Annotated in this window: 53 protein-coding genes, 1 tRNA gene and 2 pseudogenes; 9 read left to right on the top strand and 47 right to left on the bottom strand. The window is 70.9% G+C overall.

Annotated features, from left to right (window positions below; translation table 11 throughout):
* Positions 1 to 29 precede the first annotated feature (29 nt).
* Entirely contained in the window at positions 30 to 1,148 is a 1,119-nt protein-coding gene (locus ACZ7G3_RS14615) for an endo-1,4-beta-xylanase (protein ID WP_470925812.1), read from the top strand.
* A 62-nt stretch (positions 1,149 to 1,210) separates the two neighbouring features.
* Here the strand turns inward: ACZ7G3_RS14615 and ACZ7G3_RS14620 are convergent.
* From ACZ7G3_RS14620 to ACZ7G3_RS14715, 20 genes and pseudogenes are all read right to left on the bottom strand, one after another.
* A pseudogene (locus ACZ7G3_RS14620) lies at positions 1,211 to 1,291 on the bottom strand (DUF397 domain-containing protein); the annotation flags it as partial.
* A gap of 21 nt (positions 1,292 to 1,312) precedes the next feature.
* On the bottom strand, positions 1,313 to 1,978 hold the full coding sequence (locus ACZ7G3_RS14625) for a response regulator (protein ID WP_426599212.1): 666 nt from the start codon (positions 1,976 to 1,978) through the stop codon (positions 1,313 to 1,315).
* Positions 1,975 to 3,312, bottom strand: a complete 1,338-nt coding sequence (locus ACZ7G3_RS14630) for a sensor histidine kinase (RefSeq protein ID WP_470925731.1) — start codon at positions 3,310 to 3,312, stop codon at positions 1,975 to 1,977. Before ACZ7G3_RS14630 ends, ACZ7G3_RS14625 begins: the two co-directional genes overlap by 4 nt.
* Before the next feature lie 92 nt (positions 3,313 to 3,404).
* Complete coding sequence (locus ACZ7G3_RS14635) at positions 3,405 to 4,091, bottom strand: response regulator (RefSeq protein WP_470925733.1); 687 nt, start codon at positions 4,089 to 4,091, stop codon at positions 3,405 to 3,407.
* Positions 4,088 to 5,560 carry a sensor histidine kinase gene (locus ACZ7G3_RS14640; RefSeq protein WP_470925735.1) on the bottom strand — a complete coding sequence of 491 codons (1,473 nt, stop codon included), beginning with the start codon at positions 5,558 to 5,560 and terminating at the stop codon, positions 4,088 to 4,090. Before ACZ7G3_RS14640 ends, ACZ7G3_RS14635 begins: the two co-directional genes overlap by 4 nt.
* Entirely contained in the window at positions 5,553 to 6,722 is a 1,170-nt protein-coding gene (locus tag ACZ7G3_RS14645) for an acyltransferase family protein (protein WP_470925814.1), read from the bottom strand. The genes ACZ7G3_RS14640 and ACZ7G3_RS14645 overlap by 8 nt, the downstream gene beginning before the upstream one ends.
* Positions 6,723 to 6,879: 157 nt before the next feature.
* On the bottom strand, positions 6,880 to 7,869 hold the full coding sequence (locus tag ACZ7G3_RS14650; RefSeq protein WP_470925737.1) for an alpha/beta hydrolase: 990 nt from the start codon (positions 7,867 to 7,869) through the stop codon (positions 6,880 to 6,882).
* Between the two features lie 238 nt (positions 7,870 to 8,107).
* Positions 8,108 to 9,019, bottom strand: a complete 912-nt coding sequence (locus tag ACZ7G3_RS14655) for an alpha/beta hydrolase (RefSeq protein WP_470925739.1) — start codon at positions 9,017 to 9,019, stop codon at positions 8,108 to 8,110.
* Positions 9,020 to 9,167: 148 nt separating this feature from the next.
* Complete coding sequence (gene kynU, locus ACZ7G3_RS14660) at positions 9,168 to 10,397, bottom strand: kynureninase (RefSeq protein ID WP_470925741.1); 1,230 nt, start codon at positions 10,395 to 10,397, stop codon at positions 9,168 to 9,170.
* Positions 10,390 to 11,205 carry a tryptophan 2,3-dioxygenase gene (locus ACZ7G3_RS14665; protein WP_470925743.1) on the bottom strand — a complete coding sequence of 272 codons (816 nt, stop codon included), beginning with the start codon at positions 11,203 to 11,205 and terminating at the stop codon, positions 10,390 to 10,392. Before ACZ7G3_RS14665 ends, kynU begins: the two co-directional genes overlap by 8 nt.
* Positions 11,206 to 11,357: 152 nt before the next feature.
* Positions 11,358 to 11,771 carry a DUF3151 domain-containing protein gene (locus ACZ7G3_RS14670; protein ID WP_426599220.1) on the bottom strand — a complete coding sequence of 138 codons (414 nt, stop codon included), beginning with the start codon at positions 11,769 to 11,771 and terminating at the stop codon, positions 11,358 to 11,360.
* Positions 11,772 to 11,874: 103 nt separating this feature from the next.
* Positions 11,875 to 12,906 carry a class II fructose-bisphosphate aldolase gene (gene fbaA / locus ACZ7G3_RS14675; protein WP_426520875.1) on the bottom strand — a complete coding sequence of 344 codons (1,032 nt, stop codon included), beginning with the start codon at positions 12,904 to 12,906 and terminating at the stop codon, positions 11,875 to 11,877.
* A gap of 149 nt (positions 12,907 to 13,055) precedes the next feature.
* Entirely contained in the window at positions 13,056 to 13,628 is a 573-nt protein-coding gene (pyrE, locus tag ACZ7G3_RS14680; RefSeq protein WP_470925746.1) for an orotate phosphoribosyltransferase, read from the bottom strand.
* A 10-nt stretch (positions 13,629 to 13,638) separates the two neighbouring features.
* The gene (locus ACZ7G3_RS14685) at positions 13,639 to 14,427 is read right to left on the bottom strand and encodes an aldose epimerase family protein (protein ID WP_470925748.1); all 789 of its coding nucleotides are present in this window, start codon (positions 14,425 to 14,427) and stop codon (positions 13,639 to 13,641) included.
* A 78-nt stretch (positions 14,428 to 14,505) separates the two neighbouring features.
* Entirely contained in the window at positions 14,506 to 15,558 is a 1,053-nt protein-coding gene (locus ACZ7G3_RS14690) for an SRPBCC family protein (protein ID WP_470925749.1), read from the bottom strand.
* A gap of 52 nt (positions 15,559 to 15,610) precedes the next feature.
* On the bottom strand, positions 15,611 to 16,306 hold the full coding sequence (locus ACZ7G3_RS14695) for a response regulator (RefSeq protein WP_470925816.1): 696 nt from the start codon (positions 16,304 to 16,306) through the stop codon (positions 15,611 to 15,613).
* Between the two features lie 107 nt (positions 16,307 to 16,413).
* Entirely contained in the window at positions 16,414 to 17,610 is a 1,197-nt protein-coding gene (locus ACZ7G3_RS14700; protein WP_470925751.1) for a sensor histidine kinase, read from the bottom strand.
* A 502-nt stretch (positions 17,611 to 18,112) separates the two neighbouring features.
* Positions 18,113 to 19,807: a polyamine aminopropyltransferase gene (locus tag ACZ7G3_RS14705; protein ID WP_470925752.1), complete on the bottom strand. Its 1,695-nt coding sequence runs from the start codon at positions 19,805 to 19,807 to the stop codon at positions 18,113 to 18,115.
* Positions 19,808 to 19,938: 131 nt separating this feature from the next.
* On the bottom strand, positions 19,939 to 20,475 hold the full coding sequence (locus ACZ7G3_RS14710; protein ID WP_426599226.1) for a DUF2617 family protein: 537 nt from the start codon (positions 20,473 to 20,475) through the stop codon (positions 19,939 to 19,941).
* Positions 20,476 to 20,871: 396 nt separating this feature from the next.
* A complete protein-coding gene (locus ACZ7G3_RS14715; RefSeq protein ID WP_470925754.1) occupies positions 20,872 to 21,171 on the bottom strand; it encodes a hypothetical protein in 300 nt (99 codons plus the stop codon).
* A 287-nt stretch (positions 21,172 to 21,458) separates the two neighbouring features.
* Between ACZ7G3_RS14715 and ACZ7G3_RS14720 the strand changes: the two genes are divergently transcribed.
* A complete protein-coding gene (locus ACZ7G3_RS14720; RefSeq protein WP_470925756.1) occupies positions 21,459 to 22,661 on the top strand; it encodes a pyridoxal phosphate-dependent aminotransferase in 1,203 nt (400 codons plus the stop codon).
* A 72-nt stretch (positions 22,662 to 22,733) separates the two neighbouring features.
* Here the strand turns inward: ACZ7G3_RS14720 and ACZ7G3_RS14725 are convergent, their stop codons facing one another.
* Positions 22,734 to 23,270, bottom strand: coding sequence for a YbjN domain-containing protein (locus ACZ7G3_RS14725; RefSeq protein ID WP_426599229.1), 537 nt, complete (start codon positions 23,268 to 23,270; stop codon positions 22,734 to 22,736).
* 138 nt (positions 23,271 to 23,408) lie between these two features.
* Here ACZ7G3_RS14725 and ACZ7G3_RS14730 point away from each other — a divergent pair, with 138 nt between their 5' ends.
* Positions 23,409 to 23,939, top strand: a complete 531-nt coding sequence (locus ACZ7G3_RS14730; RefSeq protein WP_470925758.1) for a hypothetical protein — start codon at positions 23,409 to 23,411, stop codon at positions 23,937 to 23,939.
* A 216-nt stretch (positions 23,940 to 24,155) separates the two neighbouring features.
* Here the strand turns inward: ACZ7G3_RS14730 and clpB are convergent, their stop codons facing one another.
* Both clpB and ACZ7G3_RS14740 read right to left on the bottom strand, forming a co-directional pair.
* Positions 24,156 to 26,753 carry an ATP-dependent chaperone ClpB gene (clpB, locus tag ACZ7G3_RS14735; protein WP_470925760.1) on the bottom strand — a complete coding sequence of 866 codons (2,598 nt, stop codon included), beginning with the start codon at positions 26,751 to 26,753 and terminating at the stop codon, positions 24,156 to 24,158.
* Positions 26,754 to 27,062: 309 nt separating this feature from the next.
* Positions 27,063 to 27,398 carry a hypothetical protein gene (locus ACZ7G3_RS14740; protein WP_426599232.1) on the bottom strand — a complete coding sequence of 112 codons (336 nt, stop codon included), beginning with the start codon at positions 27,396 to 27,398 and terminating at the stop codon, positions 27,063 to 27,065.
* Between the two features lie 363 nt (positions 27,399 to 27,761).
* Here ACZ7G3_RS14740 and ACZ7G3_RS14745 point away from each other — a divergent pair, with 363 nt between their 5' ends.
* Together ACZ7G3_RS14745 and ACZ7G3_RS14750 are read left to right on the top strand one after the other, a co-directional pair.
* A complete protein-coding gene (locus ACZ7G3_RS14745; RefSeq protein WP_470925818.1) occupies positions 27,762 to 28,733 on the top strand; it encodes a helix-turn-helix transcriptional regulator in 972 nt (323 codons plus the stop codon).
* A 23-nt stretch (positions 28,734 to 28,756) separates the two neighbouring features.
* On the top strand, positions 28,757 to 29,749 hold the full coding sequence (locus tag ACZ7G3_RS14750) for a helix-turn-helix transcriptional regulator (protein WP_470925819.1): 993 nt from the start codon (positions 28,757 to 28,759) through the stop codon (positions 29,747 to 29,749).
* On the opposite strand, the gene ACZ7G3_RS14755 is transcribed toward ACZ7G3_RS14750, so the two are convergent.
* From ACZ7G3_RS14755 to ACZ7G3_RS14785, 7 genes are all read right to left on the bottom strand, one after another.
* Positions 29,712 to 30,761 carry a helix-turn-helix transcriptional regulator gene (locus ACZ7G3_RS14755; protein WP_470925821.1) on the bottom strand — a complete coding sequence of 350 codons (1,050 nt, stop codon included), beginning with the start codon at positions 30,759 to 30,761 and terminating at the stop codon, positions 29,712 to 29,714. The two genes, ACZ7G3_RS14750 and ACZ7G3_RS14755, sit on opposite strands and share 38 nt — an antisense overlap.
* A 151-nt stretch (positions 30,762 to 30,912) precedes the next feature.
* Complete coding sequence (locus tag ACZ7G3_RS14760) at positions 30,913 to 32,031, bottom strand: sugar ABC transporter substrate-binding protein (protein ID WP_470925762.1); 1,119 nt, start codon at positions 32,029 to 32,031, stop codon at positions 30,913 to 30,915.
* A 174-nt stretch (positions 32,032 to 32,205) separates the two neighbouring features.
* Positions 32,206 to 32,661 (bottom strand): heat shock protein transcriptional repressor HspR, encoded by a 456-nt coding sequence (locus ACZ7G3_RS14765; protein ID WP_426520905.1) that lies wholly within the window; start codon positions 32,659 to 32,661, stop codon positions 32,206 to 32,208.
* Between the two features lie 4 nt (positions 32,662 to 32,665).
* Positions 32,666 to 33,859 (bottom strand): molecular chaperone DnaJ, encoded by a 1,194-nt coding sequence (gene dnaJ / locus ACZ7G3_RS14770; protein WP_470925765.1) that lies wholly within the window; start codon positions 33,857 to 33,859, stop codon positions 32,666 to 32,668.
* 42 nt (positions 33,860 to 33,901) lie between these two features.
* Positions 33,902 to 34,588, bottom strand: a complete 687-nt coding sequence (gene grpE, locus ACZ7G3_RS14775; protein WP_426599236.1) for a nucleotide exchange factor GrpE — start codon at positions 34,586 to 34,588, stop codon at positions 33,902 to 33,904.
* On the bottom strand, positions 34,585 to 36,441 hold the full coding sequence (gene dnaK, locus ACZ7G3_RS14780; RefSeq protein ID WP_470925767.1) for a molecular chaperone DnaK: 1,857 nt from the start codon (positions 36,439 to 36,441) through the stop codon (positions 34,585 to 34,587). The genes grpE and dnaK overlap by 4 nt, the downstream gene beginning before the upstream one ends.
* 95 nt (positions 36,442 to 36,536) lie before the next feature.
* Positions 36,537 to 38,162 carry an undecaprenyl/decaprenyl-phosphate alpha-N-acetylglucosaminyl 1-phosphate transferase gene (locus tag ACZ7G3_RS14785; RefSeq protein WP_470925768.1) on the bottom strand — a complete coding sequence of 542 codons (1,626 nt, stop codon included), beginning with the start codon at positions 38,160 to 38,162 and terminating at the stop codon, positions 36,537 to 36,539.
* Positions 38,163 to 38,495: 333 nt separating this feature from the next.
* Here ACZ7G3_RS14785 and ACZ7G3_RS14790 point away from each other — a divergent pair, with 333 nt between their 5' ends.
* Together ACZ7G3_RS14790 and ACZ7G3_RS14795 are read left to right on the top strand one after the other, a co-directional pair.
* A complete protein-coding gene (locus ACZ7G3_RS14790) occupies positions 38,496 to 40,778 on the top strand; it encodes a (Fe-S)-binding protein (RefSeq protein WP_470925770.1) in 2,283 nt (760 codons plus the stop codon).
* Between the two features lie 296 nt (positions 40,779 to 41,074).
* Positions 41,075 to 42,097, top strand: a complete 1,023-nt coding sequence (locus ACZ7G3_RS14795) for a Yip1 family protein (RefSeq protein WP_470925772.1) — start codon at positions 41,075 to 41,077, stop codon at positions 42,095 to 42,097.
* 231 nt (positions 42,098 to 42,328) lie between these two features.
* Here the strand turns inward: ACZ7G3_RS14795 and ACZ7G3_RS14800 are convergent, their stop codons facing one another.
* Together ACZ7G3_RS14800 and dcd are read right to left on the bottom strand one after the other, a co-directional pair.
* Positions 42,329 to 42,826, bottom strand: a complete 498-nt coding sequence (locus ACZ7G3_RS14800; protein ID WP_426520919.1) for a phosphoribosyltransferase — start codon at positions 42,824 to 42,826, stop codon at positions 42,329 to 42,331.
* A gap of 28 nt (positions 42,827 to 42,854) precedes the next feature.
* Positions 42,855 to 43,430, bottom strand: a complete 576-nt coding sequence (gene dcd / locus ACZ7G3_RS14805; RefSeq protein ID WP_055418772.1) for a dCTP deaminase — start codon at positions 43,428 to 43,430, stop codon at positions 42,855 to 42,857.
* A 534-nt stretch (positions 43,431 to 43,964) separates the two neighbouring features.
* Between dcd and ACZ7G3_RS14810 the strand changes: the two genes are divergently transcribed.
* A tRNA-Gly gene (locus tag ACZ7G3_RS14810) sits at positions 43,965 to 44,038 on the top strand.
* A gap of 89 nt (positions 44,039 to 44,127) precedes the next feature.
* Here ACZ7G3_RS14810 and ACZ7G3_RS14815 read toward each other — a convergent pair.
* From ACZ7G3_RS14815 to ACZ7G3_RS14865, 11 genes and pseudogenes are all read right to left on the bottom strand, one after another.
* Positions 44,128 to 45,297, bottom strand: a complete 1,170-nt coding sequence (locus tag ACZ7G3_RS14815) for a tyrosine-type recombinase/integrase (RefSeq protein ID WP_470925773.1) — start codon at positions 45,295 to 45,297, stop codon at positions 44,128 to 44,130.
* Positions 45,297 to 45,515 (bottom strand): helix-turn-helix domain-containing protein, encoded by a 219-nt coding sequence (locus ACZ7G3_RS14820; protein WP_345597158.1) that lies wholly within the window; start codon positions 45,513 to 45,515, stop codon positions 45,297 to 45,299. Before ACZ7G3_RS14820 ends, ACZ7G3_RS14815 begins: the two co-directional genes overlap by 1 nt.
* The gene (repSA, locus tag ACZ7G3_RS14825; protein ID WP_470925775.1) at positions 45,509 to 46,906 is read right to left on the bottom strand and encodes a replication initiator protein RepSA; all 1,398 of its coding nucleotides are present in this window, start codon (positions 46,904 to 46,906) and stop codon (positions 45,509 to 45,511) included. The genes ACZ7G3_RS14820 and repSA overlap by 7 nt, the downstream gene beginning before the upstream one ends.
* 89 nt (positions 46,907 to 46,995) lie before the next feature.
* Positions 46,996 to 47,316 carry a SpdD-like protein gene (locus ACZ7G3_RS14830; protein ID WP_470925776.1) on the bottom strand — a complete coding sequence of 107 codons (321 nt, stop codon included), beginning with the start codon at positions 47,314 to 47,316 and terminating at the stop codon, positions 46,996 to 46,998.
* Between the two features lie 23 nt (positions 47,317 to 47,339).
* Positions 47,340 to 47,495, bottom strand: coding sequence for a hypothetical protein (locus tag ACZ7G3_RS14835; protein WP_279566080.1), 156 nt, complete (start codon positions 47,493 to 47,495; stop codon positions 47,340 to 47,342).
* An 11-nt stretch (positions 47,496 to 47,506) separates the two neighbouring features.
* The gene (locus ACZ7G3_RS14840; protein WP_470925778.1) at positions 47,507 to 47,698 is read right to left on the bottom strand and encodes a mobile element transfer protein; all 192 of its coding nucleotides are present in this window, start codon (positions 47,696 to 47,698) and stop codon (positions 47,507 to 47,509) included.
* Position 47,699: 1 nt separating this feature from the next.
* Positions 47,700 to 47,894: a hypothetical protein gene (locus ACZ7G3_RS14845; RefSeq protein WP_470925780.1), complete on the bottom strand. Its 195-nt coding sequence runs from the start codon at positions 47,892 to 47,894 to the stop codon at positions 47,700 to 47,702.
* 19 nt (positions 47,895 to 47,913) lie between these two features.
* Positions 47,914 to 48,583: pseudogene (locus ACZ7G3_RS14850) on the bottom strand (DUF2637 domain-containing protein).
* Positions 48,584 to 48,670: 87 nt separating this feature from the next.
* Complete coding sequence (locus tag ACZ7G3_RS14855) at positions 48,671 to 50,026, bottom strand: FtsK/SpoIIIE domain-containing protein (RefSeq protein WP_470925782.1); 1,356 nt, start codon at positions 50,024 to 50,026, stop codon at positions 48,671 to 48,673.
* A 3-nt stretch (positions 50,027 to 50,029) separates the two neighbouring features.
* Positions 50,030 to 50,386, bottom strand: a complete 357-nt coding sequence (locus ACZ7G3_RS14860) for an SCO3933 family regulatory protein (RefSeq protein WP_470925783.1) — start codon at positions 50,384 to 50,386, stop codon at positions 50,030 to 50,032.
* A 139-nt stretch (positions 50,387 to 50,525) separates the two neighbouring features.
* Complete coding sequence (locus tag ACZ7G3_RS14865; protein ID WP_345597156.1) at positions 50,526 to 51,305, bottom strand: GntR family transcriptional regulator; 780 nt, start codon at positions 51,303 to 51,305, stop codon at positions 50,526 to 50,528.
* 18 nt (positions 51,306 to 51,323) lie between these two features.
* Between ACZ7G3_RS14865 and ACZ7G3_RS14870 the strand changes: the two genes are divergently transcribed.
* Positions 51,324 to 51,788: an NUDIX hydrolase gene (locus tag ACZ7G3_RS14870; RefSeq protein WP_470925785.1), complete on the top strand. Its 465-nt coding sequence runs from the start codon at positions 51,324 to 51,326 to the stop codon at positions 51,786 to 51,788.
* A gap of 336 nt (positions 51,789 to 52,124) precedes the next feature.
* Here ACZ7G3_RS14870 and ACZ7G3_RS14875 read toward each other — a convergent pair whose 3' ends face one another.
* The 4 genes from ACZ7G3_RS14875 to ACZ7G3_RS14890 form a co-directional block, all read right to left on the bottom strand.
* Complete coding sequence (locus ACZ7G3_RS14875; RefSeq protein ID WP_470925787.1) at positions 52,125 to 53,378, bottom strand: GTP pyrophosphokinase; 1,254 nt, start codon at positions 53,376 to 53,378, stop codon at positions 52,125 to 52,127.
* A gap of 732 nt (positions 53,379 to 54,110) precedes the next feature.
* Positions 54,111 to 54,410: a hypothetical protein gene (locus ACZ7G3_RS14880; RefSeq protein ID WP_470925789.1), complete on the bottom strand. Its 300-nt coding sequence runs from the start codon at positions 54,408 to 54,410 to the stop codon at positions 54,111 to 54,113.
* Complete coding sequence (locus ACZ7G3_RS14885) at positions 54,407 to 55,138, bottom strand: GntR family transcriptional regulator (protein WP_470925823.1); 732 nt, start codon at positions 55,136 to 55,138, stop codon at positions 54,407 to 54,409. The genes ACZ7G3_RS14880 and ACZ7G3_RS14885 overlap by 4 nt, the downstream gene beginning before the upstream one ends.
* 8 nt (positions 55,139 to 55,146) lie before the next feature.
* Positions 55,147 to 55,371: a hypothetical protein gene (locus ACZ7G3_RS14890; protein ID WP_345595943.1), complete on the bottom strand. Its 225-nt coding sequence runs from the start codon at positions 55,369 to 55,371 to the stop codon at positions 55,147 to 55,149.
* Between the last annotated feature and the right edge of the window lie 433 nt (positions 55,372 to 55,804).

The raw sequence follows: 55,804 nt of genomic DNA on the forward strand, positions 1-55,804 counted from the left end.
GGGGCGGTTGTGGGCCAACTCCTCCCCCCATCGCCTCTTCTTTTCGCGCCCCATCCGCCCGGGGGGGGGGGGGGGGGTCCACCCCCCCCCCGGCCCCCCCCCCCCCCCCCCCCGCACCGCACTCCCACGCCAAGTTCGACCGACTGCGCGAGGCCGCCCCCGACGGCTTCTACGTGGGCACCGCCGTGGCGGGCGGCGGCCACCACCTGGAGCAGGACTACCCGGACCCGTTCACCTCGGACAAGAAGTACCGGAAGATCCTCGCGCGCCAGTTCAGCTCGGTCTCCCCCGAGAACCAGATGAAGTGGGAGTTCCTCCACCCGGAGCGCGACCGGTACGACTTCGCGGCGGCGGACGCCATCGTCGAGTTCGCCGAACGCCACGATCAGGTCGTACGCGGTCACACGCTGCTGTGGCACAGCCAGAACCCGCAGTGGCTGGAGCAGGGCGACTTCTCCGACGAGGAGCTGCGCGCGATCCTGCGCGAGCACATCACCACCGTCGTCGGCCGGTACGCCGGCCGGATCCAGCAGTGGGACGTCGCGAACGAGATCTTCGACGACCAGGGCAGGCTCCGCACGCAGGACAACATCTGGATCCGCGAGCTCGGCCCCGGCATCGTCGCGGACGCCTTCCGCTGGGCGCACGAGGCCGACCCGAAGGCGAAGCTGTTCTTCAACGACTACGGCGTCGAGAGCGTCAACGCCAAGAGCGGCGCCTACTACGCCCTCACCCAGGACCTGCTCCGGCAGGGCGTGCCGGTGCACGGCTTCTCCGTACAGGCGCACCTGAGCACGCGGTACGGCTTCCCGGGGGACCTGGAGACCAACCTGAAGCGCTTCGACGCGCTGGGCCTGGAAACCGCCGTCACCGAGCTGGACGTACGGATGGACCTGCCGGCCGGCGGTGTGCCGACCGCCGCGCAGCAGAAGCAGCAGGCCGACTACTACCAGCGGGCACTGTCGGCCTGCCTGGCCGTCGAGGACTGCAACTCGTTCACCATCTGGGGCTTCACCGACAAGTACTCATGGGTGCCGGTGTTCTTCGAGGGCGAGGGGTCCGCGACGGTCATGACCGACGACTTCCGCCGCAAGCCCGCCTTCCACGCCCTGCGGCACACCTTGAAGGCGGCGGCACGCAACCACTGACCACCGCTGTCCGCCGCGGGGCCCATCGCCCCACACCCCGCGGCGGAGACCGCCGCGAAGGAGAGGGCGGGGACGGAGAGGGAGGCGCGAGTGGGGGCCTCGGAGTCGCGAATGGCCCTGCGGGCAGGGAGGGCGGCGGTCTCGACGCAGGTGTTCGGTGCCGGTCAGCCCGGCGTCACCAGCCGCGCCTCGTAGGCGAAGACCGCCGCCTGGGTGCGGTCCCTGAGGCCCAGCTTCACCAGGACCCTGCTGACGTGTGTCTTGATCGTCGACTCGGCGACCACCAGGCGCTCGGCGATCTCCGAGTTGGACAGGCCCTGCGCGATCAGGACCAGTACCTCCGTCTCCCGCTCGGTCAGGTCGCCGTACGCCCCCTGCGCCGAGGACATCGGGCGCGGGCCGTCGGACAGCTTCGAGAACTCGGTGATCAGGCGCTTGGTGACCGAGGGGGCGAGGAGGGCCTCACCGGCTGCCACCACCCGGACGCCGTCGGCCAGTTGGCGCGCCGAGGCGTCCTTGAGGAGGAAGCCGGAAGCGCCCGCGCGCAGCGCCTGGTACACGTACTCGTCGAGGTCGAAGGTGGTGAGGACGAGGACCTTCGCCGCGGCGTCCGCCGCGACGATCTCCCGCGTCGCCTCGATGCCGTTCAGCTCCGGCATGCGGATGTCCATCAGGACGACGTCGGGGGCCAGCTCGCGGACCTTCGCCACCGCCTCCCGGCCGTTGACCGCCTCGCCGGCGACCTCGATGCCCGGCATCGCGTTCAGCAGGACCGAGAAGCCCTCGCGCACCATCATCTGATCGTCGGCGATCAGTACGCGGATCGTCATGCTTCACCTTCGGTCTGCGCGGTGACCGGCAGGAACACCGCCACCTCGTAACCCCCGTCGTCGGTGGGGCCCGCCGTCATCTCGCCGTTCAGCATCGAGACGCGCTCGCGCATGCCGGTGATGCCGTGGCCCGCGCCGGGCGAGGGCTTCACCAAGGAGAGTTCCGGGATCGGGCCGTTGACGATCCGCAGGCCGAGGCCGCCCAGCACGTAGGAGACCTCGACGCGGGCGGTCGCGCCCGGCGCGTGCCGCAAGGAGTTGCTCAGCGCCTCCTGCACGATCCGGTACGCCGACAGCTCCACGCCGGGCGGCAGCTCGCGCACCGCGCCGGTCGCCGCCTTCTCCACGCTCAGGCCGGCATCGCGCACGTTGGTGAGCAGGGCGTCCAGGTCGGCGAGGGTGGGCTGCGGGGCGTCCGGGGCCTCGTAGTCCTCGGCGCGGACGACTCCGAGCACGCGGCGCAGCTCGGTCAGTGCCGCCACCGCGTTCTCCCGGATGGTGGCGAAGGCGCGCTCCAGCTCCTCCGGCGGATTCTCCACCCGGTAGGGCGCCGCCTCCGCCTGGATGGCGACCACCGACATGTGGTGGGCGACCACGTCGTGCAGCTCGCGGGCGATGGTGGTGCGCTCCTCCAGCAGGGTGCGCCGGGACCGCTCGTGCGCGGTGACCGTCTGCTGGGCGGTGACCTCCTGCCGCGCCTCGCGGCGGACGTGCCGGACGGCGACCATCAGCAGGGCCAGGGCGGAAAGCAGCAGCATGGGCGCGGAGGTGCTGTACTCACCGTCGCCGAGTACGGTCTCCACGAGGAACGCGTAGGCGGCGGTGAGAACCCACATCCACGCGGCCGTGCGGGGCCGGGTGCGTATCGCCACGACCACCAGCACCGCCAGGTGGCAGATGAAGACGCCGGGCTGCCACGGCCACTCGCCCAGGCTGCCGTCCAGCAGCGCGACCACCGGTGTCGCCACCATCGACATCCAGAAGGCGCCGACCGGCCGGACCAGCGTGGCCAGCACCGGTGCCGCGCACACCAGCCCGGTCAGCAGAGCCATCGGCCCGTCCATGGTGCTGGCGAAGCAACCGCCGAGCAACGCGATCACGGCGAGGGCCACCACCACCGCGTGCGGCAGGCGGGCGGCGTACCACTGCGGCTTGCCGGAGAGCCGGCGGGTCAGCGGGCCGTCCGTCGCCACGAGCGGCAGCGGACGGCAGGCGAAGGCGTCGTGGAACAGGTCCTGGCGCAATCCGCTCAGGGCATCCATGGCCAGCCGGAACTCGGGGCTGCGCTCGCCGCCCCGGGAAGGGGCGGTCAGCGTCTGTGTCGTCTCGGTCACGTTCGCAACGGTAGGCGTCGCCGGGGGTCGCGGTCGTCACCAGCGAGAGGGGTTCTTCGGTATCCGTCTCAGGTACTACGGGCCCGGCCCGCTCAGTATCCGGAGGGCCGCACCAGCCCCGACTCGTACGCGAACACCGCCGCCTGCGTCCGGTCCCTGAGCCCCAGCTTCACCAGGATCCGGCCGACGTGCGTCTTCACCGTCTGCTCGGCGACGACCAGCCGCTGGGCGATCTCCGCGTTCGACAGGCCCTGCGCGATCAGGGCGAGCACCTCGGTCTCCCGCTCGGTCAGATCGCCGACGCGGGTCTTCAGCGGGGCGCGCGGCCGGTCGTCCAGCCGGGAGAACTCGGCGATCAGCCGCCGGGTGATGCCCGGCGCGAGCAGCGCGTCCCCGGCCGCCACGACCCGGACCGCCTCGGCGAGCTGGTCGGCGGAGGCGTCCTTCAGCAGGAACCCGGACGCGCCGGCCCGCAGCGCCTCGTACACGTACTCGTCGAGGTCGAAGGTGGTCAGCACCAGCACTCTGATGTCCGGGGTCGCCCCGGTGATGTGGCGGGTGGCGTCGATGCCGCCCAGCTCGGGCATGCGGATGTCCATCAGGACGACGTCCGGGGCCAGCTCGGCGACCTTGGCCACGGCGTCCAGGCCGTCCACCGCCTGCCCGATCACCTCGATGTCGGGCTGGGTGTTGAGCAGCACGGTGAAACCCTGCCGGACCATCTGCTGGTCGTCGGCGATCAGCACGCGGATCACGCGGCCGTTGCTGCTGGTCGTCATCGGGTGTCGTCCTCGGTGGAGTCGGGAGCGGAGGAATCGGGAGCGGAGGAATCGGGAGCGGAGTCAGGGGCGGAATCAGGGGCGGAGTCGTGGACAGGACGGCCGGGGCCGTCGGCCGGCAGGAACGCGGCCACCTGGTAACCGCCGTCCGGCAGTGGCTGCGCCGTCAGGGTGCCGTCGAGCATCGCCACCCGCTCCCGCATGCCGAGCAGGCCGTGCCCCGCACCGTCCGACGGTGCCGGGGCCCGCTTCGGCCGCGTGTTGGAGACGTCCACGCGCAGCCCGATGGGAAGGTGCGTGAGGTGGACCCGGGCGGTCGCGCCCGGCGCGTGCCGCAGGACGTTGCTCAGGGCCTCCTGCACGATCCTGTACGCCGAAAGCTCCACACCGGGCGGCAGGGGCCTGCGCGTCCCGCTCGTCTCGGTGGTGACGGTCAGCCCGGCGGCCCGGATGTTCTCCACCAGCGCGTCGAGCCGGTCGAGGGTGGGCTGCGGGGAGTGCGGGGCGGCGTCGCCCCCGTCGGGCGCCTCCAGCGCGTCGGGGTGCTCGGAACGCAGCACACCCAGCACCCGGCGGAGCTCGGTGAGGGCCTCCAGCGCGTTCTGCCGGATGCCCGCGAGGTTCTCCTTCAGCTCGTCCGGCGGGTTCTCGACGAGGAGGGGGGCGACCTGTGCCTGGATGGAGATCACCGACATGTGGTGGGCGACCACGTCGTGCAGCTCGCGGGCGATGCGCCCGCGCTCCTCCAGCAGGGTGCGCCGGGCTCTCTCCTCGGCGGTCAGCGAGGCCTGCTGCGCGAGTTCCGTGCGGGCCTCGCGGCGTCCGCGCAGGGCGGTGCCCAGCACCACGACGACCGCGAACAGGATGACGGCGAGCTGGCCGGTCGGCTGGTAGTCCAGCGCGCCCACCATGCCCTGCACGATGTAGGTGGCGAGCGCGGTCAGGGCCAGCGCCTCCACGGACACCCGGGTACGGACCCGCAGGGCGAGCAGCAACAGGACGAACAGGTGCGCGATGATCCCGGCGGCCGTCCAGGGCCAGGTGAACTTCTCGCCGCCCGGGACGAATACACCCGGCCCTGGCCTGGTGAACGGGCCGCCACCGGCGACCATCTCGGCCCGCACGGCGAAGGCCCCCACGAGCATGGCCGCCATCGACAGCCACCACGCCGGGACCGGCCGCCACAGTGCGAACACCATCGCGCCGGCCTGGCCGAGGGCGACCAGGAAGGCGAACTCGGGTTCGATCCCGCCGTTGTCGTTGAGCTGGGCCGCGTCACCGAGCAGCACGCCGAGGGCGGCCAGGCAGACGACCCCGTGCGGGAACCAGAGCAGCCACACCGACGGCGGCAGCGGGTCCGCCCGCCAGGTCCACAGGTCGTCGTGCAGCACGCGCAGCATGCGTCCGATCCGACCGCCCGTGGTCATCTGCCGGATCCCCCGTCGCATCACACGGACCACCCTAGACATGACGCGCGCCCGCCGCCCTCGTCCGGCGCCGCGGACGATGCGTCCGGACGACCCGGGAGCGGCGCCGGCCGCCGCCGCGCTCGAAGGAGCGAAAGGCGGCCCAGCAGCCTGCCAGGACCAGCGCGAACACCGGGAGCCAGGCGAGCCGCGCCGCGACCCAGCCCAGGCCGTCGGGGAGCGTGTGCAGACCGGGCAGACGGCCTGTGAGGAGGCCGGTGGCCGTGGTCGCCATCAGCGCGGTCTGGTGCCACAGGAAGATCGTCATCGCGGAGAGGTTGACCAGCGCGACCACCGCCCATGCCACAGGCCGCCGCATCGCGCGGCGCAGCGGCTCGCGCAGCAGCAGCGCGAGGCCGCACTGCGCCAGGCCGAAGGTGACCGCGGCCAGCGTCGGCGGGTTGAGGTTCGATATCCCGGCACCGGGGACGCCGACCATCGACGCCGGATAGCCCGCCCAGGCGACGAGGGCCGCGGTCGCCGCCGCACCGCCGGTGAGCAGGACCCGGCCTGCGCGGCGGTGGTCCAGTTCACCGCGGGTCCAGGCGGCGCCGAGGGTGTAGGGGACCAGCCAGCCGGCGGCGAGGTTGGTCCAGCCGAGCCAGGCGGGGGCTCCGAACCCGAAGCGCAGCAGGTCCACATGGAGGACGACGCCCAGCGGCCACAGCGGGTGCAGCCGGGTCAGGAGCGGCGTCACCGCGGTCAGCGCGGCGAAGACGAGGAGGAACCACAGCGGGGACAGGGCCAGCTTCACCAGGGTGTGGACCGTCACGAACTCCGCACCCGTCAGGAGCAACAGCACCGCCGCCACCGTCCACAGGCCGAGGACGGCCGCGACCGGGCGGAACAGCCGGGACAACCGGGCGGACAGCCACCCGCCGTAGGAGGTGCCGCGGGACCGGGCCGACGCGTAACCCCGGGTGGCCACATGGCCGCCTACCAGGAAGAACACGGCCAGGGTCTGGAAGACCCAGGAGATCGGGGCCAGCCAGGGCATGTCCTGCAGCGGACTGGCCGCGCGCAGGCTGTTGCCGTCGGCGACCAGGGCCGTCACCAGCCAGTGGCCGAGGACCACGCCGAGGATGGCGAGGGCCCGCAGGGCGTCGACGGCCCGGTCCCGGTCCACCGGGGTGGCGGAGTCGATCCGGACGGCGGCGCGGCGCAGCCTCCGCACGGGGGCGGCACGGCTCAGAGCCTGCCCGGGTGCGGTGCGGCGCAGCCCCTGCCCGAGGGCGGCACGGCGCAGCCCCCGCCGGTCGGCGGCACCGCGCCACCGGTTCGGCGCGCCGTGCGCAGGACTCGGTGGTGTCCGTCGCGTCGCATCAGTCATGGGTCACCTCCGCGGTCTCGCCCAGGACGATCCGGGCCAGGTTCGTCAGGGAGACGGATCCGGTGTCGAAGTAGTCGCTGTGGCCGCCGTCGCCGGCCGCGAAGACCCGGGCACCGAAGTCCGGGGAGAGCGGATCGGTGCCGAAGCCGACGGTGGTGCCGAAGAGGCCGGCGCTGAGGTGCGGCACGTGCTCCACCCAGTCGTCGGCGCCCCGCGCCGCCCAGATCCGGGCGCTCGTGTGCAGGCCCGCGGCGGAGTCGGCACCAGTGCCGGGGCTGCCGACCAGGGCTATGTCGGCGACGTCGAGGCCGTCGGCGGCGCGGGCACAGACGACCGAGCCGTAGGAATGGCAGAGGAGGGTGAGGGAGGTGCCGGGGCCTGTGATGCCCCGCAGGTCGTCGACCAGGGAGCGGAGCTTCGGGGCGGCCCGGTCGGCGCGGCCGGTGGTGGCGACCGCGGTGCTGACGGTGCCCGGCGTCTCGTAGCCCAGCCAGGCCACGACCGCCGTGCGGGTCCCGTCGGGCGCCTCGGCGGCGAGCTGCCGGTGCAGGGCGAGCGCGGCGGCACGGAACCGGTCGTACGTGTCGAGGCTCGTGTCGGAGCCGGGGACGAGGACGGCGACGTGGTCGGCGTGGGCCAGGTCTCCGAAGACCTCCGTGGCCCGTCCGGCACCCTGGCCGTCGAAGGCGAGCAGGCGCCGGGACGGGTCCGCCATCGAGCGGTCCGCCGCCGCGCGGTGCCGGTCGCCGTGGTCGGCGGCCATCCGGGACGCCTCGGCGGCGTTGGCCCGGTTGGCGGCGTACGCCTCGTCCAGCGTGTCGGCCGTCGGGGCGGCGAGAACGGCGGGGGCCGGAGCGGGGATCTCGGGGCGCGCGGCACCGGAGAGGGGGAGGACCACCGCACCGCAGATGAGCGCGGCGAGGGTGGCACGGCGCCATCTGCTCACGCACCGCCGCCAACGTACCGCCGTCCCGGGCCCCATGGCCTCTCCCCTCCAGATCGCCCGTCCATCGGGCTTGTCTGTAAGGGAAGTTATGAATCGCGCCGGGTAACCCGCGTCCCGCCAGAGAACTCATCTGCGGGGTAGCTCTCAGGTATGACGGGTACGGGCCAGGGATCGAGGCAGCACCGACGATACCGACACGCTCATCTGAGCAGGCCGTGAACTTTTCCAGCGAAAAGTTCACGCTTTTCGTGCCTCACCCTCCCCCCGGCCAGGCTCACCAAGCCAGCTGCGCGATCTCCTCCGCCACCACCGCACACGCGTCCGCCGCCGGGTCGATCAGCGGATAGTGCCCGACGTCCTCCAGCAGCGTCACGCCCACCACCTCCCCGGCCCTCGCCGCCGCGTCGGCGTACGCCTCGGCGACCGCCTGCGGAACGTCCACGTCGGCACGGCCCTGGACGAGAGTCGTCGCGATGCCGGTCGGCAGCAGCAGGGCCGGGTCGGCGTAGGGCCTGCGTTCGGCGAACAGCTCCTCCCCGCCGAGGAGTTGAAGCGCCGCGCCACCACACACGTCGAGCTTGCCGGCGACCTCGAAGTCGGCGATCGGCGCGAGGGCCACCACACCGCGCAGAGGTGCCGGGCGGTCGGTGCGCCAGGGGGCGTCGGCGGGCAGCAGGTGCCGGGCCGCCGCCCACAGGGCGAGGTGGCCGCCGGCCGAGTGGCCGGTGAGCACGACACGGCGCCCGTCGGCCTGCGGGAGATGCTGCCGCACCAGCGCCGGCAGCGCGTCCAGCGCGGCGGCCACGTCGTCGAAGGTGTCGGGCCAGCGCCCCGCGACGGGGCCGCCCCCGGCCTCACTCCCGTCCTCGCCCCCGCCCTCCGCACCACGCCGGTACTCCACGCTGGCGACGGCGAGACCCCGACGGGCCAGGAAATCGGCGAACGGGCTGACGTGGCGACGGTCGTACGGCGCCCGCCACGAACCTCCGTGCAGCACCACCACGACGGGAGCGGCACCACCCGCGCCCTCCGCGCCACGCGGCACGTAGAAGTCGATCAGCTGGTCGGGATGGTCGCCGTACACAGCGGTGCCGTCGGGGTCGACCGCCGGGTGCGAAAAGGCCGACTTCTCCTCCGCGGCGTCCCTCGCGGCAGCGGTGCCCGGTTCTGCGGCGGCATCCGGCATGCTCAACCTCTCAGCGGCGAAACGATGTTGGCTGACCGGGGAATGGAATCGGCCGTTGGCGGGACGGTATCAGGCCGGTGACGTGCGCCGACATGGGGATGTGACGCTGGGTGAGGACCGGGCTTCCCGCCCGGTCCCCACCCGCTCGTCACACCAGCGTCTCCGCCAGCACCCGCGCCGCCCGCTCCACGTCCGCGAAGCCGACGTACAGGGGGGTGAAGCCGAAGCGCAGGACGTCCGGGGCGCGGAAGTCCCCGACCACACCGCGTTCGATCAGCCGCTTCATGACGTCACCGGCGTCGTCACAGCGCAGTGCGACCTGGCTGCCCCGCTCGGCGTGCGCCGCCGGAGTCAGGGACTCCACCCGGCCGTCCAGGACGTACTCCCCGACGCAGCGCAGGAAGAAGTCGGTCAGCGCCAGGGACTTGGCCCGCACCGCCTCCACCGACACCCCGTCCCACACCTGAAGGGCCGCCTCCAGGGCGAGCAGGGAGAGGATGTCCGGTGTGCCGACCCGGCCGCGCGACGCACCTGCCGCAGGGATGTACCCGGGCCGCATGCCGAAGGGCTCGGCGTGCGAGTTCCAGCCCGGCAGCGGGGAGTCGAAACGGTCCTGGAGGCCGTGACGCACATACAGGTACGCGGGCGAACCGGGGCCGCCGTTGAGGTACTTGTACGTGCAGCCGACCGCCAGGTCGACGCCGTACTCGTCGAGCCCGACCGGCAGTGCGCCCGCGCTGTGGCACAGGTCCCAGACGACGTACGCCCCCGCCTCGTGCACCGCGGCCGTGAGCGCGGGCAGGTCGTGCAGCCGGCCCGTGCGGTAGTCGACGTGGTTGAGCAGGACGGCGGCGGTGCGGTCGCCGAGCGCCGACGGCACCTCGGCCGGCGCCACCGGACGCAGGGCGCAGCCCGTCATCCGGGCCGCCGACTCGGCGATGTACCCGTCCGTGGGGAAGGTGGTGGCGTCGACGAGGATCTCGTCGCGGCCCGTACCGTCCTCGCCCGCCATGCGTACGGCGGCGACGAGTGCCTTGAAGACGTTGACGCTGGTGGAGTCGCCTACCACGATCTGCCCGGCCGCCGCCCCGACCAGCGGGGCGATCCGGTCGCCGATCCGTTCGGGCGCGGTCCACCAGCCGCTCTCCTCCCAGGACCGGATGCGCAGCTCGCCCCACTGACGGCGTACGACGTCCGCCACGCGCGCGGGGACCCCGGCCGGGAGGGCACCGAGCGAGTTGCCGTCCAGATACGTCACGTCGTCGAGCACGAACCGCTCGCGCAGCGCCGCCAGCTCGTCGGCGGCGTCCAGCTTCCCGGCCTCGTCCTTGAGTTCGGACACGTCACACACTCCAGCCTGTTCGGTCGGTTCAGACATACGACCGCGCGGTCCACAGTTCGGGGAACACGTTGTTGCGGGCCCGCTTCTCCAGCCAGGCCACCCCGGCGGAGCCGCCCGTGCCGGTCTTGGAGCCCATCGCGCGGCGGGTGGCGACCAGGTGGTCGTTGCGCCAGCGCCACACCAGCTCCGCGACGTCGGTGAGCGCCTCGCCGAGGCGGGCCAGCTCGCCGTTCTGGTCGCCCGCGTACACGGCCGTCCAGGCGGCCTCCACCTCGGGCGCCGCCTCGTACTTCCGGGTCAGGTCACGCTGGAGCACGGCGTCCGGAATGTCGTACCCGCGCCGGGCGAGCAGCCGGACCACCTCGTCGTACAGGCTCGGCTCGTGCAGCGCCTTCTCCAGCTCCGCGTGGACCCGCGGGGCGCCGCGGTGCGGGACGAGCATGGACGCGGACTTGTCGCCGAGCAGGAACTCCAGGCGGCGGTACATGGCCGACTGGAAGCCGGAACCCTCGCCGAGGGCACTCCGGTACGAGTTGAACTGGGCCGGGGTGAGCTGCCCCAGCGGCGTCCAGGAGGCGTTCAGCGCCTCCAGCTCCCGCACCGAGCGCTTCAGCGCGTCGGTCGCCACCTGGATCCGGTCCTCGCGCAGAGCGCGGGCGGCGGTCTCCCACTCGTGGACGATGACGGTGAACCACAGCTCCATGACCTGGGTCGTGACCAGGAAGACCATCTCTCCGGGATCGTCGGAGAGGGTGTGCTGGAGATGGGTGAGCACGTCCGCCTTGACATAGTCCTCGTACGGCGTGCTGCCCTCGAAATCGAGATTCGGGGCGTCGTGGGACATCGCTGTCTCCTGAGTGCACTTCGGGTAGCGGTCCGCCCTGCCGTTACCGACACGGGGCCCCGGTCCCCAACGTCATCCTCCGCAATCGTCGCAGCAAACCGCAAGGCCCGCCTGCGCACGGCAGACGGGCCGGGACACGACCGGATCCGGGTTCAGCCCAGCACCTCGGCCGCCGACGGCGAGGAGTCCTTCAGGAACTGGCTGCAGCGCTCGTACTCCTCCTTCTCGCCGATCGCCTGGGCGGCGCGGGCGAGGGCGTGCAGGGCGCGCAGGAAGCCGCGGTTCGGCTCGTGCTCCCAGGGCACCGGACCGTGGCCCTTCCAGCCGCTGCGGCGCAGGGCGTCCAGGCCGCGGTGGTAGCCGGTACGGGCGTACGCGTACGACTCCACGACGCCGCCCCGCTCGAACGCCTCGTCGGCCAGCTGCGCCCAGGCCAGCGAGGACGTCGGGTACTTGGCGGCGACGTCGGCGGGAGAGGTCCCTCCCGCCAGCAGCTCGCGCGGCCCGGGGTCGTCGGGGAGGTGGGTCGGGGGCGGTCCCCCGAGGAGGTTCTCGTGAATGGCCATGGGCACAAGTCTGCGCCATGCCGCCGGCATACGTACGAGGGCCCGGCACCGGCGGGGCGATCCCGCCGGTACCGGGCCCTTCGTGGGCGGCGTGCGACGGCCGCTACTTGATCTTCTGGCCCGCCGAGCGCAGGTGGCCACAGGCCTCGACGACGCGCGCGGCCATGCCGGCCTCGGCCAGCTTGCCCCAGGTGCGCGGGTCGTAGGTCTTCTTGTTGCCGACCTCGCCGTCGACCTTCAGGACGCCGGCGTAGTTGCTGAACATGTGGTCGACGACCGGACGCGTGAAGGCGTACTGGGTGTCCGTGTCGATGTTCATCTTGACCACGCCGTTCTCCAGCGCGGTCGCGATCTCCTCCGCGGAGGAGCCGGAGCCGCCGTGGAAGACGAAGTCGAACGGCTTGCTGCCGGCCGGCTGACCGTACTTCCCGGCGATGCCCTCGTTCAGCTCCTTGAGCAGCTCGGGGCGGAGCACGACGTTGCCCGGCTTGTACACGCCGTGCACGTTGCCGAAGGACGCGGCGAGCAGGTAGCGGCCCTTCTCGCCCAGGCCCAGGGCCTCGACGGTGCGGACCGCGTCGTCGACCGTCGTGTAGAGGGAGTCGTTGATCTCGTGGGAGACGCCGTCCTCCTCGCCGCCCGTCGGGGTGATCTCGACCTCGAGGATGATCTTCGCGGCGCGGGCGCGCTCCAGCAGCTCCTGGGCGATGGAGAGGTTGTCGGCCAGCGTCTCCGCCGAGCCGTCCCACATGTGGGACTGGAACAGCGGGTTGCGGCCGGCCTTGACGCGCTCCTCGGAGACCGCCAGCAGCGGACGGACGTAGCCGTCGAGCTTGTCCTTCGGGCAGTGGTCCGTGTGCAGGGCGACGGTGACGTCGTACTTCTCGGCCACGATGTGCGCGAACTCGGCGAGGGCCACGGCGCCCGTCACCATGTCCTTGCTGTGCTGGCCGCCCAGGAACTCGGCGCCGCCGGTGGAGATCTGGACGATGCCGTCGCTCTCCGCCTCCGCGAAACCGCGCAGGGCCGCGTGCAGCGTCTGGGAAGAGGTCACGTTGATGGCCGGGTAGGCGAACTTTCCTGCCTTCGCCCGGTCCAGCATCTCGTTGTAGACCTCGGGAGTTGCGATGGGCATCTGTCCGCTCCTTGTATGTGCGGGTGGGCGTGAAACGTGCTTATGGCCCTGACCTAGACCTGGGGGGCGACGTCATCGTCGGCCCCATCCTTCCAGACGAAGCGGGATACTCCGAGTGGACCTCGGCCCCGCCCCCGCCCGGGCGGACATCAGTCCAGGCCCAGCTCGTCCTTGTCGTACGCGTACAGGTAGGGCACCCCCGCGCCGTCCTGGATCTTCTCCGCGGCACCCGTCGCCCGGTCGACGATCGTCGCCACGGCCACGACCTCGGCACCCGCCTCGCGCACGGCCTCGACCGCGGTGAGCGGGGAACCGCCGGTGGTGGAGGTGTCCTCGACGACCAGCACACGGCGGCCCTTGATGTCCGGGCCCTCGACGCGACGCTGCAGCCCGTGCGCCTTGGCGGCCTTGCGGACGACGAACGCGTCCAGGCGCTTCCCGCGGGCGGCGGCGGCGTGCAGCATGGCCGCGGCGACCGGGTCGGCGCCCATGGTCAGCCCGCCCACCGCGTCGAAGTCCAGGTCGGCGGTCAGGTCCAGCAGCACCTGCCCGACCAGCGGGGCGGCCTCACCGTCCAGGGTGATGCGGCGCAGGTCGACGTAGTAGTCGGCCTCGAGACCCGAGGAGAGGGTCACCTTGCCGTGCACCACGGCCTTGTCCTTGATCTGCCGCAGCAGCGCGCCGCGTGTGCCTGGCGGCGTTACTTCGTTGACGTCCGTCATGCCGTCCAGCTTAGAGCCGGGTCCAGCTCCAGGTGGTCGTGGCCTCCAGCGGCTCCAGGGGTGTGACCAGGCGCGGGAGGGTGTTCAGGCCGTTGGGCGGACCGGTCTGCGGCTCCACGCAGACGGCGGCCTCCTGCTCGTCGTACACCACGGCCCACTGCTCCGGACTGGTCACCTTCAGTTCCAGCCGCTCCGGCCAGGTGAGGGTGACGTCGACGCCGTCCGGCATGCCGAAGCAGTCGTCCCACGGGCCCGGCTTCGGGTCGACGCGGTTGCCGGTGGGCAGGTGGTCGTCGCCGCGTTCCTCCTGCCAGGCGGGGTCGAAGGCGATCGCCACGTCCGCGCCGTCGAGGGTCCGGTTGAACCACGGGTGCCAGCCGATCTGCGCCGGGAAGGACGACTCGTACGTCTCCACGGACATCGTCAGCGTCAGCGCGTCCCCGGCGAGGGCGATCACCTGGGTGACGCGGCCGGAGTAGGGCCAGGGGTCGGTGAGGTCGTACGTGATGACGGCCTCGTTCCCGGTGACACGGGCGGTGCGCCAGGCGGCGTCGCGGGCGGTGCCGTGGATGGCGTGCGGCGGGGAGTTCAGCGGCATCCGGTGGACGACCGCGCCGTCCCGGAAGCGGCCCTCGCGGATCCGGCCGCACCAGGGGACCATCGGGAAGCAGCCGTAGCGCTCGCCCTGACGGAGCAGTTCCGTGCCGCCGACGCGCAGCCCGCCGATCCGGCCGCCGTTGCCCGGCAGCACGGTCGCCTCCGCGTCACCCGCGGTCAGCGTGATGGGTTCGTTGCTCACGCCACGACCCTACTGGGGCGATCAAGGGATCCCCCAGTACGTCCGGCGCGGCGGGGCCGGCGGCCGGGCCGCGGCGGTTCAGCGGCGCCTGCGCAGCACGCGGCCCACCACGATCGCCGACGCCACGACCAGTGCCGCCGCGGGGACGGCCCAGCGCAGGGGAGCACCGGCCGCGCTCGCCTGGGGTGCGGGAACGGGGGCGTACCGGCCGCGCGGCGGGGCGTGGTCCACCTCCTCGGCGCTGCGGCCGATCATCGTGCGGCGCGCGTGCGCGGCCTCTGCGGGGGGCTCGGGCGCGGCAGGGGGCTCGGGCGCGGCAGGGGGCTCAGGAGCGGCAGGGGGCTCAGGAGCGGCAGGGGACTCAGGAGCGGCAGGGGACTCAGGAGCGGCAGGGGACTCAGGAGCGGCGGGCGTTTCGGGCACGGCAGGGATCTTGGGGCCGGCAGGGGGCTCGGGCGTCGCGGGGGTTTCAGGCGTGGCGGGGGCTTCGGGCGCGGCGGGGGTTTCGGGCGCGGCGGGGGTTTCGGGCGCGGCGGGGGTTTCGGGCGTGGCGGGGGCCGACGGGGCTTCCGGGACGTCCGGCTCGTTCTCGACGCCCTCGACGTCCCCGACGACTTCGCCCGGGCCCGCGTCCGAGAGGGTCGGCGGGGAGACCTCGGTGTCGAGGACGGAGGTGTGCCGCGGCTCCGCCTCCGCGGCAGGGCGTTCCTCCGCCGCCGTACCCAGGTTCTCCGCGAACCGGGTCAGCAGCCGGGCCGCCGCCGACGCCACCGACTCCCGCGGCAGCTCCGTGACGCGGCCGTCCGCGGTGGCCGTCCCGGTGCAGGCCAGGGTGGAGCCGCCGTCGGCGTCCCGCACCCGCAGGGTGAGCGCGAGCGTGACCGTGCCCGTGCCGCGCGACTCGGTGGCGCCGCCCTCGACGGCGTACGACCCGTCCTCCCGAACGGACAGGCGCAGGGAGCCCCGATAGGTGATGGAGTGACTGCCGACGCGCACCTTCAGCCGTCCCGCGACGGGCTCGGCACCGGCGTCCTGCTGGAGCCCCGGAACCGCCCGGGCGACCCGGGCCGGGTCGGCCAGCACGTCCCTGAGCCGCTCGGCCGGAACCGGAACGAACACCTCATGCTCCATGTCAGCGCAGCCTACCCAGCAGGCGCCCGATACACCCCCCGGCTGCGCAAACTCACCCGAGGCCTCCCCCGCCCCCCGTGCCTCCGGGCCTCACCAGTCCCGTCTCGTACGCCACCACCACCGCCTGCGCCCTGCTGGTCAGGCCCAGCTTGGTCATCGTGCGGTTGAGGTGGGTCTTCACCGTGGCCTCGCTGATGAACAGGCGGTCGGCGGCCTCCGCGTTGCTCAGGCCGCGGGCCACCAGTTTCAGGACCTCGGCCTCGCGGGTGGTCAGCGTCGTCAGCCCGGGCGGCGCGCCGGCGTCCGACGGGCCGGGCCGCCTCGTGTCCGACATCTGCGTGAACGCCTCCACCAGGCGCCGGGTGACCGCGGGGGCGAACAGCGCGTCACCGCCGTGCACCGCGGTGACCGCGGCCAGCAGCCGTTCGGGGCCGGCGTCCTTGAGGAGGAAGCCGGAGGCACCGGCGCGCAGGGCGCCGTAGACGTACTCGTCGAGGTCGAAGGTGGTCAGGACCAGGACGCGGGGCGCGGGGTCCACGGCCTCGGCGAGGATCCGCTCGGTGGCCTGGATACCGGTCATGCCGGGCATGCGGATGTCCATCAGGACGACGTCCGGCCGGGTCCGCCCGGCCAGCACCACCGCCTCGGCACCGTCGGCCGCCTCGCCGACGACCTCCATGCCCGGGGCGGCGCGCAGCAGTGCGGCCAGCCCGCTGCGGACGAGGAACTGGTCGTCGACGACGAGCAGTCGTATCGGACCGCCCCGCTCCCCGTCCGTCGGGCGGTTCTCCGGGCCGTCTCCCGGCGGGCCCGTCGGGCGGTCCCCCGGTCGGCCCGTCGGATGCTCTGCGTCGGTCATTCCCTGACGGCGTCTCCCCGGCGTGCGGTCTGTACCGGCGTCGGCAGGGTCAGGCGCACGCCGAATCCCCCCTCGCTGCGCGGGCCGACGACGATCGTCCCGCCGTAGAGCTTGGCCCGCTCCCGCATCCCGATCAAGCCATGGCCACCGCGCACGGGGAATGTGTCCGGATCCACCCCTCCCCGGCCTCCCTCCCGGCCTCCCTCGCGGGCCTCCTCTCCCCGGCCGTCGTCGGTCACCGACACCACCACCTCGCCCGCACGGTAGGCGAGTTCGACGGCGGCGGTCGCTCCCGGCGCGTGCTTGAGCACGTTGGTGAGCGCCTCCTGCACCACCCGGTAGACGCACAGCTGGACGCCGGGCGGCACGGGACGCGGTACGCCGGTGACACGCAGCTCCACGCCCACGCCGCCGGTACGGACCCGGGTGACCATCTCGTCCAGCTGGTCGAGGCCGGGAGCGGGGGCGCCGACCGCGCCCTGCACCCCGTCCGCCCGCAGCAGGCCGAGCATGCGGTGCAGTTCGGCGAGGGCCTCACCGCTGGCCCCCTCGATGGTGTCCAGGGCATCGCGCGCGGTGCGGGCGTCGGAGTGGAAGACGAAGCGGGCCAGTCCGGCCTGGACGTTGATGACGGCGATGTGGTGGGCGACCACGTCGTGCAGTTCACGGGCGATCCGGACGCGTTCCCCAGCCACCTCGCGCCGGGCCCGGTCGGCCTGTTCGGCGCGGAGCTGCCGGGTGAGCTCGCCGGTCCGGCGGGCGACGTACCCGAACCGCCACAGCACCAGCGGGAAGCCCAACGCCTGCCCCACGACCGACGCCATCGCGGCGGCGTCGCTGACCACCCCGGCGTAGATCCAGACACCGGCGAGCAGGGCGGCGCAGGCGGCGGCGGTGCGGGTGGGGCACAGGGAGGCCACGGTGTAGACGGCGAGCATCGGGCCGAAGGAGCCGACCACGGGCCAGTAGCCGAGGGTGACGTGGACCGCCCAGCAGGCGTGGACGGCGAGGCAGACGGTGAGGGGAGCACGGGTGCGCAGCGCGAGCGGGAGGTTCAGCAGGCCGACCAGCGTCCAGGCGAGCGGGTCCAGCGCGGGCCACCCCTGGGCGACGGCCTCGGTGCCGAGCAGAACGGCCACGGTCGTCAGCGCCGCGGCGATCAGGCCGTCGGCCGCCAGAGGGTGCAGGCGCATTGCGGCAGGGTAAGTCCGCCCGCCCGGCAGCGGCGTCATCCTTCCGCCGTACCGCGGAAGTTGCAGGAACCGGGCGCCTACCACGCTGGGTTGGGTCCGGTATCCACCCCCTGCGGGATTCCGGGACGGACGGGACGGCCATAGGTTCTCGGTGCGAACGATCCGCAGGGGGGTGTGGCGGTCCGTCCCGTACCCGGGGGGAGAGGGCCGGGCCGCCGCACGGGGTCGTACGAGGCTCGTACGGGGGCGGGCCGGAGGCGGACGGCGGGCTCGTGCCGGGGGGGGCGCGGGCCGGCCGGTTCCCAGGGCGTACACGGGCGAGGTGCCCGAGGAAGAGGACGGACGGCCACGCGGGTGTGCGCGTACTGCGGGAGAGGGCTCGGGGCGGGCTCGGGGCTCCCGCTGCCCCACGGAATCCGGGTGGGCCCCGGTGACGGGCCTCGCGCCGACCGCCCGAGGCCCGTCACTCCCGGCCCCAGCCCCGTCCCTGGCCCCGGCACGCTCAGTACCGCGGATGCACCAGCGTCGACGGCGGCAGGCCGGGGATCCGGGTGCGGGACGCGGCACGGGCGTCCCGGGCCAGGGACCGGGGCGTCAGGGTGCGCGGGCGGGGGGCCGTCGGCTCGAGGCGCAGGGCGGGGGCCGTACGGGCGGCCAGGAGGAAGCCCCACTCGCGGGGGGCGTGCGAGGTGGCGGCCGTACGGTCGGGGCCCGGTGCGAAGCCCGTGTCGCGGGCGTCGACGCGGTAGGGGACGGCCCGCAGACCGGCCGCGTGGAGCGTGGCGTCCACCGTCCAGAAGGCGTCGAGGCGTGCGGAGACCGGACCGGCGTGCACGACCAGCCGCCCGTCAGGGGCGAGCACCCGCCGGAGCAGGCCGTAGAACTCCTGCGAGTACAGCTTCGTGCTGGCCGTGATGCCCGGATCGGGCAGGTCCGAGATCACCACGTCGTACATCGCGGTGGGCGTCGAGCGCAGCCGGCGGAAGGCGTCCGCCGTGATGACGTGGACGCGCGGGTCACCGTAGGCGTGCTCGTTCAGCGCGGACAGGCCCGGGTCGTGCCGGGCCAGCCGGGTCAGCCCGGGGTCGAGTTCGACGACGTCGACGCGGCGCACGTCCGGGTGGCGCAGCACTTCCCGCGCGGCGAGGCCGTCACCGCCGCCGAGGATCAGCACGCGCGTGTGCGTGCCGCTCATCGCGGGGTGCACCAGCGCCTCGTGGTAACGCCGCTCGTCGCTGCCGCTGACCCGCAGCCGGCCGTCCAGGAACAGGTCGAGGGGCCGGCCGTCGGCGTCGCCGGTGAGGACCACTTCCTGTACGTCGGTCTGGACGGCCACGCGGACGTCCTGGCCGTACACGGCGTGCCGGGCGGCGCGTTCGAAGTCGTCGGCGAGGACGGTCGCCGCGGCGAGGAGCGCGAGCACGACGACGTTGGCGGCCAGCAGCAGCCAGCGGGCCCGGCGGGTCATGTCCCACCGGAACAGGCCGAGGACCAGGGCGGCGCCGACGAACGCGTTGACGATGCCGGTGAGCAGCGCGCCGGTCAGCTGGCCGAGGAAGGGCAGCAGCACGAAAGGAAAGGCGAGGCCGCCGACGAGCGCGCCGACGTAGTCCGCGGCGAACAGGTCGGCGACCGCGCCACCCGCGTCCTGGCGGCGAACGCGCTGGATCAGCTCCATCAGCAACGGAACCTCGGCGCCGATCAGCACACCGATGGCGAGCGAGAAGGCGACCAGGAGGAAACGCGGTCCGTCCGCCCACAGGCCGCCCCAGCCACCGGTCCAGGCGAAGAGGGCATACAGCACCATCGCGCTGGAGCCGCCGACGAGCGCGAGGACGGCCTCGACCGCGCCGAAGCCGGCCGCCGCGAACCGGCGCAGCCGTTTGGCGGCGAGCGAGCCGAGGCCCATGGCGAAGACCATGACGGACAGGACGACGGACGCCTGGGTGACCGAGTCGCCGATCAGGTACGAGGCGAGAGCGACGAGTTCGAGCTCGTAGACGAGCCCACAGGCCGCGCAGACGAACACGCCCGCCAGCACCAGGAACCGCCCGGTGGCCGGCCGGACGGGCAGCCGCGCCGGCGCCCCGGGACCGCCCGGGGGCCCGCCGGAGGTGTCCGAGGAGCCGCCGGGGCCGCCGGGGCCGCCCCAGGACGGCGGAGAGCCGGGCGGGGCGGGCGCGTGCGGTTCGATCACGGAGTGACGTTACGTCACTCTCTCACTGCACTTCGTCACCCACACGTGTGAAACTGACGTTCCCATGGGCCACCACAGGTTTATCCCGCCCGGGCGCGGGCCCGAGCCCGCGCCCACCCGCCCCTACCCGCTCACACCCCGGACGGGCTGAGCTGCGACGTCGGCACCCGGACACCCACCCGGGTCCGCGTCGCCACCAGGTGGCCGTCCTGCGGGTAGGCGTGCCAGGTCCGCCAGTGCACCTGCCCCTCGTGCCGCTGGGCCAGCAGCGCGGTGAAGGCGTGCGGGCTGCCGGGGAAGACGCCGGCCAACCCGTGCGGATGGTCGGCGACCAGGGCCAGCAGTTCCTGGGCACGTCCGGCGAAGGAACCCGGCGTCAGCACCTCGACCCGGGCGGCGAACTCGTACTCCCAGTCGCCCACCCGCTTGGCGACGCCCAGCGGAAGAGGGGTGCTGCTGCCCGGGATGCAGGCCACCGTCTCCGAACAGCTGCCCTGCTCCTCCTCGAGCAGGACTTGGTGAGAGGCCCCCAGAAGCCTCAACTGCATTTTGGCGCCAGTCAGTTCGAGATCAAGACTGGCGAGCGCGGGCAGCGGCTCGCGCCCCAGGGCCCAGGCGAGATCGGCTGCGCGCGTGTCGGTGTAGGCGGTTTTCAGGGTCGTGAGCATGGATCGGCTCCGCAAGCACACAAGGAGAGGAAGGTGTGGGGCCTGCGCATCCCGAGCACTGCCGGGGATACGGCCCGCTCAGCCCAGTCGGCCGGTCAGGAGGGGGGTCAACAGGTCGTCCGAGGAGCTGCGTTGGTGATGGAGAGGGAATCACGAACTGTGGCGCCACCACAGCGTTTTTACCCAACTTCGTGGCGTTTCCATCCCTCAGGGGGCTCCACAGCTCAACTGTTCAACCCGGGCGCACAACCCACCCGTGAGGCGTGCGCCGGTGCGTGGCAGCGCCCACCGGGTGTGTTTCCCGGTGGGCGCCTGTGATGGGCGCGGGGCCCGGTCCCAGGAACGGGCCCCGTGTCGGGGATGCGGTTCCCCCTGCCGGAGCTCAGCTGCCCCGTGTCAGCTGCCTCCACCGCATCCGCCGCCGCCCCCTCCCCCGCAGGACGACGACCCGCCTCCGCAGGACGAGCCGCCTCCGCAGGAGTGGCCTGAGTCGTTGCCGCCGGAGGACGAACCGCCGTCTCCCCCGCCGGCCCACCAGCTGTTGCTGCTGTCGCCGCCCGCGCCCGACGACCCCGAGCGCCGGCCCCGTGCCCGGCTCGCGGACGGACCGCTCCGCGCGCCGGAGCTCCGCGCCCCGGCCACCAGCCCGCCGATCACCAGCGCGGCGAACACGATCAGGATGATGCCGATGACCATGGCGTCACCCTCCTTCCACTTCCCGGGCTCGCGCCCGGAGTCCCCCGAAGCAACCCCCCGTTGGGCGCCCCGCTCTCTGTATCTCTGTCTCTGTATGAAGCTCGACGTGGAGCTCGTCGCAAGCTGGTCCAGGTTCGATGCGACCTGGGTCAAGCCCGATCAGGCTCGGCGAAGCTCGAGCTTGGTGAAGCTTGGCGAAGCTCATCGCGTGAACGGGAGATGCCCCTCGCCGCCACGCCCCAAAGCAGAGTTGAGGAACTCCAGAGCTTCGGCGCAGGATGACCGCCATGACCCCCATGAGCTCCAGCGCACGCCCCGTCCTCAACCGCCGGCTCGCCGAGTTCGGGACGACGATCTTCGCCGAGATGTCCGCCCTGGCCGTACGGACCGGGGCGATCAACCTGGGCCAGGGCTTCCCCGACACCGACGGTCCCGAGGAGATCCGGGAGGCCGCCGTACGGGCACTGCGCGACGGGCGCGGAAACCAGTACCCGCCGGGCCCCGGTGTTCCCGAGCTGCGTACCGCCGTCGCCGCGCACCAGCACCACCGTTACGGCCTGTCCTACGACCCGGACACCGAGGTCCTGGTCACCGCCGGTGCCACGGAGGCCATCGCCGCCTCCCTGCTCGCCCTGCTGGAGCCCGGCGACGAGGTCGTCGCGCTGGAGCCGTACTACGACTCGTACGCGGCCTGCATCGCGATGGCGGGCGGCACGCGCGTGCCCGTGACCCTGCGCCCGCACTCCGCGGACGGGCGTGCGGCCTTCCGGCTGGACCTCGACGAGCTGCGCGACGCGGTCACCGACCGCACCCGCCTGCTCCTGCTGAACACCCCGCACAACCCGACGGGCACGGTCCTGACCCGCGGCGAACTGGCCGCGATCGCCGAGCTGGCCGTGGAACGGGACCTGCTGGTGGTGACCGACGAGGTCTACGAGCACCTGGTCTTCGACACGGCCGAGCACATCCCCCTGGCGAGCTTCCCGGGGATGCGCGAACGCACGGTGACCATCGGGTCGGCCGGCAAGACGTTCTCGTTCACGGGCTGGAAGGTCGGCTGGATCACCGCCGTTCCCGCCCTGGTCACGGCGGTCCGCTCGGCCAAGCAGTACCTGACGTACGTGGCCTCCGGACCCTTCCAGTACGCCGTCGCCGAGGCCCTCACGCTGCCCGACTCGTACTTCGCCGCCTACCGCGAGGACATGCGGGCCAAGCGGGACCTGCTGGCGACCGGCCTGGAAGAGGCGGGCTTCGGCGTCTACCGCCCCGCCGGGACGTACTTCGTCACCACCGACATCCGCCCCCTCGGCGAGAGCGACGGCTTCGCCTTCTGCCGCGCCCTGCCGGAACGCGCCGGCGTCGTCGCCATCCCCAACGCGGTCTTCTACGACCACCGGGAGGCGGGCGCCCCCTTCGTCCGGTTCGCGTTCTGCAAGCGTACGTCGGTACTGGAGGAGGCGGTGGGACGGCTGAAGACGCTGGCCGGATGAGCCACCGCGGAACGACGGGAGCCCGGCTCCCCGGAATGCCGGGGGGCCGGGCTCACCCGCGTACGGGACGGACTATTCGCCGTCCTCGTCCGTCGGCTTCTCCGACTCGTTGACCTCCTGCTCGAGGCCGAGCTGCTCCACGAGCCACCGGTCGAACTCGATGGCGGCCCGGACCCAGCTGACCGTCGAGGTGACGAAGTGCTCCAGGCTGACACCCATGCCGATCAGCATCTGGGCCTCGCCGATCAGGCGGACCGTGCCGTCGTCGTGGGTGTGGGAGTACACCTTGGGCCACAGGGTGCGCCGGTTCCAGTCGTCGACCGACTCCAGCAGCTGCGGCTTCTCGTCGATCTGGTGGGACCGGTCGTAGAACGTCCGCACCGAGAAGACCTGCTGGTCACCCTCGCCGCGGAACATGAAGTACGTACGGAACTGCTCCCACGGCGCCGCGAGGTCACCCTCGTCGTCGACGACGTACTTCAGCTCCATCTGGTCGAGGAGCTGCTTCACAAGATCCTGATCCGGGACGACGGGGCCCGCCGGTCCTTGCGGCTGCGGCTCGGGCTGCTTGCCCCCGAAGTTCGGAATCGAGGACGGGTCGATGGTCACCGTGAATTTCCCTTCGTACGGATCTGGCCATCCTCCCCCATGCGGGGAGGGGCGTGGCAAGCCCGCCGGGGGCCTGTCAGCCTTGGGCTGACATGATCCGGCCGGACGGGTGGACGTGCGGCGGACAGGGGCGGGGGCATGAGACGGACACCGAACGCGCCGACGGGGCCCGGAGGCGCCGAGGAGGTGCCGCGGGGGCGGACCAGGTGGGGACTGTCCGCGGCGCTCGTGACGCTGTCGGCGCTGGTCCTGCTTCCGTTCCTCGTCGTTCTCGTGGGCCTCGTCCTGTCCGAGTCGGACGACCGGGACGGCGGCGGCCGGGCGTCCGGCGTCGTCCCCTGCTCCGAGGTGCTCGCGTTCGGCGGGGCCACCCTGCCGGACGGCGCCCGGCCGGTCGGCACGTGCACACTCCAGAGCTTCCAGGACACTCATTACAGCGCGGCCTTCCGCATGCCGCGCACGGGTGTCCAGAACTGGCTCGCGCACACCTACCCGGACGCCTCCGGACCCGAGACCGAGTTCTGCGCGGACGACGACGCGGATCTGTGTCTGGATCCGGACTACACGCGGGGTCTGCCGGACGGCGTGGACGCCCACGCCGTCCGGGTGAGCGTGGTGTACGAGGACGCCGGCACCGCCCTGGTGCGGTTCTCCGCATTCACCGTGTGAGGTGCGTTCACCGCTGAGCGCGTTCACCGCGTGAGCGCGTTCACCGCGTGAGCCCGTTCACCGCTGAGCGCGTTCACCGCGTGAGCCCGTTCACCGCTGAGCGCGTTCACCGCGTGAGGCGCGGCGGCCCGCCGCCCGCCGGGGATGACGGGCCGACCCCGGCCCGGTGCGACGGACGGACGGACGGGCCGGGCCGGCCCGTCCGCCGCACCGGTTCTACAGCGTCTTCCCGCTCGCCGGCCCCACGACCAGGTCGTCGCCGAAGCGGTCCACGCGAACCGTGTCGCCGTCCTTGATCTCGCCGGAGAGGATCTCCCGGGCGAGCCGGTCGCCGATCGCGGTCTGCACGAGGCGGCGCAGCGGGCGGGCGCCGTACGCCGGGTCGTTACCCTCCTCCGCCAGCCAGGCCAGGGCCTCGTCGGTGACCTCCAGGGTGAGGCGGCGCTCGGCGAGGCGGCGGGCCAGGGCGTTGATCTGGAGCCGCGCGATCCGGCTCAGTTCCTCCTTGTCCAGCGCCGAGAAGACCACGAGGTCGTCGAGGCGGTTGAGGAACTCCGGCTTGAAGGACGCCCGGACCACCTCCAGGACCTGCCGCTTCTTCTCCGCCTCGCCGGTCGTCCGGTCGACCAGGTACTGGCTGCCGAGGTTGGAGGTGAGGACGAGGATGGTGTTGCGGAAGTCGACGGTACGGCCCTGCCCGTCGGTGAGGCGCCCGTCGTCCAGCACCTGGAGCAGGATGTCGAAGACCTCGGGGTGCGCCTTCTCCACCTCGTCGAGCAGCACGACGGTGTACGGCCGGCGCCGCACGGCCTCGGTGAGCTGGCCGCCCTCCTCGTACCCGACGTAGCCGGGTGGGGCTCCGACCAGCCGGGCGACGCTGTGCTTCTCGCTGTACTCCGACATGTCGATGCGGACCATGGCCCGCTCGTCGTCGAAGAGGAAGTCGGCGAGCGCCTTGGCCAGCTCGGTCTTGCCGACGCCGGTGGGGCCGAGGAAGAGGAAGGACCCGGTGGGCCGGTCGGGGTCGGCGATCCCGGCGCGGCTGCGGCGCACGGCGTCGGAGACGGCCTCCACGGCCTCCCGCTGCCCGATGAGCCGCCTGCCCAGCTCGTCCTCCATCCGCAGCAGCTTCTGCGTCTCGCCCTCCAGCAGCCGACCGGCGGGGATGCCGGTCCAGGAGGCGACGACGTCCGCGATGTCGTCGGCGCCGACCTCCTCCTTGACCATGGTGTCCTTCGCGACCTCCTCCTCGGCCTCGGAGGCGGCCTCCAGGTCACGCTCCAGGGCCGGGATCTCGCCGTAGAGCAGCTTGGACGCGGTGTCGAAGTCGCCGTCGCGCTGGGCCCGCTCGGCCTGCCCGCGCAGTTCGTCGAGCTTCTCCTTCAGCTCACCGACCCGGTTGAGGGACTGCTTCTCCTTCTCCCAGCGGGCGGTGAGGCCGCGCAGCTCCTCCTCCTTGTCGGCGAGGTCGCGGCGCAGCCGCTCCAGGCGTTCGAGGGAGGCGGCGTCGGTCTCCTTGCCGATCGCCAGCTCCTCCATCTTCAGCCGGTCGACGGCGCGCTGGAGTTCGTCGATCTCGACGGGGGACGAGTCGATCTCCATGCGCAGCCGTGAGGCGGCCTCGTCGACGAGGTCGATGGCCTTGTCGGGCAGGAAGCGGGAGGTGATGTACCGGTCGGACAGCGTGGCGGCGGCCACCAGCGCGCTGTCGGCGATCTGCACCTTGTGGTGCGCCTCGTACCGCCCCTTGAGCCCGCGCAGGATCGCGATGGAGTCCTCGACGGTCGGCTCGGCGACCAGCACCTGCTGGAAGCGTCGCTCCAGCGCCGGGTCCTTCTCGATCCGCTCCCGGTACTCGTCCAGCGTCGTCGCCCCCACCATGCGCAGCTCACCGCGCGCGAGCATGGGCTTGAGCATGTTCCCGGCGTCCATGGCGGAGTCGCCGCCGGCCCCGGCGCCCACGACGGTGTGCAGCTCGTCGATGAAGGTGATGATCTGCCCGTCGGAGTCCTTGATCTCGGCGAGGACGGTCTTCAGCCGCTCCTCGAACTCACCCCGGTACTTGGCCCCGGCGACCATCGCGCCGAGGTCCAGCGCGACCAGCCGCTTGTTCTTGAGCGACTCGGGCACGTCCCCCTTGACGATCCGCTGGGCGAGCCCCTCGACGACGGCGGTCTTGCCGACGCCGGGCTCGCCGATGAGGACGGGGTTGTTCTTGGTACGGCGGCTGAGCACCTGCACCACGCGCCGGATCTCCTGGTCCCGCCCGATGACGGGATCGAGCCTGCCCTCCCGGGCGGACGCGGTGAGGTCGGTGCCGAACTTCTCCAGGGCCTTGTACTGACCCTCGGGGTCGGCGGTGGTCACCCTGCGCCCTCCCCTCGCCTTGCGGAAGGCCTCCTGCAACTTCTTCGCACTGGCACCCTGCCCCTCCAGTACCTCACCGGCCGCGCCGCCCTTCGCGGCGATGCCGAGGAGCAGGTGCTCGGTGGAGAGGTACTCGTCCCCGAGATCCTTGGCGCGGGCCTGGGCGTCGGCGACCACCGCGAGCATCTCACGGCTGGGCTGCGGCGGCGCGACCGTGGACCCGGTCACGCTGGGCAGCCCGGCGACGATGCGCTCGGCGCCGGCGCGCACGGCCGCGAGGTCGGCCTCCACGGCGACGAGCAGGTCGGTGATGTTCTCGTTGTCCTGCCCCTGGAGCAGGGCCAGGAGCAGGTGGGCAGGGGTGAGGTCGGCGTTCCCCTCGGTCACGGCCCGGTTGCTGGCCGCGTTGATCGCGTCCCGGCTCCGGTTGGTCAGCTCGGCGTCCACGTTCTGGCTCTCCTCCTCGCGTCGGCCGTCGGCGGTCCGGCCGGGTCTCCCAGTGCTGACTCAGACAACGTACACAAAGTTGAGTCTATTCCACTCAAGGGAAACGGGCGCGGGTCCCCTCGGCCGGTACCAGGGTCGTCTCGCACGACTGGCGAAGCCGCGACGCGAGGGCCTTTTCAGCCAGGATCGGAACCATGTGATACCGCGAAATGTCCACGCAAACGACAGCGGCGTCACCGTGTTCAGGTCACGGTGACGCCGCTGCCGGGGGGAAGCACCTGAGCGATCTGTTACGACGGGGGAATCGCGTCAGGCACTGCGGGGGGTGGCCGAGATGGTCCTCACTTCGGGGACCTCCGGCTGCGCGAGCCGGTGGTCCCTCTGGTCCAGGTTCACAAAGATCATTCCGTACCGGATGGCACACCGCACGGGCTGCGGTGCCCCTCGCGGCCGCCGGAGGCACCGGTACGCCCGTACGTCGCCGTCCTCGTCCAGCGTGACGACGACCGGCTCACCGAAGACGGTCACCATCAGGGAGTCACCGGGGTGGGGGACCGCGGTGACCAGGTCGATGAAGTGCCAGCCGGAGCGGTAGGCGGTAGCCATCTCGCGCCGGAAGGAGCGGTCGTCGGGTGGTGTCGTCATGTCACGACCACGCACTGTCGTCCGTGGTGGCTTCTCCGTCCCCGCCGGCGGGCGAGGCGTTCACCATCGCCAGTGACCAGGCGCTGTCCGCTCGAGCGTCACCCTTCTCGACGGAGAGGCCACTCAGTGTTCCGAAGGCCACAACGGCGGAGAAGGCGGCGACAAGCACCGAGCGAAGCATTCTCTTAGACATAGTCGGCTTCGTCCTCACTTGAAGGTCCCCTCTTCCCCCGTCGGATAAGACGATGGCTCATTCAGGCACGTCATGGCCACACAATCGGTGCATCATGTTCCTGCACGTTCAGGACCCTGGGGGGTGGAGACTTGACAACAAATCAGTCCAAAACGATACATCCCCATGCCATTACTGAACTGTGTGAGGAGGGCGGACGCCTCTACGCGAACGCCCTGCGGACCGGACGTATTGCCCGCGGGGAGGCGGAGTCCGTCCCCTGCCTGATGGAGTTCGCGCTCCTCCACCCCGATCCCGACGACGCGAACTGGCTGCTCCCCGTGGCTCCCGCGGTCGCCCTCGCCCGACGGCTGAATCCCATCGAGTACGAGATCTCCGAACGCAGGCGCACCTCGATCGAGCTGGCCGCGGCCTTCGAGCCCTTCATGGCCATCAGCGCCCAGGGCGCGGCACCGACGCACTCGATCACCGTGCTGGAGGGTCTCGACCGCATCAACGCCGCCCTCGACCTGGCCACGGACCAGTGCCTGAGCGAGATGCTCACGGTCCAGCCGAGCGCACGGCACCCCGAGCGCAGGCTCATCGAAGCCCTGGAACGCGACAGGACGCTGATAGAGCGGGGGGTGCGGATCCGGACCCTCTACCAGCACACGGCGCGGTACAACCCCGAACGCCTGGCCTACGTGGACCAGTTCCCGAACGGGAAGGCCGAGTACCGCACCATCGACGAGCTGGTCGAACGCCTCGTCATCTGCGACGAGGCCGTGGCCTTCATCCCCATCCGGGACGACCGGCAGGTCGCCCTGGAGATCCGGCACCCGGGCCTGGTCAGCTACCTGATCAAGGTGTTCGAGTTCATCTGGAGCCGAGCGGTCCCCCTCACCGCCGGCGCCCCCTACGAAACGGCTCCCGACGGCATCACCGACATCCAGCACTCGATCGCCAAGCTCCTCGTGGAGGGCCACGTCGACGAGGCCATCGCCCGCCGCCTGGGCATGAACGTGCGCACGTGCCGAGCCCACATCGCGAAACTCGCGACGGTCCTCGGCAGCGGCAGCCGCGCCCAGCTCGGCTACCTCATAGCCCAGTCGGGGATCCTGGAACAGGGGCAGCAAGGACCCGTGGGAGAGGGCCACCCGTGACCGAGGAGACGTACGACCGGCAGATGGCGGCCGACCCCTCCGTCCCGCACCCCGCGCACGGCCCGGAGGACCTGTGCGCCGTGGGGACGGAGGTGTACGTACGGGCCCTGCGGGAAGGACGGCTGCGCGCGTCAGCCGCACAGCCGGCACCCTGCCTCGCCGCTCACGGCCTGCTGCGGCCCGCGCTGGACGACGTGGAGTGGCTGGAGCCGGTGGCACCCGCCGTGGCCCTGCACAGGCTGCTGCGCGCTTCGGAGGACCGCGTCGCCGACGAACGCCGACGGTCGGAGCAACTGGCCGCGAAATTCGAACCGTTGATGCGGGTGAGCGGGCGGTACGACACCCCGCCGGCCGACCCCCTGATCACCGTGCACAGCGACAAGGAGCACATCAGCTCCATCCTCGACGCGGCCATGAACGCCGCCACCGAGGTCCTGGCCATTCAGCCGCACAACAGCTACGCACCGTCCAAGACCCGCTACAGGGACGCCGCGCTGCGGCGCGACCAGGACCTGCTGGACCGCGGCGGCCGCATCCGGGCCATCTACCAGCACACCCTGCGCCACGCGCCACCGATCCTCGCGCGCTACGAACAACTCCGCGGTGACGTCCAGGCCCGCACCCTGGACGAGGTCACGGACCGCCTGATCCTCATCGACCGCACGGTGGCCTTCATCCCCGCCAACACCGACCGCAGCCTCGCACTGGAGGTCCGCCAGCCCGCCCTCGTCTCCTATCTCACCACCACGTTCGACCGCCTGTGGCGCCTGGCCACCCCCATGCACCCGCAAGCCGTCCACCAGCCCACCCTCAACGGCATCACCCCCCGCCAGCGAGCCATAGCCGCACTCCTCGTCGAAGGGCACACCGACAACGTCATAGCCGACCGCCTCGGCATGAACGTCCGCACCGCCCGCGTCCACATCGCCAAACTCGCCGCCACCCTCGGCAGCGAGAGCCGGGCACAGCTCGGCTACCTCATCGGGCGGTCGGGGATCCTGGACCGGGAACCCTGACGGCGGCGGGAGGCGGCGTGCTCCGCGGGGAGCCGTCCAGGCCGGCCTGGGCTATGCGCACCCCCAACTGCGTCCGGCTGGCCGCGCCCAGGGTCTCCGAGAGACGGGCGATGTGGGCACGGGCGGTGCGGACGCTGATGCCCAGCCGTTCCGCGATCACCGCGTCCTGGTGGCCCTCCGCCAGGAGCGCCGCGATGGACTGCTCGCGGTGGGAGATGCCCTCGATGCCGGTGTCGGGGAGCGGGGCGGCCAGGGGGATCGCGAGGCGCCACAGGCGTTCGAAGACCGTGACCAGGTAGGCGATCAGGGCGGGGTGGCGCAGCTCGAGGGCCATCGTGCGGTCGGTGTTGGCGGGGATGAAGGCCACCGTGCGGTCGAAGAGGATGAGGCGGTCGATGACCTCGTCCAGGGTGCGGGCCTCCACCGTGTCGCCCATCAGGTCCAGGTAGTTGAGCAGGCCCTGCCCGTGCCGGGCCACGTGCGTGTACAGGTCCCGCATCCGCACCCCGCGCCCGCGCAGTGCCAGCGCGCGGTGCAGTCCCTCCGACAGTTCGTGCTCACGCCGGATGCCGCCGGGCTGGACGGTGAGCACCTCCGTCGTGCACGCCTGCGTCGCCTCGTCCATCGCCGCGTGGATGCGGGCCAGGCCGTCGAGGACCCGGATCGCCGCGCCCCCGGCCGCGGCCGGCGTCTGCGTCTGCGTCTGCCGTCCGAGATCCGCGTAACGCTCGAAGGCCTCCACCGCGGAGCCCACCCGTCGCTGACTGGCGCTCACCTCGTCGTGGACCCCGCGCAGCAGCCGTGTCATGACCTCCTGCGGGGAGGTCGGCACCAGCCAGTCCATGTCGTCCGGGTCGGGGTGCAGCAGGGCCAGCTCCAGCAGGCACGGCACCGGCTCGGCGTCCCGGCGCGGCACCCGGCCGCGCCGTACGGCCCGGGAGTACATGCGGTCCCCGGCCGCGCACAGCCGGTCGGCACCGTGTGGATGCTCATCCGCCCCGTGCCCGGCCATCGCCCATCCCACCCCCGGTTCCGGCTCCTTCCGCAGCGCAACTATGCGCGGCCCGGACCGGGTCCGCAACACGGCTCCGCAGGGAACGACGGCCGGAAAACGCTGGTTGCGGCCACTGTGCCCGGCGCGGTGTGCCGGGGACGGAGCGGGACTACTTCAGCCCGATCTCCGCGCAGTCCTCCGCGTACTTGGCGGTGCAGATGTCGGAGACCTTGTAGAAGCCGTCCGCGACGACGGTCTGCTCGATGTTCTCCCGCGTCAGGGCGACGACGGGCACGAGCTGCGCGGGGATGCCCTTGTGGGTGGGGCTGTCGACCTTGTCGCGGGCGAGCGCGTCGAACTGGATGTCCCGGCCCTGGACCCGCGCCACGGCCATCTCCGCGGCGCTCTCGGCCTCCTGCGGGTAGGACTTGTACACGCTCATGTACTGCTCGCCGGTGACGATCCGCTGCACCGCGGCGAGTTCCGCGTCCTGGCCGGTGATCGGCGGCAGATCGGTGACGCCCGCGTCCTCCAGGGCCTTGATGATGCCGCCCGCCATGCTGTCGTTGGCGGAGTAGACGCCCGCGATGTTCTTCTTGCCGATCTTCTCGATCGCCTCGATCATGTTCGCCTCGGCGTTCTGCGCCTTCCAGTCCTTGGTGTCGAAGGACTGGGCGATCGTCACCTTGCCGGTCAGCTGGGCCAGCGCCCCCGCCTTGAACTGCTTGGCGTTCGGGTCGGTGGGCGAACCGTTCATCATGACGATCTTGTCGGAGCTGTCCGCGTCGCTGCCGAGCGCCTCGATGAGGGAGCGGCCCTGGACCTCGCCGACCAGCTCGTTGTCGAAGGAGATGTAGGCGTCGATCGGGCCCTCGGCCAGCCGGTCGTAGGCGATGACCGGGATGCCGGCGTCCTTGGCCTTCTGCACGCTGCCCCTGATGGACTTGGCGTCGACCGCGTCCAGGACGATCACGTCGACCTTGTCGTCGATCATCTGCTGCATCTGGGCGGCCTGCTTCGAGGGGCTCGCCTCGGCGTTGGCGTACTTGACGTTGCCCTCGTCGCGCGTGAGGTCGGCGATCTTCGCCTTGAAGAAGGGGTAGTCGAACTGCTCGTAGCGCGTGTTGTCCTTCTCCGGAAGCAGCAGTCCCACCGTGATGTCGTTGCCCTTGGTCGGGCTCGCCGCGTCACTGCTCTCCGACGCGTCCAGCGCACCGCAGGCGGCCAGCGAGAAGGTCATCATGGACGCGGCCACGGATATGGCGATACGACGGGCACGGCTGTTCACTGCGCTTACCTTCCGACACACGGGTGTTGTGGTGACCCAGGTGAGGGAAGCCAACGCTGTCTTCACGAAATCGTCAAGAAGTACTAGACCAATGAGACATCACCGTTGCGAACAGGCCCGGAGGTCCGGTCGAACCCCCGGGCCCGTCACAGCCGTTCTGCCTGGTACGGCCGGTCAGTCCGGGGACTGACCGCGCCGCTTCGGCCGCCACACCACCAGCGCGCTGGTCTGCTGTACCTCTTGGTACGGAACCAGGTCGCGGCGGTACGAGGCGTGCACCGCCGCTTCGCGCTGGCGCATCGCCGACGCCGCGCCGTCGAGGGCGTCCTGCAGCTCCGCCATGCGGGCCTGGAGCGCGGCGACCTGGTTCTCCAGTTCGATGATGCGCTTGATTCCGGCCAGGTTGATGCCCTCGTCCTGCGACAGCTGCTGCACCGTGCGGAGCAGTTCGATGTCGCGGGCCGAGTAGCGCCGGCCGCGGCCGGCCGTGCGGTCCGGGGAGACCAGGCCGAGGCGGTCGTACTGGCGCAGGGTCTGCGGGTGCAGGCCGGAGAGCTGGGCCGCCACCGAGATGACGTAGACCGGGGTGTCCTCGGTCAGTTCATACGGATTGCGTCGACGACCGTCCATCCCGTCAAGCTCCCTTCGCGGCCTGGAACAGCTCCGCCCGCGGGTCCTCGTCCGCGGTCGCCTCGCGATACGCCTCCAGCGCATCACGAGCCTTCCCCGTCAGGTCCCTCGGAACACTCACCTCGACGGTGACCAGAAGGTCACCGCGGGTGCCGTCCTTGCGGACCGCGCCCTTGCCCCTGGCGCGCATGGTGCGGCCGCCCGGGGTGCCCGCCGGCAGCTTCAGCGTGACGGGCGGGCCGCCCAGCGTCGGGACCCGGACCTCGCCGCCGAGGGCGGCCTCGGCGTAGGTGACCGGGACGGTGACGGTGAGGTTGTCGCCCCGGCGGCCGAAGACGGGGTGCTCCTTGACGTGCACGACCACGTACAGGTCGCCCGCCGGGCCACCCCGCTCGCCCGGCGTGCCCTTGCCGCGCAGCCGGATGCGCTGCCCGTCGGAGACCCCGGCCGGGATGCGGACCTGCATCGTCCGCGAGGACTTGGCGCGTCCGGAGCCCTTGCAGACGTCGCAGGGGTCCTCGGCGATCAGGCCGCGGCCCTTGCAGTCCGGGCACGGGTCGGTCAGCGAGAAGCCGCCGCCCGAGCCCCGGGCGACCTGGCCGGTGCCGACGCAGGTCGGGCACACGCGCGGCGTGCCGTTCTTGTCGCCGGTGCCCGAACAGGCCTTGCAGGGCGCCTGCGAGGACATCCGCAGCGGGACCGTCGCGCCCTCGATGGCCTCCGTGAAGCTCAGGGTGACCTCGGACTCGATGTCCTGGCCGCGCCGCGGCTGGGTCCGCGTGCCGGTGCCGGGACCGCCGCCGGTGCGGTTGAACAGGCCGCCGAAGACGTCGCCGAGCCCGCCGCCGAAGCCGCCGGCACCCTGGCCCCCGCCCTGGGCGCCGCCTCCGAAGAGGTCGCCCAGGTCGAAGTTGAACGTGCCGCCGCCGCCCGCGCCCGGCCCCGGGCGGAAACCGCCGTTGCCGAAGAGGGCGCGGGCCTCGTCGTACTCCTTGCGCTTCTTGGGGTCACCGAGGATGTCGTTGGCCTCGGAGATCTCCTTGAAGCGCTCCTCCGCCTTGACGTTTCCCTTGTTGGCGTCCGGGTGGTTCTCGCGGGCGAGCTTCCGGTACGCCTTCTTGATCTCGGCCTCGGTGGCGTCCTTGGGGACGCCGAGAACCTTGTAGTAGTCCTTCTCGATGAAGTCCTTGGTACTCATCCCCGACGTCCCTCCTCTCGCGCCTCTTTCGTCACTTCAAGCTCAGCCCTCGTCCGGGCCACCGCTCTCCTTGGTGCCGGCGTTCCCCGCGTTGTCCGCGGAGTCGGAGCCGTCCGTGGCCTCGGTGCTCTCCTCGGCCGGTTTGACCGTCTGCGCACCGGGCTGCGGCTCGGCGACCGCCACCCGCGCGGGGCGGATGGTGCGCTCGCCGATCCGGTACCCGGGCTGCAGGATCGCCACGCACGTCGTCTCGGTGACGTCCGGTGCGTAGGAGTGCATCAGGGCCTCGTGGATCGTCGGGTCGAAGGGCTCGCCCTCCTTGCCGAACTGCTGGAGGCCCATCTTCGCGATGGTCGTCTCCAGCGACTCCGCGACGGACTTGAAGCCGCCGACGAGTTCGCCGTGCTCCCGGGCCCGGCCGATGTCGTCGAGCACGGGAAGCAGCTCGGACAGGAGGTTCGCGACGGCGACCTCCTTGACCGCGACGCGGTCCCGCTCGACCCGGCGCCGGTAGTTCTGGTACTCGGCCTGGAGCCGCTGGAGGTCCGCCGTGCGCTCGTTCAGCGCCGTGCGCACCTGGTCCAGCTGGGCCAGCAGGCCCGCGTTCTCGCTTGCGTCCCCGGCCGGGGCCGCCCCCTCTTCGGAGGCGGCCTTCGGCTCGGCGTCGTCGGGAGTGGCGCCGGAGGGGACGTCGGGCTTCTCCTCGAAACCCGGGGTCTCCTCCGTCACGCGGCACCGTCCTTGCGCTCGTCGTCCACGATCTCGGCGTCGACGACATCGTCGTCCTTGTCACCGGAGGCGGCACCGGCACCCGCGCCCGGGGCCTCGCCGCCGGCGGCCTGCGCGCCCTGGGCGTCGGCGTACATGGCCTGGCCCAGCTTCTGCGAGACGGCGGCGACCTTCTCCGTGGCCGTGCGGATCTCGGCGGTGTCCTCGCCCTTGAGCTTCTCCTTCAGCTCGGCGACGGCACCCTCGACCTCGGTCTTCACGTCGCCCGGGACCTTGTCCTCGTTGTCCTTGAGGAACTTCTCCGTCTGGTAGACGAGCTGCTCGCCCTGGTTGCGGGACTCGGCGGCCTCGCGGCGGGCGTGGTCCTCCTCCGCGTACTTCTCAGCCTCCTGGCGCATCCGGTCGACCTCGTCCTTCGGCAGCGAGGAGCCGCCGGTGACGGTCATCTTCTGCTCCTTGCCGGTGCCGAGGTCCTTCGCCGTGACGTGCATGATGCCGTTGGCGTCGATGTCGAAGGCGACCTCGATCTGCGGGACGCCGCGGGGCGCCGGCGGCAGACCGGTCAGCTCGAACATACCGAGCTTCTTGTTGTACGCCGCGATCTCGCGCTCGCCCTGGTAGACCTGGATCTGCACGGAGGGCTGGTTGTCCTCGGCGGTGGTGAAGATCTCCGAACGCTTCGTCGGGATCGTCGTGTTCCGCTCGATCAGCTTGGTCATGATGCCGCCCTTGGTCTCGATACCGAGGGACAGCGGGGTGACGTCGAGGAGCAGGACGTCCTTGACCTCGCCCTTGAGGACACCGGCCTGCAGGGCGGCGCCGATGGCGACGACCTCGTCCGGGTTGACGCCCTTGTTGGCGTCCTTGCCGCCGGTCAGCTCCTTGACGAGCTCGGCGACGGCGGGCATACGGGTGGAGCCACCGACGAGGACGACGTGGTCGATCTCGGACAGCTGGATGCCGGCGTCCTTGATGACGTTGTGGAACGGCGTCTTGCAGCGCTCCAGCAGGTCGGACGTCAGCTGCTGGAACTGGGCGCGGGTGAGCTTCTCGTCCAGGTGCAGCGGGCCCTCGGCGGACGCCGTGATGTAGGGCAGGTTGATCGAGGTCTCGGTGGACGAGGACAGCTCGATCTTGGCCTTCTCGGCGGCCTCGCGCAGGCGCTGGAGGGCCATCTTGTCCTTGCCGAGGTCCACGCCGTGGCCGGACTGGAACTGCTTGACCAGGTAGTCGACGACGCGCTGGTCCCAGTCGTCACCACCGAGGTTGTTGTCACCGTTGGTGGCCTTCACCTCGACGACGCCGTCGCCGATCTCCAGCAGCGAGACGTCGAACGTACCGCCACCGAGGTCGAAGACCAGGATGACCTGCTCGTCCTTGTCCAGGCCGTACGCCAGCGCGGCGGCGGTCGGCTCGTTGACGATGCGCAGGACGTTGAGGCCCGCGATCTCACCGGCCTCCTTGGTGGCCTGGCGCTCGGCGTCGTTGAAGTACGCCGGGACGGTGATGACCGCGTCGGTCACCTTCTCGCCCAGGTAGGACTCGGCGTCCCGCTTCAGCTTCTGCAGCACGAAGGCGCTGATCTGCTGCGGGTTGAAGTCCTTGCCGTCCAGGTTGACCTTCCAGTCGGTGCCCATGTGGCGCTTGACCGAGCGGATGGTCCTGTCGACGTTCGTGACCGCCTGGCGCTTGGCCACCTCGCCGACCAGCACCTCACCGTTCTTGGCGAAGGCGACGACGGACGGCGTGGTCCTGGCGCCCTCGGCGTTGGTGATGACGGTGGGCTCGCCGCCCTCCAGAACGCTGACGACGGAGTTAGTCGTGCCCAGGTCGATGCCGACCGCACGTGCCATGGTGAATAACCTCCAGCTGACTTGAGTGGAACAGGCTCAAGTGTGCACGACACCCCCCGCCGGGTCAACAGAGGTGAGTCGAGCTCACTCAACTCTTATCCGTTCCTTACGCGCAACGACGCGCTGACCTGGGCTTTCTCGGCGCGCCTGGCCTGCCGAACCGGGAAAATCGACGCCCGGGAGGGCGTACGGGCCGGGGTACCGGTCACCTCGGAGAGCCCCTGAGGCTCCACCCACCGCTGCGGCCGGAGCTGCGCCCGGGACTGCCCCGGCGCCTTCGCCCGCGCCCGGGGGCGCTCCTGCGGCTGCGCCTGGATCCGAGCCCGGGGCCGCGCTTGGTCCGGCGCTTGGCCCTGCGCCTGGTCCTGCGCCTGGTTTTGCGCCTGGTTTTGCACCCGGTCCTGTACCCGGGACGGCGTCTGCCCCTGCGCCCGGGCCGGCACCTGGGCCGACGCCTGGCCCTGCGCCTGATCCCGCACCCGGACCTGCGTCTGCCCTTGCGCCTGATCTCGCACCCGGACCTGCGCCTGGCCTCGCACCCGGACCTGCGCCTGGCCTCGCACCCGGACCTGCGCCTGGCCTCGCACCCGGACCTGCGCCTGGCCTCGCACCCGGGCCCACCCCCGCGCCCCGGGCCGCGCCTGCGCCCGTGCCCGTGCCCGTGCCCGCCCCCGCGCATACCCAGGAAACTCCGCGCGAGTCCCGTACGGCGACGTGCGGGCGACCCGGGTGTCCGCCCCCGCGCGCCGCTTCGGCGGCTCGTACACCCGCACCCGCAGCAGCGCCGCCACCCCGGCGACCGCTCCGCCCGCCAGCCACAGCACCACCGTCTCCTCCACCCAGCGGGTGTGCACGAGCACGCCCACGAGTACCCCGCAGAACGCGGCCGCACCGAGGACCACCACCGCGCCCTGCGGAGTGAGTCCGAGCCGCCGCAGCCGGTGCGCGAGGTGGTCGGGCCCGCCGCGCAGCAGGGGGCGCCCGGCCAGCCGGCGCGAGAGGAGTACGAGGACGGCGTCGGCGGTCGCCAGAGCGGTCAGCGCGAACAGCACCGCCACGCCGGCCCCGGGCGCGTGCCCCGCCCGGGTGAACACGGCCGCCCCGGCGAGCAGGAAACCCGCGAACAGCGACCCGCACGCCCCGAGCGCGATCCGCGCGGGATGCCGGTTGTGCAGCAGGAACCCGGCCAGAGCGGCGGCCAGCGCGCTCAGCAGCACCGCCAGCCCGTCCATCAGCTCCGCGGCGGCACAGGCACCGATACCGAAGGCGGTCACCACACCCACCGTGCCGGCCACCCCGTCGGCGTGGTCGAGCCCCCGGAAGGCGGCGGTGACCAGCGCCATCCAGCCCACGGCAAGCGCCCCCAGTACCGGACCGGTCTCGCCGTACGGCACCACGCACGCCGCCGCGACAGCCGTACCGGCGACCAGCCACCGCAGCCGCAGCCGCCAGACGTCGGCGGCCAGGCCGAGCGCGCCGACGGCGGCCCCGGCCACGAGCAGCCGGCCGACCCCGGTCCCGAGCGGTACGGCGCCGGCCCGGTCCCCGGCCCACGCGACCAGCCCGGTGACGAGGACCACGGCCACACCGCCGAGCAGGGGGACGGGCCGCTGCCGTCGCCGGTCGACGAGGGAGAGGCGCAGGGCGGGCCCCCTCAGCAGCGCGGTGAGCAGGGCGGCGAGGAGGAAGGAGGCGGTGGCTGCAGCGATCCCGTAGAGCACGGGCACAACCTATGCCCGAATCAGGCTGAATATCATGATTTGCGACGAATGGCGCGTCCGACTCAGCGAGACCACCGGTCCCGGCGGACGGACCCCGCGACCAGGGTTGCCGCCGTCGGGTCGGCCGACCGGGGAACGCCACCCGCCGACCCGGGGGAGGCCGCACCGGTCGGCCGCAGACGGCATCGGCCCGGTCAGGGTTGCCTCAGCGACGCAGATCACCGCACGTCCGGCTACAGTGCGGCAGAGGATGGGGGTAGTCTCAGACGGACTGAATAAGTTACCGCTTAGTAATACGACCCTCGCAACCTCGCAGGCCCGAGGAGCCCCCAAATGCAACTCGCCGCGATCATCGTGTCGCTGGTCCTGATCGTGGTCGGCGTCGCACTGTTCGGCCGCGCCGTCCTGCAGATCTACAACTCGATGCGGCTGGGCCAGCCGGTGCCGGCCGGCACGCGGACCAATGACCCCGCGCAGCGCACCCTCACCGTGGTCAGGGAGTTCCTCGGCCACACCCGGATGAACCGCTGGGGCGTCGTCGGGGTGGCGCACTGGTTCGTGGCGGTGGGCTTCTTCTCCCTGCTGTTGACGATCGTCAACGCGATCGGCCAGCTGTTCCAGGCCGACTGGATCCTGCCGGTCATCGGCGACTGGGCGCCGTACAACGTCTTCGTCGAGTTCATCGGCACGATGACGGTGCTCGGCATCCTGGCCCTGATCGCGATCCGCCAGGTGAGCAAGCCGAACAAGCCGGGCCGCAAGTCCCGCTTCGCCGGTTCCAACTTCGGCCAGGCGTACTTCGTCGAGGCCGTCATCCTCGTCGTCGGCGTCTGCATCTTCATGCTGCACGCCCTGGAGGGCGCCCTCCACCACGTGGACGGCTACGAGGCGTCGTTCTTCATCTCGTACCCGGTCGTCTCCGCGCTCCAGGACCTGGACGTCTCCACGCTCCAGAACCTCGTCTACCTCTTCGCCGGCCTGAAGATCGCGACCTCCTTCATCTGGATGATCACGGTCGCCCTGAAGACCGACATGGGCGTGGCCTGGCACCGCTTCCTCGCCTTCCCCAACATCTGGTTCAAGCGCGACGCGAAGGGCGGCACCGCGCTGGGCGAGCTGCTGCCGATGACGTCGGGCGGCAAGCCGATCGACTTCACCGACCCCGGCGACGACGACGTCTTCGGCGTCTCCCAGGTCGAGCACTTCTCCTGGAAGGGCCTGCTCGACTTCTCCACCTGCACCGAGTGCGGCCGCTGCCAGTCGCAGTGCCCCGCCTGGAACACGGGCAAGCCCCTCTCCCCCAAGCTCCTGATCATGTCCCTGCGCGACCACGCGCACGCCAAGGCCCCCTACCTGCTGGCCGGCGGCGGCAAGACCATGGAGGGCGAGGAGAAGGCGTCCGAGGAGCAGCGCAAGGACGTCCCCGCCACGGCCCTGGCCGAGGCCGAGCGCCCGCTGGTCGGCACCCTCGAAGAGAACGGCGTCATCGACCCGGACGTCCTGTGGTCCTGCACCACCTGCGGCGCCTGCGTCGAGCAGTGCCCCGTCGACATCGAGCACGTCGACCACATCGTCGACATGCGCCGCTACCAGGTCATGATCGAGTCGGCGTTCCCGTCCGAGGCGGGCACGATGCTCAAGAACCTGGAGAAGAAGGGCAACCCCTGGGGCCTGGCGAAGAAGCAGCGCCTGGAGTGGCTCAAGGAGCTGGACTTCGAGGTCCCGGTCGTCGGCAAGGACATCGAGGACCTCACCGAGGTCGAGTACCTCTACTGGGTCGGCTGCGCCGGCGCCCTGGAGGACCGCGCCAAGAAGACCACCAAGGCCTTCGCCGAACTCCTCCACATCGCGGGCGTCAAGTTCGCGATCATGGGCGGTGACGAGAAGTGCACCGGCGACTCCGCCCGCCGCCTCGGCAACGAGCCCCTGTTCCAGGAGCTCGGCATGGAGAACGTCATGTCCCTCAACGCCGCCTTCGGCGAGGAGATGGACGACGACGGCAAGGTCACCGAGGAGTCGCGCAAGCCGAAGTCGGCGAAGAAGATCGTCGCCACCTGCCCGCACTGCCTCAACACCCTCGGCAACGAGTACCCGCAGCTCGGCGGCGACTACGAGGTCATCCACCACACCCAGCTGCTCCAGCACCTCGTCGACGAGGGCAGGCTGCTCCCGGTGACCCCGGTCGAGGGCATCATCACGTACCACGACCCGTGCTACCTGGGCCGCCACAACAAGATCTACACGCCGCCGCGCGAGATCATCGCCGCCGTCCCGGGCGTCCGCAACGAGGAGATGCACCGCCACAAGGAACGCGGCTTCTGCTGCGGCGCCGGCGGCGCGCGGATGTGGATGGAGGAGCGGATCGGCAAGCGCATCAACAACGAGCGCGTCGACGAGGCCCTGTCGGTCAACCCCGACATCGTCTCGACCGCCTGCCCGTTCTGCCTCGTCATGCTCACCGACTCGGTCAACGGCAAGAAGAACGATGGCAAGGCCAAGGAGTCCATCCAGGTCGTCGACGTCGCCCAGCTCCTGCTGGACTCCGTCAGGACCCCGGCCGACCCGGCGGACGAGCCGGAGGCCGAGAGCGAGCCGACGCCCGAGCCGGTGAAGTAACCGGCCCGCGCCTCTCCCTCGCAGACACCCCCAGGTCCCGTCCGGACCTGGGGGTGTCGCCGTACGCCGGACACGCGCGTCATCGCCCGTACGCGCCCGCCACCACCGAGCCGCCGCCGAGCCACCGGGGAACCCGCGGGGGAGCCCGCCGGGGTCCCCGCCGGGGTCCCCGCCGAGGTCCCCGCCGAGGGACCCGCCGGGGGACCCGCCGGGGGAACCGCGGGGGAACCCTCCGAAAGTCCTCGGGGAGCCCTCCGGGAAACACCCGGGGAGCCCTCGGGGAACACCCGTAGGGGATGTCACAGCTCGGCCGCAAAGGCCGCCCCGGAAGGCCGGGTCCGGCACGTCACTCTCCGGGACCAGGTACGTTCGAGGGCGTGGCTGGATTCAGGATCGGACGCGGCCGGGACAACGGCGCTCCTCACGCGCGACCGCAGAACCCTCCGTACGGACAGCAGGCGCCCCAGGGACCGTCGTACGGCGGTCCCGCGACGCCTCGGCAGCCGTACCCACAGCAGCCGTACGGGGGTGGCGGCCCCGCCCCCGGCGGCCCGTGGCCCCAGCCGCACGGCGGAGGACACGGCGAGCCGGAGTACTTCGGCGACGGCGGCGGCTATCCCCAGGGCGGCCCGCACCACCCGCAGGGGGGCCAGGCCCCGTACGACCCGTACGCGGCCAACAACCCGGGCCACACCCAGGCGTTCACGGTCGGCGACGACCCCTACAACCAGGGCGAGACCTACCGCGCCGGCGCCGCGCCGCCGCCCGGCCCGGTCGGCCCCCGCCTCCACTGGAAGGCCCTGCTGAAGGGTGTAGTCCTCGCCCCGAACCAGACCTTCCTCCAGATGCGGGACTACGCGATGTGGGTCCCGGCGCTCATCGTGACGTTCCTCTACGGCCTGCTGGCGGTCTTCGGCTTCGACGGCGCCCGCGAGGAGGCGATCAACGCCACCCTCTCGAGCGCGATCCCGATCGTCCTGACCACGGCCGTGGCGATGGTGCTGAGCGCGTTCATCCTCGGCGTGGTCACCCACACCATGGCCCGCCAGCTCGGCGGCGACGGCGCGTGGCAGCCCACGGTCGGCCTCTCCATGCTGATCATGTCGATCACGGACGCGCCGCGCCTGGTCGTCGCGATGTTCGCCGGCGGCGACGCGCCCTTCGTCCAGATCCTCGGCTGGGCCACCTGGGTCGCGGCCGGCGCCCTGCTGACCCTGATGGTCAGCCGCTCCCACGACCTGCCCTGGCCGAAGGCCATCGGCGCTGCCGCGATCCAGCTGATCGCGCTGCTGTCGATCGTGAAGCTGGGCACCTTCTGACGAGCCGGCCGACACGCGGAAACCGCACGCGTAGGGCCCCCGGCGTGACGCCGGGGGCCCTACGCACGTCTTCCGGCCTTCCGGAAACCAGGCACCTTCCGGAGAGCAGGCGTCTCCCGAAGACCAGGCGTCTCCCGAAGACCAGGCGTCTCCCGAAGACCAGGCGTCTCCCGAAGACCAGGCGTCTCCCGAAGACCAGGCGTCTTCCGGAGACCAGGCGTCTTCCGGAGATCAGGCGTCGAGCACCTGCCCGGCCCGCCGCACGACAGGTTCCTGAACCGACCACGGGAAGTTGATCCACTCGTCGGTCCGCTTCCACACGTACTCGCACTGGACGAGCGAGTGGGACTTCTCATAGATCACGGCGCTGCGGACCTCGGCGACGGTGTCCAGGCAGAAGTCCCGCACCAGCTTGAGCGTCTTGCCGGTGTCGGCGACGTCGTCGGTGATGAGGACCTTCTTCCGGGAGAAGTCGATGACGTTGGGCACGGGAGCCAGCATGACCGGCATCTCGAGCGTGGTGCCGACCCCTGTGTAGAACTCCACGTTCACGAGGTGGATGTTCTTGCAGTCGAGGGCGTAGGCCAGTCCACCCGCCACGAAGACCCCGCCACGCGCGATGGAGAGCACTATGTCGGGCTCGTACCCGTCGTCGGCGACGGCCTGCGCGAGCTCACGCACGGCGACGCCGAACTGCTCGTAGGTCAGATTCTCCCGAACATCACTCATGCGCGTGTCCCGCCTGCGTTCTCGCTGCTCATACCTGGGTCCGATGGAAGTTGAGGAAGGACCGCGAGGCCGTCGGCCCCCGCTGCCCCTGGTAACGGGACCCGTACCGCTCGCTCCCGTACGGGTGCTCGGCCGGCGACGTGAGCCGGAACATGCACAGCTGCCCGATCTTCATACCCGGCCACAGCTTGATGGGCAGGGTCGCGAGATTGCTGAGCTCGAGCGTCACGTGTCCGGAGAAACCCGGGTCGATGAACCCCGCGGTGGAGTGCGTGACGAGCCCGAGCCGCCCGAGCGAGCTCTTCCCCTCCAGCCGCGAGGCGAGATCGTCGGGCAGTGAGACGACCTCGTACGTACTGGCCAGCACGAACTCACCGGGGTGCAGGATGAACGGCTCGTCCCCCTCCGGCTCCACGAGCCGGGTCAGGTCCGCCTGCTCCACGGAGGGGTCGATGTGCGGGTACCGGTGATTCTCGAACACCCGGAAGTAGCGGTCGAGGCGCACGTCGATACTCGACGGCTGCACCATGGAGTCGTCGAAAGGATCGATGCGGACCCGCCCGGAATCGATCTCGGCCCGGATGTCCTTGTCTGAGAGAAGCACGCACCGAGGATACGCAAGGCGCGCGGAGCAGCGACAATCGCCGCCGCGCCGCGCGCCCGGTCCTACTGGAGTCCTGCTGGGGGTCCCCCCGGCGGGAGGCCGGCTACCGCTTTCCGGAACCCACCGGCACGGCACTCCGCAGCCGCGCACACCGCGGACATCGGACGAGCCGGCCGGGGCCGAGTCGCTCGGCCTGCTGCATCGGGAACGAGGCGGCGGTGAACACGTGCCCATCGGCACAGCGGAGGACGGTGCGATCCATCAAGTCCTTCAAGTCCCTTCCCCAAGAGCCGCGTCTGGCTTACTACCCTGACGACAAAAGCCACAGTACGGGATCAAAGAGACGTCTCTCCAGGCGGCACTCCGACCCCTCCCGGACCGCCCCGAGGCCCCCCACCGTACGCCCCAACTCCGGCCCCCCGCAGCCGCATCACCCCGCCGAAACGCCCGCCGGCCCCACGGCGTGAACACCGGGGGCCGGAGATGAGGTAGAGTGAGCAAGCGTCCAGGCACCGACCATGATCGGCGTCTTACGCGGGTGTAGTTTAGTGGTAGAACATCAGCTTCCCAAGCTGAGAGTGCGAGTTCGATTCTCGTCACCCGCTCCACACAAAACCCCCAGGTCATCGACCCGGGGGTTCTTTGTTGTCTGGACCAGTGGGCGGGCTGCGCACCACAACCGCACCATAGGGACGCGCTACCCGGTGGCGGGCCGGTCCTTGTGGTGCGTGCCGTCGTCGCCGGTGTGGTTCTTCGCACGCTCGGCGCGCACCATGTCGTCGAGCCCCGAAGCCACGTCGCGCTGCCGCTCCTCGTCGGAGTGCTGATAGATCAGCGCGGCCTTTTCGGACGACTGGCCGGCGCGGACCATCGTGTCCTTGAGGGTGGCCCCCGAACGGGTCGAGAGCGTGTGCCCGGTGTGCCGGAGATCGTAGAAGCGGAAGCCCTCCGGGAGACCGGCGACCGTACGGGCACGTCGCCACTTCCGCCCGAACGAGGTGCGCCGGAAAGGTGCGCCCTTCTCACCGACGAAGACCAGACCGTCCGGCCCTTTCTCGGCGAACCACGCGAGGTGCTGCCTCACCTCCTTGTGCAGGAAGGCAGGGAGTACGACGGCCCGGACACCGGCATCGGACTTGGTCTCACCGGCAGCGCGTTTGCCGTTGGTCCGCTCCGGCTCGGCGACACGGACGCGGATCACCATGTGGTCGAGGTCGACGTCCCGGCGGCGGAGGCCGGCCAGCTCCTCGGGGCGCATCGGGCCGTACGCGCCGAGGTAGACCATCAGGCGCCAGCGGATGCCGATCGCGTCGGCGAGGCCGTCCACCTGGGCGACGGTGGCGATGCGCCGTTCAGCGGCGGATTCCTTGCCCGCGCCCTTGATGCGGCACGGGTTGCGGCTGATCAGGTCGTCGTCGACAGCCGTCTCAAGGATGCCCTTGAGGAGGCGGTACGACTTGGCGACGGTCGTCTTGGCGGCGGTGGTACGGAGCCGCTCAGCGCGCCACTCGCGCACGCGGGGTGCCGTGATCCCGTCCAGGTCGAGCGGGCCGAAGGTCGGGAGGATGTGCAGGCGGAGGAGGTGGCGGTACAGATCCTCGGTCCGAACGGCCAGCTCTCTCTCCTCGACCCACTTCTCGGCGTAGACGCCGAAGTTGACGGCCCCGGCATCAGGAGCGCGCCAGTCCCCGCGGCTGAGGTCTGCCTCGACCTGGGACAGCCAGATCTCGGCGTCCTTCTTGGTCTCGAAGGTCTCTTCCGCACGGTTGCGCTCCCCGTCGGGCCCGAGGTACGAAGCCGTCCACCGGCCGGACCGGTACTGCCGCACCGCACCGAAGCGCCGACGCCTTCCCTTCCTATTGGCCATCAGGCAGCTCTCCACAGTCCGGCACGTCGGAGCCTCACCGGTTCCACGGTGTGGGCGTCCACGTACGCCTCTACGGCACTCTCGGGGATGCGGACGTGCCGGCCGACCTTCACGAAGGTGATACGGCGTTCCTCGATGAGGCGGCGGGGGAAGCGGACACCCGTACCGAGGCGATCGGCGACCTGGTCCACGGTGAGGAGGCGGTCCACGGTCACCACTCCTTCTCGTCGGCAGACAGCGCGGCCAGAGCCTCACGGGCGGTCTCCCGGTTGAGTCGGATGTCCCGAGCAATGGTGGCGGCGAGAGCGGACTCACCCGGAGTGTGGCCGTGCCCGGCGTACTGCCAGTCGGTAAGTACGAGGACGGTGTCCGGCTCGCGGTCGTCCAGGCCGATACCCCCGGCGTCTTGTGCGGCGCGGTAGTCGGCGCGTGCCTGGCGGAGGGTGCCGAGGGTGGTGGAGTAGTGGCGGGACTTGGAGGAGAAGTGACCACGGAAGCCGAGCATGTGCGCCCAGGCCCAGAGGCGCCGGTCCGGGTACAGGCCGTCCAGGTCACGGCACGCGGTGATCAGTCGGCGGGTGTGGTCCGGGACCCGGTGGCGGTCGAGTTCGGAGAGTTCCCCGATGCGGCGGTCAAGGGTGCCGGTGTTCTCCGCGGCTTTCGTGGAGTACTTGGCGACGTACGAGGCGACGGCCTGTTCGGTGATGTCGGAGCCGTCCCCGAACGCCCTCACCGGCCGGACGTCGAGCTGTGTGCCCCAGCGGAACGACCGGGCCGGCTGGTCCCCGGCGGCCGGTACGGAGACCGAGGTGTAGGAGTGGGCCGCAGCCGCACCGATCGCATCGGCGAGGACACCGACCGTGGCCCACGCGGGCGGCGGCGTTCCGGGACCCTCCGGTCCGTCGAGCCGGATCACCGCATGGAAGTGCAGGGCACCACGCTTCTGGAACTCAGCGACCTTGCCGTACGAGAGGCGGACGTGGTCGGCGAGTTCCCGGCGGGGAAGGCCACCGCGGGCGGCGAGTTCGCGGCGGAGCCGGGTGGTGAAGCGCTGCCAGAGCTGCCCGGCGTGGTTGTTGAACAGCACTGCGCCCGCATAGTCGTACGTCGCCGGGTCGAGGGCGGAGCCCAGTTCAGGCGCGTCGGGAGCGTGGCCGGTGCCGCAGCGGCAGACGCCATGGTCGGGACGGTTGTGGACCGGGCCGAACGAGGGCGCGGTGAGTGTGGCGAAGACGCGCGGGTGATCGCGGACCGTGGCGGGGATATCGCGGCGGTCGTCACCGGCGAGGCCGGCGCGGATGAGGTGGTAGGTGTCGCCCGCGTAGGTCCAGGCGCAGGCCGGGCAGCGGGAGGCGCGGCGGTTGCCACAGGCGAGGCGGAGGCGTCCGCCGGGCTCGTCGGCGGTGGTGTAGTGGTGCAGGGTCTCGCCGGTGCTCTTGTCTTTGTGGAGGGTCCAGCCGGTGAGGTGGATGGGGTCGGAGCAGCCGCCGGTGCGGCGGATCTGGTCTTCCCAGCGGGTGTAGTCGGAGGACGAGGCGACACGGAGGAGGTCGCCGAGGGTGATCGGGTCGAGCAGAGGCTCAGGCGCGGACAGGGCGCGATGCGCCATGCTGGGTGCTTCCTTCCGGTTGTGAGATCGGTTGGGGACGGCGCCCGGGCGGCGGATGCTTGGCGGTATCGAGGCCGCCCGGGGGCCGGTCAGCGTCGTTTGGCGTCGGCGTGGACGAGGGAGCGGATCACCAGGGCGCAGACGGCGACCGAGGCGCCCGTGATGGCGACTGCCAGGAGCATGGAGACCAGGACAGCGCCGACGACCAGGACGACGGCCGTTCCGCCGCCGACGAGGGCGAGGGCGGTGCCGGGGGTGAGCTGCACCGTGGGCCGGGACGGCGCGGGAGCGGCGACCGGAGCAGGCGGCGGAACCTGCCCGCTCGGCACGACGGTGGTCGGCTCCACGACCACAGGCGGCGTGAGGTGGCCGGCGGGCATGGGGTTGGTCGGGATCTTGGGGTGGAGCATCGGTGTTCTCCCTTCGGGTCGTGTTACTTGACGAAGCCGTTGACGACGGGGGCCAGCACGCTGTCGGCGATGAGGAAGCCGCCGAGGAGGAGTACGGCGATGAGCCACCAGGGCGGGCGGATGAGCTTGACGCCGAGGTAGCCGACGGTGAGCAGCGCGAGCCAGAGCGGGACGTCCATCGGTCGGCCTCCTAGCTGACGCGGCAGCGGTGGGTGCGGGCGGCGAGCTGGGCGGCGGACTGGCTGGAGTAGTCGGCGCACCAGCCGCAGCGGTCGTTGGTGCACACGGCGGCGTGTTTGGTCTGGCCTCGGCGGTCGCGGTGGGTGCCGATCTGCACGGGGCCGATCCGCATGACGGAGTGGAAGAAGTCGCGGGCGGGCATGTCAGCCGGTCTCCTCTCGGGTTGCGGTCGGGTCGGGGAAGGTGGCGCGGATGCCGGCGGCGGTGGCCGGGTCGGTGGTGCGCTGGGCGGCTTCCTCGGCGAGCAGGTGGGCGAGGTAGGGCCGGTCGGCGGCGCTCATCTCGCGAGCACTGTCGAGGTAGTCGGCTGCGGTCAGATCGGCCGGGTCACGGAGCACGGCATGTCTGCCTTCCGGGTCAGGTGAGTTGGGCGGCGATAGCGTCGGCAAGGTGCGAAGGGACGCCGAGGCGGGCGCGGAGGGTGTCGGTGTCGATCCGGGCACCGGTGCGGGCGTGATGGTCGTCGGCGACTTTGCGGGCGTGGTCGACCAGCGCGGCCGGGACCGGCACGGCGGAAGGCAGGGCCGGGGTTTCCTCGGTCTCCGGGAGAGTGACGGGTTTCGGGATCCTGGGCCGGCTCAGCAACGGAGGCCGGTCCGGGCCCCATCTCGGGTGCGGAGTCCGGGGCCGGGGCGGTAGGTGCCGGCGGGGCCGAGGAGGGGTCCGCGGGTGAGTGGGCGAGGAGGGTGCCGCCCATGAAGGCGAGGGCGGGCCAGGCGGCGACGAGGATGCGCAGCCAGGCCGGGACGTCGTCGAGGTCGAGGAGTCCGGCGGTGGCGACGTTGGCGCCGAGGGAGGCGACGAGGGCGATGAGGAACCAGCACCAGGCCAGCCGGGACGGCCCGTCGGCCCGCAGCCGTCGCCAGGCGGCGACCAGGAGCAGGTCGACCGAGACGGGATAGGCCCAGGCTTTCCAGCCGGTCTGTCCGGCAGCGGCGGCGAGGTCGTGCAGGTGGGCGAAGGACAGCGCCCCGGCGATGACGGCCTGAACGAGTACGGCGACGATACGGAGAGCGGGGCGGGCCATCACGGCTCCTTCCTGTGATCAGGCATGGCGGGGGTAAGGACTCGGCGCGAAGGACGGTCGCGCCGACCGTGGGAGGGGAGGGATGGATCAGGCGGTGGCCGGGGCTGTCTTGGACAGCGGCACGCGGGCCGAGGGCAGCGCAGCGACCGCGGGCCGGAAGGGCGCCAAGGCGGGCAGCTCGGGGGTGCGATCGGCGTGCTTGTTGCAGACGTTCACGGCCTGGCGCAGCGTGGTGTGCGGGGCGCGGATGCGGTGCCAGCCGCCGGTGGAGTCCCCGGCGATGGCGATTCCGCGTGTCTCGGCGGGAATCTGGATGGCGGCGAGGACGGCGTCCGGGGCGATGTCGCCGAAGGCCATGTTCGCGGACGTCTCGTCGTTGACGCGGTGGGCGGTGCGGCCGGTGAGCTGGGCGCGGAGCATGGTGATGCCCTTGCCTAGTTCGGAGCCGAAGCGCTGCCCGCAGATCTCCAAGTAGACGCCGGCCGCGCGGCCGAGCTGGGCGAGGCGGACGAGGGCGGTGATGATCCGGTCCCGGCGCTTCTCTTCCTCCTTGCTGGCGAAGAGCGCGAGTTCGGCAACCTCGTCGACCAGGACGACGACCGGCACCGGCCGAAGGTCCTCGGGCAGGCTCCAGATGTCGGCGGCGATCTCCGCATCCGGTACGGCCACGCTGATCCGCTGCTCGGCGCGGATGAGCTGATACACGTCCTGCATGTGGGACACCAGCGCCTCCAGCAGCTCCAGCGCGGTATCCGGGTTGTCGGCGAGCGCGGAGAACCGGCGGGCCAGCGGGAACAGCTCGACCCCTTGCTTGCAGTCGATGCCGACCAGCGCGACGTGATGCGGGGCGAGCCCAGCGACGAGGTTGCGCTGATAGACGGACTTGCCGGACTCTGTGGCCCCGAGGGTCAGACCGTGCGGGACGGCGCGGTAGTCGCGGTAGTGCACCGAGCCGTCCTCCCGCAGCGCGACCGGGACGTGCATCGGTCGGGTGTCGGTCTTGGCCGGCATCTGCACCCGCTTGAGCACGTCATAGCCGGTCATCCGGATCTCGACCACGCCGGAGCGCAGCTCACGGGAGGTGACGCCGTACATCCCGAAGGAGTGGCGCAGCCGGTCCGAGGCGGCGGCGACGTCGAAGGCGTCCTGTCCCGGACGGAGTTTGAGCCGGAGGACCAGGCCGGTGTGGGTGGGCCGCAGCCGCAGGATGCGCGGCGCGCGGGACTCCGGCGATGGGCGGTTGGTCATCCGGGCCAGCATGAGGCGCCAGCGCGAGGGCGGGACCGTCAGCCCGCAGGCCTCCATGACGGAGGCGTAGCGGACCAGGACGCGCACGACAGCGAAGGTGACCCCGAAGGTCATCCAGTACCAGGCGGGACGCCGCCACCGCAGGAGACCCGCAGCGGTGACGACCACCAGCAGTAAGACCGTCGGCCACGTCATGGCTCAGGCCGCCTTCGAGCCCGTGCTCGTGGTGGCCAACGAGGTGACGGCGACCGCGCGGAAGGCGATGCCGTGCCGCTTCTGGCCGTTGAACTCGTTCTCCCACGGCCGGGCGACCAGCCCCGTGAGCGCGACCGGGGTGCCCATGGTCAGCTCACCGGAGATTCCGGTCTCCGGAACGGTGACGGACAGGATCTCGACTTCGTCGTTGGCCGCGAACATCACGTTCACGGTCATCAGCTTGGTACCGGTCTCGGCGTCGAGGGCCAGTTCGCCGGTCCGGCGGTCCTTCACCTTGAACTCCGGAGTCTTGGCGACCATCACGACCGCAGCGGAGGTGTCGACGGGGATCTGACGCACAGCGGATAACTCCTCTATAGGTGCTAAACTCCGTCACTCATGTACATGAGTGACATGAAGAAGAGTGCACCACTCCTGTACATGAGTCAACCCGCCGCGACATCGAAGTCACGACGGGTTGCGAGAAGTTGAGCGAGCGTCAGTCGGCCGCAGGGATCCGGTACTCGAAAACGAACTGGTCAGCAGCCATGAGCGTGTCGCAGACCTCCACCACGACTCCGGCGGTCGTACGGGCCTCCCGGATCAGGTGAACCACCGGCGCACCCGGACTCAGCGCCAGCTCGGAAGCTTCCGCCTTGGAGGCCGGCCGCGCTTGCAGCGTCTCGACGAACTCCGCGAACTCATGCCCGTGGTCTTCGAGTCGGGCGTAGATGCCACCGCCGCCGGGGTTCTCGGCGAACAACTCAGGGATGTCCTTGACGACGTCCCACGGGAGGTAGGAGGAGGCGGTCTCGACCGGGGTGCCGTTGCGGAAGTAGAGACGCCGCCGGGCAAGCACCTGAGTGCCGGCGGGGACACCGAGCCGCTGGGCAGTATCCGCGGGGGCCTCCATGGGACCGATGTAGAGGACGCTCACCTTGGCCGTGGCGCCGGACTGCGCGGACTCCGCGAGGTAAGCGGCCTTGCCGCCCTGTCGGAGCGAACGCCGGAAGCGGTCGGAGGAACGGTGCCGCACCGGCGGCCGGTCCTTCACGATCGAGCCCTTGCCGTGCCGGGTCTCGACGAGCCCGCTCGCCCGCACCTCGACCATGGCCTTGCGGATCGTGCCGCCGGACACGCCGTAGCGGTCCACCAGCTCCGATTCACTGGGCACCATGTCGCCGGGCTTGAGTACACCCGCCCGGATCTGCTGCACGATCTCGTCCGCGATCTGCACGTACCGAGGCCCGGACCTGCCCCCCTCTACCGCAGTTCCCATAGTCCTTCTCTGCCTCCTATGCTCCTGTACATGAGTCAACCACAGGAAGCAACGTCGACGCCCCTGCACTCCGTGTCCGTAGCCGGGGTAGTGGTGCGCGAAGACGGCCGCCTCCTGGCGATCCGCCGAGCCGACAACGGCACCTGGGAACTCCCCGGCGGTGTGCTCGAACTGGACGAGACCCCGGAAGCCGGCGTCGCCCGCGAGGTCCTGGAAGAGACAGGCATCCAGGTCGAGGTCGACGAACTCACCGGTGTCTACAAGAACACCACCCGAGGCATCGTCGCCCTGGTCTTCCGGTGTAAGCCCTCCGGCGGCGTCGAGCGTACGTCCAGCGAGTCGACAGCCGTCTCCTGGCTCACGCCCGACGAGGTGAGTAAGTACATGGCCGAGGTCTACGCAGTCAGGCTCTTGGATGCCCTGGACGGCAACGGTCCCCACGTACGAAGCCATGACGGCAAGCACCTCATCCCAGCGGGATAAGACTTTCCCTACTTCATCAAGGCCCGCGCACGGCGCGGGCGCGCGCCGCCTCTACGACGCGGCCCGCCTCCTGTCTTCGCCCCGGCTGGCCGCGCCCGGCGGCGCGCTCGGCGGCTGCGGGCATGAAGTGGGAGACACCCTCTGTGGCTGGGGCGGTCGGCTCTACGGCTTTAGGCAGCCACTTTGGGGCGAGCCTCTAAGATCTTGGCCCCAACGTCGTGCTTTAACGGGCAGGTCCACAGACTGCCCGACTCGCCATCAGCTTACGGGGCCAAGATCACTCGCCCCAAAGCAGCTCCAGCCCAAAGCCGCTCCACCGACCTATCTGCCCAGCGGTCAGGGGCGTATCTGGCGCACCCTTTCCGTGATTGCCTGAACTCGATCTGTGGCCTCGGCCAGGTAGCTAAAGGGCGGGACATCCCTTCCGTGCACTACATTGTTACGCACCCTCCGCAGCGAATCGATTTCATTACGAATCTCCCCGTCCAAAGCCGGTAGACGGTTGATTAGCCGACTGATTGGTAGTGGCATTCGCGTTCGCTCGTCGCCTTCCGCCGGGAAAAGGTTCCGCAACGACTCTTCCAGCTCTACCCAGCTCGTGAGGAAATGGCCGATCTGTTGATGCATTCGTGCGCTTTGAGAACCAGGGTCAAGTGAAGCAGTGTCTGCGTCGATCTGAACCGAATTGAAATTCTCGTATCGCGAAGCATCTTCAGCGAGAAGGGCATCAATGACCTGCTCCGCGAGCGGGCGCATCTCGACGTTGTCGTGCAGTAATTCCAGATACGGAGTGAGGTCGGCAGGTGTCTCCTTGCTCAGGTGCCTCAAGAAGTTGAACAGCAGGTCTACCCTGCCTAGGCCTGAGTCCCCGACCGGCTCATCTAGTATCTTGCCCGCCTGGCTCAGTAGAAATGCTGCGAGTTCGTAGTGATTGAGGAATCGGCCGTTCTTGGCAACTCGATTCTCGCTAGCCTCTTGCAGCATCTTGAGCGACATTTCGCCAGCGATAACCAATCCATTCAACTGGTCTAGGATTACCTTTTCCTCCTCCGACAAGTCACCCGATAGCGGCTTGTAGGCGAGGTCATGCTCCACCTCTGACCAAGCGTGCATAAGCACTGAGGCGACCTGAACCTCAACACGCGCCTTGGCGTACCGCTTGTCCAGGTCGATTAGCTCGCGCTCCTTGAGTCGAACTCGATAGTGAATTGCCGAATATCCGGAAAATTCCTTCCCAGGTGACCTCTTGTTGGATTCGGGGAAAATTTTCTTCTCTGTCAGGTCGAGCAAGCGATTGACGGCCTTTTCTACTTGGTTTTGCTCGCCCGGGAAATAAAGTGCAATGCGGACGCCCGCCAGGTCGACAATGTCGTCATAGATGTCCTCTACTGTCTTGTACTTCTTTCTTGGTCCGCGCTGGCGACACTTCTCTTCTAGGCGCGTGATGTCCTTTGCGCGGTACGTGACGATGCACCGGACACCTGATTCTTTGAGATCCCTTTCCAGTGCCTGGGCGACTAGATGCGCCGCCCTGCTGTAAAAGTCGTACTCCTTCGCATAGCGTGCGATGAAGTGATCAACGATTTCCATAGTCCCCCCAAGAAAGTACTGGGCCTTTCCGGTACTGCGTCTACGCGCATACGTAGGATGCCGCAGGGAGAGGCTGGCGCGGGGGCGAACGGCCCATCAGGTGCCTTCGGCCCGGCTACCTACGTCAATCCAAGTCGGATCTGCCCGGGGTGCGTCGGGCGAAGAGCCACGTGCCGCAGTCGTGCCGAAAACGCTCATCGCAACGGCCGGGCCAGACTCCTGGGCCGTCCCTGGGCCGTCCGGAGCCACCCAACGCCGACAGTCGACACTCACGGGTGACCACCCCCACCCCGCGCTGGCCTGGGCCCTGGAGTCGATCTGCGACACTGGTACAGCCATGCCTAAGCCCGGAGAACTGAGCTCAGACTCCTGATCCCATGCTCCGGTGAGTGTCTAACTGCGTGACAACGCCAGCGAACAGCGGCGGACAACCGCGGACGTCTACAGACCGTCAGCGCGGGTGAGCGCCGCACCGGCCCAAGGCGGCGCCCCCGCCCAAGTTGCTTCGGGACGAAGAGGTCGTGTCCTTTTGGCTGACGGAACCCGAGGGCGGATCCTGGGCCGTCCCGGCCGTCCATGGTCACCCGACACCGATCGACAACAACAGAAGCCCACGGCATCTGAACTGGTCAGATGCCGTGGGCTTCTTCAGTCCCGCTGGTCAGCGGAGTCGGTGATCAGTAGACGGGCCTGTGAGTGTCGCCGCAGGCAGCGCCCGTGACGACGGCTCCCTTAGGATTGGGGTTCGCTCACCACCAGGAGGTGACCGCGGCTGGTTGCTACGCGGAGCACGTCTCCTAGGGCTCCGCGCAGTTCGGTCAGCATGAGCCGCAGCTCATTGAGGCCAGCGTCCTGGTCGCTGAGGACTTCCAACGCCCGTTCCAGAAGATCGGTTGCCGTCCCGAGCTGTGCCGCTTCGATGTTGTCCGCCAGGCGGGACATGTAGCCGCCGTTGTCATCGGTGCTCAGGTAGCAGGGCTTGCCGTCCGGTCCCGACCACGGGAGGAGTCGCAGTTCGCTCTGCGGCGTCATCTTTGCGCCTGCCTTTCGTCGATCACGTGGTGGGTGCTGAAGACGGCGTCGACGCGATCCCCCGGGAACACGAGCAGCGCCGCTTCAACGACTCGCCCGATGTTGTCTGCCGCAACACGGGTGATCGCGAGGACAGCCACGGCTGTGCTGATCCGCAGGGTTGACGCCTCATCCGGTGTGGGGAGCCGAGCGGACACCGTCTCGCGGACTTCGGCCGGCGGCGGGTCCGGCACAGAGAGGCCGGCCTCCACCCACGTTCCTGAGGCCCGGTCGCCGAACGCCGTGGTCGGCGTCAGATCTTGCGGTACGTAGATGCGGGCCAGGCTGTGCGGGGACGCCCCCTCGTAGCTGAGGTGGAGGAACTCGGTCAGTGGGCTTCCGTCAGCGACCCTCAGCAGCGCTGTCAGGTGCCCTCGTGCGTTGATCGGGGTGGTCCGAACCGTGACGCGCAGATTCGCGTCTGCGGCGGTCCGAGGATCCAGCGTTCCCCATCCGCCGACGTACATGATCTTGCGCAGTGGGCGGCGGACGAAGTTCCCCTTACCGTGGATCTTCTCGACGAGGCCTTCTCCCTGGAGAACCGCAAGAGCACTCCGGAGTGTCGCCGTACTGACCTTGTACCGGTCGGCCAGAGCAGTCTCAGACGGAAGCCGATCGCCGGGTCCGAGACGCCCAGTCGTGATCTGGCGCCTCAAATCGTCGGCGACGACGAGGCGACGCGACGTCATGGGTTCCGTCACCGCCTTCTCACCATTCGCACAGCCAGGAGCCGGGTCCGCCCGTTGATGGTCAGCAGGTCTCCCGACTCGAAGAGGAGTTGCTTGGCGCCCTGGGGGAGTTGGAAGAGGTCGCTCACTCGGCATGCCTGTCCGCCGACTTGGATGATGTCGCCCCGCAGAACGGTGGCGGCGGTGATCTCGATGTTGGACGCGAGCGCGCCCCCTGGGACCCAGTTGCTCACCGCTTCACCGCCGGCCGCGAGGAGTGGTCCGGCGCCGAGTGGCAGGGGCAGTCGCACGTCTCGTAGATCACCGGCAGGTCAGTCGGCGCCAAGGCCGGTGAGGCGTCCGCACAGGTGGCGTGGGTGCCAATCCGGCATGCGATCGACCGGTAGGCAGTAGCCGAGGTTTCCGAGATGCGGGGGCAGTGGCGAGGAGGCATCAGCGGACCCCCGCCAGGGCCGACCACACCTCAGGCGACAGGCGCGGCGTTACGATCACCGAACGCTGCCGTGCATGCTCTTCCCAGGCCAGCACGTACGGGCGGACGAGCGCGTTTTCCTCGCCCAGGAGCAGGTTAAGACGCCATCTCATTTGGGCGACTCGGTATTCTGTGAGTCATGGTGGGGATCGTTGAGCGGCTGGTGCCGGATGAGTTGTGGGAGTTGTTCCAGC

The organism is Streptomyces sp. NPDC037271, from assembly GCF_055603605.1.

Bases quoted from the DNA above. Each gene is read 5' to 3' on its own strand.
- ACZ7G3_RS14625 (WP_426599212.1), bottom strand. From the start codon at position 1,978: ATGACGATCCGCGTACTGATCGCCGACGATCAGATGATGGTGCGCGAG.
- ACZ7G3_RS14635 (WP_470925733.1), bottom strand. From the start codon at position 4,091: ATGACGACCAGCAGCAACGGCCGCGTGATCCGCGTGCTGATCGCCGAC.
- ACZ7G3_RS14640 (WP_470925735.1), bottom strand. From the start codon at position 5,560: ATGTCTAGGGTGGTCCGTGTGATGCGACGGGGGATCCGGCAGATGACC.
- ACZ7G3_RS14650 (WP_470925737.1), bottom strand. From the start codon at position 7,869: ATGGGGCCCGGGACGGCGGTACGTTGGCGGCGGTGCGTGAGCAGATGG.
- ACZ7G3_RS14655 (WP_470925739.1), bottom strand. From the start codon at position 9,019: ATGCCGGATGCCGCCGCAGAACCGGGCACCGCTGCCGCGAGGGACGCC.
- kynU (WP_470925741.1), bottom strand. From the start codon at position 10,397: ATGTCTGAACCGACCGAACAGGCTGGAGTGTGTGACGTGTCCGAACTC.
- ACZ7G3_RS14665 (WP_470925743.1), bottom strand. From the start codon at position 11,205: ATGTCCCACGACGCCCCGAATCTCGATTTCGAGGGCAGCACGCCGTAC.
- ACZ7G3_RS14670 (WP_426599220.1), bottom strand. From the start codon at position 11,771: ATGGCCATTCACGAGAACCTCCTCGGGGGACCGCCCCCGACCCACCTC.
- fbaA (WP_426520875.1), bottom strand. From the start codon at position 12,906: ATGCCCATCGCAACTCCCGAGGTCTACAACGAGATGCTGGACCGGGCG.
- pyrE (WP_470925746.1), bottom strand. From the start codon at position 13,628: ATGACGGACGTCAACGAAGTAACGCCGCCAGGCACACGCGGCGCGCTG.
- ACZ7G3_RS14690 (WP_470925749.1), bottom strand. From the start codon at position 15,558: ATGGAGCATGAGGTGTTCGTTCCGGTTCCGGCCGAGCGGCTCAGGGAC.
- ACZ7G3_RS14700 (WP_470925751.1), bottom strand. From the start codon at position 17,610: ATGCGCCTGCACCCTCTGGCGGCCGACGGCCTGATCGCCGCGGCGCTG.
- ACZ7G3_RS14710 (WP_426599226.1), bottom strand. From the start codon at position 20,475: ATGCTCACGACCCTGAAAACCGCCTACACCGACACGCGCGCAGCCGAT.
- ACZ7G3_RS14715 (WP_470925754.1), bottom strand. From the start codon at position 21,171: ATGGTCATCGGCATCATCCTGATCGTGTTCGCCGCGCTGGTGATCGGC.
- ACZ7G3_RS14720 (WP_470925756.1), top strand. From the start codon at position 21,459: ATGACCCCCATGAGCTCCAGCGCACGCCCCGTCCTCAACCGCCGGCTC.
- ACZ7G3_RS14730 (WP_470925758.1), top strand. From the start codon at position 23,409: ATGAGACGGACACCGAACGCGCCGACGGGGCCCGGAGGCGCCGAGGAG.
- ACZ7G3_RS14740 (WP_426599232.1), bottom strand. From the start codon at position 27,398: ATGACGACACCACCCGACGACCGCTCCTTCCGGCGCGAGATGGCTACC.
- ACZ7G3_RS14750 (WP_470925819.1), top strand. From the start codon at position 28,757: ATGGCGGCCGACCCCTCCGTCCCGCACCCCGCGCACGGCCCGGAGGAC.
- ACZ7G3_RS14755 (WP_470925821.1), bottom strand. From the start codon at position 30,761: ATGGCCGGGCACGGGGCGGATGAGCATCCACACGGTGCCGACCGGCTG.
- ACZ7G3_RS14765 (WP_426520905.1), bottom strand. From the start codon at position 32,661: ATGGACGGTCGTCGACGCAATCCGTATGAACTGACCGAGGACACCCCG.
- dnaJ (WP_470925765.1), bottom strand. From the start codon at position 33,859: ATGAGTACCAAGGACTTCATCGAGAAGGACTACTACAAGGTTCTCGGC.
- dnaK (WP_470925767.1), bottom strand. From the start codon at position 36,441: ATGGCACGTGCGGTCGGCATCGACCTGGGCACGACTAACTCCGTCGTC.
- ACZ7G3_RS14790 (WP_470925770.1), top strand. From the start codon at position 38,496: ATGCAACTCGCCGCGATCATCGTGTCGCTGGTCCTGATCGTGGTCGGC.
- ACZ7G3_RS14795 (WP_470925772.1), top strand. From the start codon at position 41,075: ATGTCACAGCTCGGCCGCAAAGGCCGCCCCGGAAGGCCGGGTCCGGCA.
- ACZ7G3_RS14800 (WP_426520919.1), bottom strand. From the start codon at position 42,826: ATGAGTGATGTTCGGGAGAATCTGACCTACGAGCAGTTCGGCGTCGCC.
- ACZ7G3_RS14815 (WP_470925773.1), bottom strand. From the start codon at position 45,297: ATGGCCAATAGGAAGGGAAGGCGTCGGCGCTTCGGTGCGGTGCGGCAG.
- repSA (WP_470925775.1), bottom strand. From the start codon at position 46,906: ATGGCGCATCGCGCCCTGTCCGCGCCTGAGCCTCTGCTCGACCCGATC.
- ACZ7G3_RS14830 (WP_470925776.1), bottom strand. From the start codon at position 47,316: ATGCTCCACCCCAAGATCCCGACCAACCCCATGCCCGCCGGCCACCTC.
- ACZ7G3_RS14835 (WP_279566080.1), bottom strand. From the start codon at position 47,495: ATGGACGTCCCGCTCTGGCTCGCGCTGCTCACCGTCGGCTACCTCGGC.
- ACZ7G3_RS14840 (WP_470925778.1), bottom strand. From the start codon at position 47,698: ATGCCCGCCCGCGACTTCTTCCACTCCGTCATGCGGATCGGCCCCGTG.
- ACZ7G3_RS14855 (WP_470925782.1), bottom strand. From the start codon at position 50,026: ATGACGTGGCCGACGGTCTTACTGCTGGTGGTCGTCACCGCTGCGGGT.
- ACZ7G3_RS14865 (WP_345597156.1), bottom strand. From the start codon at position 51,305: ATGGGAACTGCGGTAGAGGGGGGCAGGTCCGGGCCTCGGTACGTGCAG.
- ACZ7G3_RS14870 (WP_470925785.1), top strand. From the start codon at position 51,324: ATGCTCCTGTACATGAGTCAACCACAGGAAGCAACGTCGACGCCCCTG.
- ACZ7G3_RS14875 (WP_470925787.1), bottom strand. From the start codon at position 53,378: ATGGAAATCGTTGATCACTTCATCGCACGCTATGCGAAGGAGTACGAC.
- ACZ7G3_RS14880 (WP_470925789.1), bottom strand. From the start codon at position 54,410: ATGACGCCGCAGAGCGAACTGCGACTCCTCCCGTGGTCGGGACCGGAC.
- ACZ7G3_RS14885 (WP_470925823.1), bottom strand. From the start codon at position 55,138: ATGACGTCGCGTCGCCTCGTCGTCGCCGACGATTTGAGGCGCCAGATC.